This window comes from Streptomyces antarcticus, from assembly GCF_026627255.1.
Lineage (GTDB): Bacteria > Actinomycetota > Actinomycetes > Streptomycetales > Streptomycetaceae > Streptomyces > Streptomyces antarcticus.
The window spans coordinates 1-57,671 of the sequence record NZ_JAPNLM010000030.1 but is presented as its reverse complement, the minus strand read 5'-3'; the positions used below and the strand labels follow the sequence as shown (position 1 = coordinate 57,671).

Below are 57,671 nucleotides of genomic sequence, written 5' to 3'. Positions count from 1 at the left end.
GCGCCCAGCAGGCCGAGGACTACGCCCGCCTGAGCCCCCGCGAGCGCTCGGAGCGCCTGGTGGCCCGGATGCTCCTGGCCGCCGGAGTCGATCCGGAACAGCCTGACCTGACAGTGGTGTCGCTGAGTCAGATCATGGGCGTACTGAACGTGGGGCAGACCGCTGCCGGCGACGTCCGCAAGGCGGCCGGAGCCCGGCTCGTGGACGGGTACCGGGCGACGACGTTCGAGCTGATGATGGACGGCCAGCAGCCCTGACCCGGCACATGACGGCGGGCGGCACCCTGACCCGGGTGCCGCCCGCCGCTGTCTACCGGGTCAGGGCCGCCCACCCCACCACCGCTTGCGTGCCTCCGGACCGTCCCCCCAGGCAGTGGCCTGCTCCGCGGCCGTGCCGCCCATGGCCTGGCCGGGCATAGCCACCCTCTCGGGCAGGGCGAGCTCGGCCCGAGAGGGTGCCGGCGTCAGCGCCGCGACCGCACGCTGGAGGTCCGCGATCCGCTCGCCGCGCTCTGCGAGCTGCGCGCGCAGGTGCTGCAGCTCGGCGCGCGCCAACGCGAGCTCGTGTTCCGCGCGGAGCCGCTCCAGCTCGGCCCGGAGCACAACCGCGTCCTGCTCCCCGGCGGCGGCCGGAGCGGCCGAGCCGCCCGGGGCCGGGGAGTCCGCGGGTGCGGGGGCGTTGAGCCGGTACCCGGCGGCCAGCAAGCCGTCGATCGGGATCATCCAGCCCCTCTTGGGGTCCTGGACAGAACCGGGCAGGTCACCGGCCTCGCGGGCTCGGCGGATCGTGGTGCGGCTGACGCCACACGCGTCAGCGGCCTCCCGCTGGGTCAACATCGGGCGCTTCATGTGCACATCCTCTCCGGCCCCGCCGTTCCACTTCGCCAGCACCGGCTTCGGCCGCGTCGCGGCCGGATTCAGCGGCTGACCGTATCGGCGTGGCTGCCGCAGGCCCCGGGGCAGCCGCCTGGCGGCAGCCGGGCTGAACACGGCGAGGCCCGCAGCGCTCGATCGCTGCGGGCCTCGCCCTTGTCCTGCCTCGCCGCGGGGCCGCATCGTGAAACGGGCCTCGCACGGCGGTCATGCGGTCGTCAGCGCTGTTCCGTCTCGCGGTGCAGGAGCTGGCGCAGGAGGCCCTTCAGCTCTTCCTGGCCCTTCTCCAGCCGGTCGAGCGAGGCGGTGTGGTTGGCCAGCGCGACCGTGTGCTCGGTCTGCCGGTCGATCACCCGCTGGAGCTTCTCGTTCAGGATGCGGGCCATCTCCTGGCCGATCGGGTCTTCGGGCATCAGGTCTATCCCTCGTGTCGGTGACTCCACCAGTGTGCCGTACCCGGCGAGCCGACCCGTCACCTGCGCCGGACCGGCCTCTGGGCATCCCGGGACGCCCGGCGTGGGGGGCGTCCCGGGCTGGCTACTTGTCCTTGGGCTTGCGCTGGGAGTGCGCGGCAATCCCGCCAGAGACGTTGTTCGGGGCCTTCTGGGTTCCGATGCTGCTGGAGCGCCCGGCGCCGCCTCCTGCGCCCCCTCCGCGTTCGCCGTGGGCGCTGATGCCGCGCATGACGCCGGTGGCCGCGGACGCGGTGGCGGTAACCGCGCGTGCGGTGCCGCCGGTGGCCTTGGCTGCGCCCCGGGCGACCTTCACCGCGTCGCCGACCGCAGGCACCTTCCACACGAGGTAGACGGCGACTCCGAGCGCGATGAGGGTGATGGCCAGGCCGGTGACGACGTTGTTCGTGTCCGGGCTGCTCTGCAACGCGGCGGCGAGGCCGATGACGATCACGATGACCGGCTCGACGGCGATGAGCGCGAACATCACGCCGGCCCACCGGCGGGTGTGGCCCCACCAGTCCCGGTCGACCAGGCCCGCGTAGATGACCACGGAGAACAGGGCGCCGACGTACAGGCCGAGGGCGCGGATGACCAGGAGCAGCCACAGGGCCCCGCACAGGGCGATCGTGGCGATGGAGACGATCAGCAGGATGAGGGGGCCGCCGCCGACCTTCCCGGCCTCGAGGTTCGAGCCGAGGGACTCGAAAAGACCGTTGGGGTCGGAGCCGAGCGCGGACACCAGGACGTCGGTGACGGCGGAGGTCGCCCCGATGACGGTGTAGAGGACCAGCGGGGTGAACGCGGACGCCGCGACCGCGAGCCAGAGCAGGCTGATCGCCTCGGACATCGCGGTCGTCATCGGCACGCCGCGGATGGCGCGCTTGGCGACGGCCAGCAGCCACAGCACCAGCACCAGGATGGTGGAGGCGGCGAACACCACGGCGTACTGCTGCAGGAAGGACTTGTTGGTGAGGTCGACGGCGACGCCGTCCCCGCCGACGAGCTTGCCGAGCTGGGAGGCAGTCCAGTGCGCGGCCTTCGCGGCGGACTGGGCCAGAGAGGTCAGGGGGTCGAGTGCGGCGAGGGGTCCGTCGGTGGGCGTGCCGGGCAGGACGCCTCCTCCGGTACCGGTGCCGGGTTCGCACGCCTCTTTGATGGGACCCACGATGTTGTCGCAGGGCTCGGCGAGCAGCATCAGCAGACCCCCGCGGCGGTGGTGTCAGTCATCAGAGTTCCCCCTCGGGTGGTCACGGTCAGTGCAGGGTGCGGCGGGCGGTGCGAAGTTGGGTGGCGGCGGTGACCGAGGCCTGGCCGGCGAGGTGGAGTGCCGCCGCGGTCTGGCGGGTCTGCGGGGCGGCCGGGTCGAGGGCGGCGGCCATCTGCTGGAGCACGGTGGCCATCGCGTCGGATACCCGCAGCAGGTCCTCGGCGGCCTGGCGGACGGTGTGCGGGTGGCCCCATTCGGCGCGGCCCGCGCGGACGTCCTGGACGAGCCGGTCGAGTGAGTCGGCGGCGACCCGGGCGTACTGGGCCGGATTGTGCGTCATCAGCCCTCCAGGCCGGGGGGTCGGATTGATGCGTCTGATGCGTCATCGCAGGTCACAACCTGAGTGTGATGCGTCTGGGGCTGACGCATCGACGCATTGTGAAAACTGCCCGCGACGCATCGGGATGCACCGCCGACGTACCACGACGTAACGCTGACACATCGTGGACGCATCACGACAGGGCGCCTTGGATGTCCGCGAGCCTGTAGCCGGCGGGCCGTCCGCGCGGGCCGTCGACGCGTACGGTCGCCACCGTCAGGCCGGCGGCCTTCAGCTGCGACTGGATGGTTCGCCCGATCATCAGGAGCCGGTTCGTCTTCCCCTCCCACTTGCCCCAGGTGGCCGGGTCGGCCGCGAGCAGGTACTCGGCCAGCTGCGAGATGGTCAGCACCTCCGGATCACTGTGGGTAGCGAAGGCGGCCAGCAGGTGGGCCGCGATCGGGGGAAGCTGCCGGGGTGTGCCGCCTCCCGGGGGAGCGGGAGCGCCGGCGGCGGAGGGCCATGTCAGGGTGGGCAGCCCGGCGTCGACCCGCTCCCGGGCGCGCGCGGCGGCGGCGCCCGCGTCGAGGTAGCTGACGTAGCGCAGGACCGGTTCCTTGTGGCGGGGCGCGACGCAGTAGTACTGCCCCGCGTCGGCGATCTCCCATTCGCCCGGGGAGGGCACCAGGAGGTGCGGGAGCCAGCCCCGGGACACGGCGTCCGACTGGCCGACGACCAGGGGCACGTCGGCCAACCGGCACGACATGAGGATGCGGACGCCGAAGGAGTCGGCGACGGCGTCACCCATCATCTGCTCGGTGGCGTCCTGCGTGCAGGCCACCAGGGTGACCCGTGCCTTGCGGCCCAGCCGCATGAGTTGGAGCGCGATCTGCTTGCCCTTCGGGGTCAGCAGGGGGAACTCGTCCACGAAGCCGATGACGGCCGGCTGGGCGGGCGTCACGGGCATGTTGTCCTCGGTGGGGCCGAGGGCGCTGATGCGTGCCTGGGCGAGCGCGAAGAGGTAGGCCAGCTCCTGCTCGGCCTCCTCCGGCGTACGGGCGGTGCGCACGGCACAGGCCCCCAGCGGCCCCAGCCCGCGGCCGGTGGGGTCAATGTCCACGACGACAGCGTCGGCGCAGGCGGTGGCGTAGTCCGCCAGCGCCCGGACCATGCCGGATTTGCCGCCGCCCATGCGCGCGACGATCAGGATGCTCTGGCCCGCCAGCACGACCGGGGTGTGCTCCCCCTCGATCGACACCCCGATGGAGAACGGGTCGGTGATCGAGCAGGACCGCGGAGCCCGGACCGGGTAGGCGGGCGGGTTGGCGAACGGATCGCGGGTCAGGATCTGAAGACGGACCAGCGCTGCGTCGTCCGGGTCGGCCGCCTGCGCCAGCATTCGGGACTCGCCCACCCGTAGCGTGGTGGCGAGCGGCTTGAGGAGGCCGATAAGCTGCCCGGCCGTACCCGACTCCAGGACGAGCGGGACCTTCCACCCGTAGGCCGTCTCCTCCGGCACCATCACCTCGGCGACTTTCGCCCGCTCCTTCTTCAGCGCCAGGCGGACCGCCTCGCGGGCCTGGCGCGGATCCCGGCCGGCCTCGCGGATCGCGAACGGCTCCGGCTCCGGGTCGGCGGCGAGCTCCGTGTGAGCCGGCGCGTTCGGCGGGATGAACAACAGCTTCGGCACGGCGGGGCGGCGCGGCTTCGGGTTGCGGCCGGACCCCGCGGCTGCGATGGCGAACACGGCGACGGCGGCCAGGGCGAGAAGCAAAGCGGCGGTGGCGGAGACCCACCACAGGCCGGCCCAGACGCTGCCGAGGCCGAGGATCCAGGCGGTGGCCGCGAGGTGGCGGCGGGAGCGGACCTGCCCGCGGCCGATGTGCAGCATGGACGGGGTGATCTCCAGGTGGTGGAACTCCTTCTGCCCCATGCGCATCTGGAGGGACGCCCACTGCATCATCCGGAACGAAATCGCGGGGGAGGCGCCCATACCGCCGCCGCCGTACCCGCCCCCGTACCCGCCGCGCTTGTGGCGCTGGCGCTGGGCGTTCATCTGCATCATCTGCGCCTGCCGCTGGAACTTCTGCTGCTCCTTCAGGAGCCCGATGTTCTGCTGCACCTCTGCCCTGTTGCGCTGCTGGAACCGCATCCACGTCCGGTACTGGTCGTTCAGGACGTAGTGCGCGACGTGGGTGTCCGTCCAGTCCTCGGTCCGCCACCAGCGGCCCCACTCCGCGCGCAGATGCGCCGCTCCCGCTCCGATCCCGCCATCTCTGCCGCTGGTGCTGCCCGTGCCCGCCACTGCTTCCGCTCTCCCGCTCAGATCGTGTTGACGAGGATGTCGCCGACCGTATTGCCGCTCGTGCGGATCAGGCCGAGCGCCATACCGATCAGACCCGCCGAGGCACCCAGCCACACGCCGACCAGGGCCCCGCGGATCAGCGGGCTCTTGAGGTCGTAGCGGCCCGACTTGATCAGGCCCGCGTACAGGGCGAGCAGGCACAGCCCGGCGATCGCGCCCCCGACACCGACCTTCTCCCCGCCGGTCATCGGCGTATGCGAGGCGGCGTTCGCGACCGCTCCGGTGGCTCCCTCCAGCGCGTACGTGCCGACGCCGTTGCCGAGCGCGGCCGCGGTCCCGCCCATCACCCCGAGGACGCCTCCGCCCAGGAGCAGCAGGGCGGCGATCGCGACCCCGGCGAAGAAGTGCACCTTGGGTGTCGGGTCGCCTCCGCGCCACCGGCCGATTTGGTAGAAGAGGCAGACGAGTCCGAGTGCCACCGCACCGATCCCGCCGGCCGCAGCCCCGGTTGTGTTCATCTCACGCTCCAGTCAGCCAGTTGAGTGCCCAGCTGCCGCCGACGCGGAGCAGGGCGATAACGAACGCCCAGGCGGCCACGGCCACCAGCAGGCGCAGCAAATATCCGATGTAGCGGGCCTGCCAGGCCCGCACGGCCAGGACGGTCAGCCCCCGGAAGATCGAGCCGACCAGGCCCGCGAACAGGTTGCCGATCGGCAGGACCATCACCGCCAGGCCGACGAGACCGACCAGCAGCAGCCAGCCCAGCGGCGCGAAGATCCCGTCCTCGGACACCGCCCGGGTCATCCGCCCCACGGCGCTCTCACTGCGCCACGTCACCAGCAGCGCAAGGAGTACCGCCGGGATGTTGTACTTCAGGCCCAGCCAGCGCAGGTCGAGCCCCCGCCAGCCCTGCTCGGCCGGCGTCGGCGGCGGGCCGTCCGGCGCGGGCAGGTGGGCGGAGACCGCTTCCCCGATCTGCGCGCCGATCTCCCAGGCGGCCTCCCGGGCCTCCTGGCCTTCGCCCGCCCAGGTGTCCTGCCACTCCTGGCGGACGTCCGGGTAGCGCCACCAGTCGGTGACCGCCGGATCGCCCGCAGGGTCAGCCGGCTCGGGCTCCGGCGGGTAGGCCGGGCGCGGCGGCGGGACCTTCGGTGCGGGCGGGTACGGCGCGGACCCGTCGGCCGGCTCCCAGCCGGCCCCCTGACCAGTCGTCATCAGCCCCCCTGACCTCGGTCACCAGCCGAAATCTACGTCCCGCCGCCGACGACGGCACCGTGCTTGCGCAGGTCAACGAGCCTTCACCGGCCACTGATTCGCGGCAGAACGGGCCAAAATGGTGCGGACCGAAATCGGGAGTTGGCCGGATGACGTCAGATCGTCAAGTTGACCAGCAGCGGCGCCGCCCGCTCCCCGCGCACGGAAGTCAGCGACAGCACCGCGTGCCCCGGCGGCACCGCGTGCGCGAGATCGGACGCCGACCACCGCTCCCGCTCCACCTGCCGCACCGTCACCGCGTCCGTGGTCACCGCCTTGCCCGTGACGAGCTTGCGGAAGGAGTGGATCGCCCGCGTCATCGGCTGGTCGGCGAACACCGTCCGGTGCGTGACATCCCGCGTCTCCACCCACTCCGTGCCCCAGGCCTCCGCGAACCGCTGCCCGTCCCACGTCGTCACCCCGGAAAACGCCATCCGGCACCCCACCGCCCCCAGCAAAGGCGTCCGCAGCGCCTCCGGGACCTCCTCCAGACTCCGCAGCGCCAGCAGCACCCCCGCGTTCGCCGACCGCAGCCGCTGCACCCCGCGCAGCGTCCCCGGCGTCAGGGTGTGCGAGGCGTCGTCGAAGGCCAGGAACGCGAACAGGGAGCGGTCGGAGCGCACCGCCGCCGCGGCATTGAACTGGGCGAGCAGCAGACGGGCCAGCATCCGTGAGGCATCCGCGTGGCCGCTCTCCGGCAGATCGATCCGCACTCGCAGCGGATGCTCCAGCGCGGCCATCGAGAACGGCCGGCTCTTCCCGGTCGTGTCGAAGAACCCGGCGAAAGCCGGCCGGTCCAGCAGCGCCACCCGGTCGGCCAGGACAGGCCCCGGATCCCCGGGTGCCCCATGGGTGCGGACCCGGGCGTCGAGCTCACGGAGCATGGAGTGGTGCCCCGCCTCCTGCAGTGCCTGCCGCAGCGCGTCCACCGGCTCCGTCAGCAGGTCCAGGAGCTCCCGCAGTTCCGATACCGCCGGGAAGCGGCCGTACGCCGCCCGGAACGGCCCCAGCAGCTGCGCCAGCGCGGTCGCCGCCCGCCGCACGTCCATCCCCGCGACGTCGCCGACGAACCCCTCCGCCAGCAGGATCGCGGCCTCATCCGGATCCACCGATCCGGCGTACAGGTCGAGGTCGTACGCCGAGGCCGCATCACCGATCCGCACGACCACGTCGAACCCGGCGTCCGGCCCCAGCTGTACGCCGGCCGCACCGACCGCGACGACAGCGGCCTGCCCGGTGAGCGCCTGGAGCGCGAGCGACTCCACCACCGGCCGCACCAGCCGGCCGGTCTTCCCGCTCCCCGACGGCCCGACCGCCACCAGCGAGGTCCCCAGCACACCCGGCTCCAGCGCGAACCCGGTCCCACGCCGCGGGTACGGCGTGCGCGCACCCGGATCGACGCTGCCGAGGAGAACCTGCCGGTTGACCAGGTCGTGCCGCGCCGCCCGCACCGGCAGGTCCCGCGCCCCCGACGGATGCAGACAGGCAGCCGCCCCCTTGTCGCGTACGGAACCCTCGAAGGGCCGCATCCGCGAGGCGTCGGCGCGCACCCCCTCCCAGGCCCGCCGGATCCGCAGATAGTCGACGTCGTTCATCCGTCCGGACTCCGCCTCGGCGGCCAGCCGGTCGGCGGCCGCGGTCAGTCCCGCTGCGCGCAGCTGTGGCCAGCCCGCCGGATCCTCAGGCGCCGCCACCGCCACCGGCACGGGCGGGGACTGCGCCGCGGTGGCGGCCGGGCGGCCGACGATTCGGCGCAGCAGTTCGGGCCACCGTCCCAGTCGGCCGAAGCCGAAGACCAACCCACCGCCGACGATCGCGTACCAGATCCACCCTGCCGTCACGAAGGACTGCGTCCCGCGCCAGGAGTCGGGGGTGAACATCAGCAGCGGCCAGATCCAGAAGCTCCCGAGGTAGCCGTTCCACAGCAGGGACCACAGCATTAGTCCGGCCAGGAGGGAGATCAGCGCGCCGCTGATCAGCTGCCGGGTCGGCGTGGACTCCGGCTCCTCGGCGGCGCGAGGAGCATGCCCGTACCGCCATACCCCCGCCTCGGCATCCGGCCGCGGCACCCTCAGCCACTCGGCGATCGTCGGCCCGTTCCCCGGCATCCCGACCGGCGGCGCAAGGGAGGCTCCGGGAGCGCTTGGTGGTGAGACCGGCCGCGGCGGCGGGCCCGCCGGCCGCGGAACCCGGTGCGAAGTGTCGTGGCTGCCGTCGGCGTCCATAGCCCCCCCTTGCTCCGTGCTGTGCAGCCGCTCAATGTAGTGGCCCACCGCACAACCCCGCCCGCCCAGCCGGGGATGGGTCAACTCTCGGCCGGACCCCCGCCCTCGCCGAGCACCCGCCGCTGCCCTGCGGCATCCGGCAGGGTGCTACGTGCGGGTGCCGCCGACGGTTCGCCTTCGGCAGCAAGGCGAGCCCGGCGCGCAGCCGTCGGCTGTGCCGGTGGAGTAGCGGGACGGGGGCCGGTGCCCAGCGGGCGACGCTCGATCATCCCGCCAGTGTCCCGCCCCAGGCTCTGTCGGCGAACCCCGCCCCGACCCGTTCTCCGCCCTCCGTGAAGCCTTGGCCCCAACTATCCGGAACGCGTGATAGTCGCGACCCTGTTGTGCCCTCAGGCTGGTCCCATGGCGAGGGTCGAGCAGCTAGAGGTGCCGGTGTGTACGGCGAACGGGAGAAACCGACTGCCCGGTCGATCGGGACGCCTGCACAGCAATCTGGGTCCGGGCGTAACATCCGGCCGCCATCACCCCACAACACCTTCGTGAGGGACGGGCGCCTACACGTTCCTCGGTCCTCATTCAAGGCGCGCAGCCCCTGCTCTCGCCGTCACTCCGAGACTTTAGGGGGCGGCTTGTGCATGCTCCGCGTTCCAGACCTGCGGACCGCCCGCAGGCTTCCACGGGAGGGAACCGCAATGTCCACCACCGACCCCCAGCAGCAGTCCCCGCTTCAGCAGGTTGCGCCTCGGCCGGCTCCGCGCACTGACCCGCTCGTGCTGCTGCTCCTGGTCCTCGTTGTCGCTCTGACCCTGGGCGCCGCCGCCTACCTCTGCCTGGCCCACCCGCCGCTGACCGCGCCGATCGCGGCAGTAGCTGCGGTGGCGACAGCCCTGGCCGGTGCCCTCGGGCCGCTGCTCTCCGGCCGGAGGCGTTGAGGTCACGACGTGGTCAACCCAATAAGGTGCCCGCGCGCACGCGGGGAGGCGAGCGTGCTGTGCGGTCGAAGGCTGCGCGAAGGAACGAGAGGGGGCTGGCGCCAGACGGGCAGCCTAATCGCCTGCGCAGCGTCCCTCGGCACGCGCGTCTTCTGTGCTGCGTGAAGCGCTGCGATCGTCTCTCGGCTGGGCCGTGACAGCAGATAGCAGAGGCGCCCGTCCCTCTCGGGACGAGCGCCTCTAGTTTTGTGCTGGACCGCTTGGGCCGCAGGCTACGGCCCGTCGTTGATCAGACCATCAACAGGGGCCTCGCCGGGATTGGGAAGCGCTTGCTGGGCCAGCTTTCGGCCCTCGTGGATTCGACGCTCGATCTTGCGGATCTCCGCTGCGGCTTCGTCCATCAGCTGTAGTGCCTGCGCGGGGTCCCGCTCGACGAGGGCCCGGACGTTGGCCGGGGCCACAGCTTTGTAGACCGCACCGACGTACGCGAGGGTGTTCGTCACCGGCAGTGCCGACGAAGCGCTCGGCTTCGACTGGCCGGGGATCGCCGGGAGGAACCCCAGCTCGCGTGCCGCATCGGTCAGGGAGGCGGCGGTCAGTTTCCCTGACTCCTTGGCCAGCTCGAGGAGCGCCTGGGCTTCGGCGGGCCCTTTGGCGTCGTATACCGGCCGCAGGATCGCGGCGTGCGAGGCGACGAGAGGGTGCCCAGCGGCTTCGATCAGCGGCCTGATGGCCAGGAGGTTTTCCGCATCGGTGATGAGGTCATAGACGTACTGCCGGTTGATGCCGACCTTCTTCGCGTACTCACCGATGCTCGTGTAGCCGCCGGCCTTGAATCGGTCGTCCTCGATGAGGGCTTTCAGTACGGTGCCGCGCTGGATCGTGCCGACCATCTTGGCCGCCGCGATCGACGCGAACTCAGCCCCCTCGGCGTTGGCGTAGGCCGCGTCCAGAGCCTGGAACTGCTCGGAGGCCGTCTTTCCCACCAGGGTGCTGGCGTCGAACCCGCTCGGTACCAGCTGACGGGCCTCTGCCGGCGGCTGGTGCTCAGTGGGGACGGCGGGATCGACTCCAGAGTCAGCAGCTTTGGCCAGGCGGCTGGCGCCCGCTGCCACGAGGTTCTTCGTGCTCATACCGACTCCCCTACGGCCGTGAGGATCCTGTCGTATGCCGTGGACAGGGCCAGTGCTTCCTTGCCGGGCTGACCTGTGACGGGAACACACGCGAAGCGCGTTGCCTGGCGTACGGCGTGCCTCGGGATGGCCAAGTCGTCGCGGTAGAGGTCGCCGTACGTGGCGGCGAGGTGCTTCCCTATGGCGTCGCCGAGGGTGGACTTTCCTCCGGGGACGATGGAAGGCACGATCGCGACGACCTTGAGGCCGGGGTTCATGGTCTGCTGGACCATCCGGATGGTGTCCATGGCCTCGGCGGCTCCGATGCGGCCGTCCTCGTCGAGCGTGGCGGGGATCACCACGTGTGTGGCGGCGACCAGGCCGCTGGAGACGAGCTTGCCGCCGGCGCGCGGCGGGAGGTCGAAGACCGTGAAGTCGTCGTCGCCGTCGACTCCGTTCAGGCTGATGCGGAGGCGGAATTCCAGGCCGGCGGACGGGTCCGTCTCGCGGTGCGCCAGCGGGCGCTCCGATGCCAGGACACGGACGCCGGACCATGCTTCGGAGGCGTTGGTGAACGCATCGGCGGCCAGGCCGCTCTCCCCCTTGGGGTCCATCGCCAGCAGGTCGTTCATGGTGAACGCGGCGTCGATGGCGCCGAGCTCGGCGGTGAGGGTGCCGCGTGGGTCGAGGTCTCCGGCGAACACCACTCCCGGCTGTCCCTCCATCCTCCGCTTACGGGCGGCAGCCGCGAGGCCCGCGGCAAGAGCGCTCTTTCCCACACCGCCCTTCTCGCTGTAGGAGGCGACTCTCGTGCCCATGTCTGTCCTTCCGTTACAGATCGTCTGGCGGAAGCGTACCGAGTGCCGAGGCGGATTCCAGGCGTGCCGACAGGCGCTGTCGGAAAAAAACGACAGCCGACCGGTCAGGCGACGTGGCTGCTAGGCCCGTTGGGATTCCCACTGTCGGAAAAAAACGACAGCAGGGTGGTGTCGCAAGGCGGCTTCGCCGGTCATGTCCGGCGTCCGAGCTGCGCGCGACGGGTAGTGACGAGGCTGCGCCACCGCGCGCGGGTCTGTTCCTCCGAGTCGATCCATCGAACGCAGGAGGGCGCGGGGAGGGGCAGGTCCGCCATGTAGGCGGCGATGTCGGCGTAGTAGCCGTAGTCGCTGTTCTCCCCCGTCAGGTTGCGGACCCGGCTGATGGAGGCGCCGACCTGGTCGTGCCCGTTGAGGACGGCGTGATGGAAAGCGGTGGCGAGTTCCAGGAGGGCGGCGGCCGCCACGATTCCGGTCGTGTCGATTTCGGCGCGCAGCATGCGGCAGCGGTCTTCGACGTCGGCGGTGGTATCGCCCGCGTCGCGTACGAGTGCGGCGACCTTCGTGGTGAGGGTGGTCGTGCGCAGGTTGAGCCCGGTGAGGAGCTGTTCGGCGAGTTCGAGTTCATCGGCGGCGCCCGCGGGGTCGGTGAAGGCGATGACGAGCGCGCGCTGAGCCTGTGAGGTGGCACGTTCGCCGGCGATGCCGTGTTCCTCCGCTTCGGTGCGGGCCGCAGCGTAGGAGGCGGCCGCGCGGTCCATGGAGGCCTGGACCCACCAGACGTCGCCTTCGACGCGGTGGTGGCGGCCTGCCCAGCCGAGCGTCCGGGCCGTGGCCAGGGCGGTGGGGAAGTCGCCGGCCAGGCGGGCGAGGTGGGCCAGACCGCGGCGGGCGGCCGGGGCGAGACGGCCTCCGGCCTCGGCGACGTGTTGCATGCCGTTCCGCGATTCCTGGGTGCGTCCGAGGTCGCGTTCGGCTTTGGCACGGTAGTAGACGCCCACGTCCCGAAGTTCGGGAGGCAGGAGCCCGCTGTCGATGACTGCGGTGAGCCTGCCGATGGAAAGAGTGCGGTGTTCGTGCTGGCGTCGGGAGAGTGTGCTGAGGAGTTCAACGAGGGCGTCGGCGGCCGTGGCCATCGCGTTCTCGGTCCCGGGCTGTGCGGGCGGAGCAAGGGGCTCCCATACGGAGTCACCGATGTAAGCCCAGGTGGCGTCGGTGAGCCAGCCGAGATCGAGGTGGTGGTCGCGGGCGACGGCGAGGCCCTGGCGCAGGCATCCGACCAGCAGGATGCGGTCGCGGCTGCTCGCTGCCGTCCACTGCGCGCCGAGCGCGGCGAGTGCGCGTTCGGCGGCCGCGGTCCAGTCGGCGGGGGTCCAACGGTCGTCGGTGGCGTCGTCGGCGGTGCGGATTGTGGACCGGATCAGCGCGTGCAGGTGGAAGGGCCAGAGGCTGAAGGGGTTCTCGCGGACGAAGGGCCGCTCGATGAGGCGCTGCGCGGAGGCCTGGTGGGCCAGGCCCGCGGTGTGGGTGGCCAAGCGGAGGTCGAAGGCGTCCAGGAGAGAGACAGACCGCAGGACGTGGCGCTCCTCTGCGCTGAGGTCGGAGAGGGTGCGGGCGATGAGGGCGGGGAAGTCGTGGTCGAAGTCGGCGGGGAGCGGGGTCCGGGTGCGGCGAATTTCCAGGAACCGCATGACCGACAGGTCGAGGTGCAGGGGCAGACCGTGAGAGCGGCCAGTGATCACGTCTCGGATCGGCGAGCTGATGAGGGGCCGGCCGTGGTGGGAGAGGCGCCGCGCGAGGTAGTCGTCGCAGTCCTCCGGGGCGAAGTCGCCGATCAGCACCTGGCGGTTTGGCCCCGGTGCCCGCCCCGCGGCGCGGGCGGCCGGGACGTGGTGGCGGCTGGCGAGGCCGGGCCAGGCCGCAGGCCCGGTGAAGTCGAGCTGGCCTTGGAGGGCCTCATCGGCCCACTGGAGCCGCGCGCGTCCCGTGATGACGAAGAACGCGTTCGGCATCAGCCATACCACTCGCTGGATCAAGCGCTCCAGATCGCGGTGGGTACGGTCCCCGATCTCCTCGAACGTGTCAAAGAGGACGACTGGAACGGCCTGCTTGTCCGAAGGGAGCTGGGCGAGCTCCCAGGCGAGGAGATGAGGGTAGAAGGAGAGCGCGTCCAGGTCCGGCTCGGCGTCCAGAAGGTCGGCAAGACGGACACAGCCGGCGAGCGCGCGGACGGTCTGGCGACGCTCACGCAGCGCCCTCACGAGGGACCCGGTGACCTGGCCGACGACGGAACCGACGGTGCCGGGCAGCAGCAGGGCCTGAGCGACGTCGGACAGCGCGGACTGCATCTGCTGAGACAGGCCCTTGCCGAACCGGGTCGCGAACCCGCCCCGGCTCACGTACTCCTCCAAGCTCTCGCCGGGATGCTGTGCCTCCCAGTACCGGCGCAGAGCCAGATCGAAGGCCGGCAGCGGCCGGCCGATCTCGGCGAGCGCGAGACGGATGGTCAGCACGATCCGCTCGAAGTCGTTGCCGGCGGAACGGGCGAGGTCGATCCGCACCGGCAGGATCCGGGTCTCGCCCCAGGAAGGTTCGCCCCACTGGACGGGCCGCGCCTCCGCCCCGGCGAGAGCCGCCTCGAGCTTGCGGGAAAGGGTCGTCTTACCGATCCCGCCGACGCCGTGGAAGACGACGACGTTGGCGCGGGAGGCCTCGAGGTCCTCGACGTCGAAGTCCGGACGGGCCACGCGGTGCAGATGCTCGCTCAACGCGGCCGCGACCACTTCCCACTGGGTGTGCCGGTTGGTGAACGCCTCCGCGGTCTCCAGGCTCCGGTCGTTCGTGCTGAACAGCGCCCGCAAGTCCCGACCCGCCACGGCAGCCCCCATAGTTGATCACTGGATTCCCAACCTATGCCCGCCGTGGACCGCTTGGCGAAGCATGACCGAAAGCGGCCGGACCCGAACCTGCCGCGGCCGCTGTCGCGCAGGGACAGCCTGGCCCGCCCGGTGGAACCGGGTAGGAGAATGACTCCTTCTGGCCAAGATCGACATCAAGGTGGTTTTCCATGTCCAACCCGACTGACGGCCCCGACTTCGCCGGCCGCGACGAGCACGGCGGCGAAGACCAGCAAGCCCTCGACGCCGTGCGGGCGGTGGTGGCGTTCTACAGCTCCCAGATCCTCGACGAGCGCCGGGCGCCGCTCCCCGATGAAGCCCGCATGGACGAGCTCAAGGCGGCACGGCAGGGCGCGCTGGACGACCAAGCGCGCCTCGACGACGTTGAGCCTGCCGAGGCCGCCCGCATCGCCTCCCTCTACGCCGCCCGGCTCCAAGAACTGAACGGCCAATAGTCTCCGCCCCGCCGGACGGGCAGGCACAACATCTGGACGCCGGGGCGGGGGTGGGACAGCCGGGCTGGCCGCATACCGGTCGGCATCATAGGACGGGCCAGCGCGGCGATCTCGTCGAGCTCGTGCCGGTAGCGCGGCAGGGCCCGGCGCAGCGCGCGGTGCAGGGAGAGGAACCGCACAGCCTCCTCGCGCGTGTACGCGCGACTGCGTTCGGCGGCCAGCGCCCACACGGCACGGCCCCTCTGGCCGTCCGTCTCGGACCGGAGGAGGGCCGTGCCGTCCCGCCCGATGACGGTCACCGCTGCGACGGCCGGGTGGGCTTCGGCCAAGGCGACCACGTCGCCGACGGCTTCGAAGCAGACGCCATGCCCGCGCGCGGAGGTGAACCGAGCAGGAATGCCAAGCTGCTGGGCGCGGGCATAGCGCAGAGCGGTGGCCAGGCGGCTGTCGGCCGCGCGGACCGCGACCACCACAACCTCGACCGCATACCCGGCCTGGTGGAAGGGGAGCACGCTCGACATGAACTCACGAGTGTCGCCCGGAGCCGCCTCGATCAGAACGTCCCCGCGCCGCGTGCGGAGATGTGCCTCGGCCTGGCCCATCCATGCACGGTAGTCGGCGCGGATCGCGGCGCCCGCGTGCCGGGGATCGTCGGTGAGGAGCCGGAGGTAGTCCGGGTGCGCCACCTTGAAGTCATCCCCCACCACGTGCGTCGTCCCCGGCCTCATCGCCCTGCGCACCATCCGGGAGACGCCACTCTTTCCCGCGCCGGGCTGTCCCACCACGAACACCGCCTGCGGGTCCCTGCGCGCGGTCACTCCGCCGAGGATGGATGGCGCAATCAGCTCGTCGAAGATCCACTGGTGTTCGTCGACGGACAGCCTGTGGTAGTCGACGCCAGGGGCCCGTGCGGTGGCTTGGGCAATCCTGCGCACGGGCTCGGACAGTGCGGCCGCGCGCTCGCTGTCCCGCTGCACGGCCAAGCGCCGGTCCCCGTCCAGCGGTTCGCGGTGCAGCCGCTGATCGGTGAGGGCGAGCTCGCGCCGGAATACGGCCGTATCCTGCGCACTCCACGGGCGGGCCCGCTCGTAAGCCACTGCCCGCTCAGCGGCCGGGCGCCGGTGCCAAGCCCCGCCGACGAGGTGGTTGTCGTACAGCACCACCTGATCGCGCCGCACGATGACGATTCGGTCCGCAAGATGCTCGGCCTCGGCCACAGCCAGCGTACTCAGCAGGCCCTGCGCACAGGCATCGTGATTGGCCCACGACACGTACCGGCCCCGACCTTCTACCGCGCCGTCGAGGAACCGCGACAAGATCCCGAGCTGATCCACCGCCTCAGGAGTGGCCAGCGCCGCCACCTCGATCCGGTACCCCGCCTCCCGGTAGGACGACGCCACCGACCGGAACTCCGCCAGATCCGACATTGCCGTTTCGACGACCGCGTCCATCCGCCCGGCCCGCGCCCGGGCCTCGACCTCTGCCTGCCAGCGCCGGGTATCGGCCCGCACCTGGACGCCAGCAGTCCGCACGTCCTGGGCCAGGAACCGCTGATACTCATGGTGCGCGTCCTTGTAGAGATCGCTACCGATCCGGACCGCGCCCCCACGGTGATCAAGAGCGGCCTGGACAAGGTCGCCCAAACGGGTCTTGCCACTGCCCGGGGGCCCCGCGACGAACACCACCACCGGGCTCTCCTGGCGGACTCCTGCCCGCGTCCAGGCAGTCAGCTGCTCGTCGAGGAACTGCCTCTCACCGAGCGGCGCTACGACGTCTTCCACCGGACTCTCCTGGAAGTGGATGGGGGTGCAGGGATACGACAGTGCGGAAGCTACTGGCCGGTGGTCAGGCCGCCCTGGATGCGGCGAACCCACTCCCGGCTCCGATTGGCCCCGTGGGCGATGTCGACCTGGGGCATCTTCATGCGGATCGCCGACTTCGTGACGCTCTCCAACCGCTGCTTGGCATTGCCGATGGCGGTGTGCGCACTGGCAGCCTGCTGCTCCGCCTGCTTCTTCTCCTCTTCGAAGCGCTTGATGTCGGCACTGATTTCAGCGAGGAGGTCGTGCGTGGCTTCCCACTGGCGATCGGTGCCGATAGAGGAGGTGGCGAGGGGGATGCCGGTGACCGACCCGCTGTAGACCTGTACCTGAACGAGCGGCACAGGCGCGCTACCTGTGCCCTCCAGGAGAGACCGGTAGGTGGCATCCAGGACATCCGAGGCGAGTTGCTCGGGGCTCGCGTATCCCCTCTCGTCGGCTGCGGTGCCGTCAACGAGCCACGTGCGGCCCTTGTCGGTACTGGTCTGGATTGTGAATACGAACGCGGGTGTCATGTTGTCTATTGTTGGCTTCAATGCCAACAATATCAATATAGTTGGCATCGATGCCACCGTGATCTTTGTCGAGGGAAAGAGGGAGCTGCCGCCACAACTGCGGCCCGGCCATCGGCTGCAGGCGCTTGAGCGCAGCCAACGCGGCGGCCGGGTCCCCTCGTGCTGGGTAATGGAGGAACGGCGCGACGGAGCCGCTTATGGGGGCGCTGGGCGCCGAGCCGACCGTGCGAGCCTCAGCGGGGCGGCGCACTGTGGAGGAGTGACTCCCGACAGCAGTAAGGGTGTCGTCGTCCGTCCGAGGAGACAGTCGAAGCTCATCTGGACCGGCATCACCCTGATGGTTCTGGGCTTCTTCGCGCTCGCTGCGCTCGCCTTCGCCACCGTGCCTGGGAAAGCGCCGCCCGGAGAGACAGTGGTGTCCACCGCCACAGCGACTCCCTCCCCCTCGCCCCCTGTGTCCGCCTCGCCTTCGGCCACCTGGCCACCGCGCTCCGAGGAGCCCCCGCCCAGCCCTTCTCGAAGTCCCACCAGGTCCGGCGGGGCGCACGCCGCCCCGACGGAGGTGCCCGTGCTCCCGTCGCAGCTGACCGAGGGGCCACCAGTCGCCATCGTGACCAAGACGGTGACGGTGCTACCAACGGTGACGGTGACGGAGAAGACGATTGAAAGGATCAACACGACTGCAAAGGAAAGCGGGGGAGGCAAGACCGAGCTGGCGGCCGCGGGCGCCGCGGTGCTTGCGGCGCTGTCCGGTGCGACCGCCACCGTTGCCGGGGTGCTGAAGGAACGCCGCCGGCCGAGGTCTCGCAGGCGTTAGACACCCCAGGAGCGATACGGAGCCTGCAACCTCCTCAGCCGGTTCAGGAAAGCGGGGTCGGTTTGCGGGGCGGGGGTAGGGCTCGCAGGTGTTCCCAGAGGGGTGTGGAGCCGGCGGCTCACTGGGCGAGGAGGTGGCGGTCGACGAGGTGGAGCCGCTGGGATTTGGCGAAGTGGGCGGCGTTGGCGGTGATGCGGCCGTTGGTGAGCATGACCAGGACGTCGCCGTGGTGGATCTGTCGGCCGGTGCCGTTGAGGACGTGGAGGTCGGGAGTGCCGACGGGCTTCCCGGCCCAGCCCGCGGTGCGGTGCTTGCACTGGATCACCCAGCGCCGGCCGTAGGGATCGGTGGCCTTCACATCAGCCCCGTTGTCGCCCCGGCCGCCGACCTGGACGGCGTCGGCGCAGCCGTCGCGGTGCATCAGGTCCCGGACGGCGAACTCGAACTGCCGGTGGTGCAGGCGGTCGAGGTGCTCGACCGCGTAGCGCAGACCCTGGGCGCGGACCCGCTCCCACTGCGCTGTCTCCTTCTGTCGCCATACCCACACCGCGACCGCGACCGCTGCCGCTAGAAGCGCGAGCACGATCACCCAGGGGTGCGCGGCCAGCCACCGCAGTACTCCGGCGATCAGGCTGAGCGCCACCAGGCCCACCAGGGCGATCAGACCGATCTTCTCCGTGTCCGTGTTCGTGAGCCTGCGGGGGCGCCGGCCCCGGCCGGAGGGGCGTCGTGCGGGCGTGCGGCGGTTCACGGGGTGGTCCCGGGGCTGGGGAAGACGATCGGGTACGAGACCGTCGGTGTGGGGAGCACGACCGGCTTGTCCCAACCGGGCCACGTGATCGGGTACACCGTCGCCTGCGGCCCGGGTGTCTGTTCGATCGGGGCTGCGCCGCCCATCGGTTTGTTGCCCAGGACGAACATCGCCACCACGAACAGGAACAGCAGGCCGACCTGCCTGCTGGAACCGGCCGGGTTGCGCCAGTGAGCCCGGACGAGCGTTCCGTTGCGTAAGTGCTCCCGAACAGACGGCATTCCGGGGTCCCCTCCCAGTCAGGCTGTGCTCCCCGCACAGCTGACCCATGAAACCACCTCGGACTGACAACACGTCACGGCGCGATGACCCCTGGTGAACACCTGCGGTCGAGCTGGCCGGTGCCGGTGCCGGTGCCGGTGCCGTCGATCGGATCCGGCGCCAGGTGTGCGCATTGCGGCCGATCCCGTTGCAGCCGTGGATTTGGGATGGCTGCTTTTGTTCGGTCTGGGCTCCTGAGGTGTCCGGGGAATGTCCGAACGGTGTCTTTTACCAGGTTGAGGCGCGTAGCGCCGCAGGTTCGGGTGAGATCCGGAAAGTTGCGGGTGGGTCTGCTAACGAAAGCCCGTCTCAGCCTGCGTGAACGCAAAATTCGCCCCGCTTTGGCGTGCTTCACGGTGTGCTTTTGGGATTGGTTTTCTAGCACACAGTGTCGCTAGCGTCACCCTCAGGCGCATGCGGGGCCACACCGTGGTCGGCGAAAACTCTGGTCGGCCCCGCATGCCTCGTTCCGAACCGAAAAGGAGTGCCCTGGAATGGCACGTACCCGTCGGCGCAACCGCGCCAAACCGGCTTCTGCCCGCCTGGCGCGGAGCCAGCCTAGCCGTCGTAACAAAAAGATTCGTAACAGGAACCTGATTGGCAAGGCGGCGGTCGCCGCCTTTTTTGTCTGCCTGTTCCTCGGTTTTCTCCTGATCTCCGAGCCGACGGCCGTTCAGGTCACGGTCCTGCCGGGGACCGCCGCGGCGTTCGGTACGGCACTCGGCACAGCCGTCTCGGGCGCTGCCGTTGCTGTGATCAGCGCAAAGCGCGTACGCCGTAACAGGAGCTGAGGCTCCTGGGCGCGGGGGCCCGGGTTTTCACCCGGCCCCCGCGCCGGGTCCGCCGCCACGCACCCGTCACCACTCGACGGGGCATGGCGGCGACGAAAACCGCGAACTTCGGCCCTGCTCGTGGCCGGAGGTCTGATCTGAACCCGTTTCGTGACTCGGATGGAAACGCCGTGAATGAAGTTTGCGAGTCCTGCCGCACCCCGTTCGACGCCGGCGCCGCTCTGAAGATGGGCCGGCCCCGCAAGTACTGCTCCGACGCCTGCCGGCAGTCGGCATACCGGGCCCGCCACGAGGCCGCGCCCCTCCCGCCTGTGGTGGCCACGGCCGTGCTGCCCCCGCCGCGGAAGCCGGACAGCCGCAGCAACCAGCCGGTGCACGAGGCACCGCAGCGGCCCCCCGCACCCCCCTCGGACGCCGACGAAATCCTCGCCGAGATCCTGAGGGACATTCAGGCCGGCGCCCGCGAGATGGTGAAGACCTTGCCGACGGCCGACGGTGAGGGCCCCCTGCGTCAGGTCGCCCGCATGCAGGAGCAGCTCGACAGCCTCACCGCGGGCATGGTCGGCCGTGCACGCGTCCACCGGACCACCTGGGCGACGATCGGGAAAACCCTGCGCATCAGCGAGGACACCGCCCGCCACCGATACCCGGACCGTGTCATCGAACGCAGCCTGTCGCGGTTCTCTCGGATCCGCAGCAAGGCCGGCCAGGGCTTCGCCCCGAAACTCCGCGGGATGTCGCTCACCCCCGCCGGATCCGTACAGGAGCCGACGCCTGAGACGAAAGAGCCGGGGCCCGAGGAGACCGACGCCCCCACCACTACGCGGGAGCCGTCCGGCGCCGCCTACAACCGCCTCGCCCCGGTTCTGTCGATGCTGGTGCGCTCCGCCCAGTTGACCAACAAGGACGTCAGCGCCAGCATCGGCTGCTCGGCCTCCTACCTCTCGCGGATCCTCAGCGGTGAGCGCGTACCGACGTGGCCCCTGACGCAGAGGTTCGCCCGGGCCTGCGGCGCGGATCCCGACGTACTGCGTACGGTCTGGGAGACCGAGCGCCTCAGCGACAAAGCCCGGGACCCGGAGCCCGCACAGGAGAAGGACCACCTCCAGCCCGCCACGGTGCGCCTGCGGGCCGCGCTGAACACCCTCCACACCAAGGCCGGACGACCCGCCCCGTACGACATCGTGGTCGCCAGCCACTGGACTCTCGAGGTGCCCCAGATCGCCGCGCTCCTCGAAGGCGAGAGGATCCCCGGCTGGGACGTCATCCAGGCCTTCGTCCAGCTCTTGGCCGGAGACACCGGCTACTTCAAGCACTTGTGGCTGCAGGCCGGTGCCGAACTGAGCCAGGAGTACCACCTGAGTGAAGCTGAGCCGTCGGTGGGCAAGAGGACGGAAGGCGCATCGTCGTCCGATACCGCGGACGCGGCGGAGACCGGGCCGGCTCGCCTGGACAGCGTCATCACCGCCTTCGGTGACGTGTTCCGGCAGGAGAGCATGCTGGAGTCGGGACGCGCCAGGCTCCTGGACCGCCTTGCCGAGCGCCGCCACGGCCTCTCGGTCACGAACCACCCGGGCCCGGGCCCGATGACGGTGCCGAAGGGGCTGCGCATGTCCTTGCGGGTGGCCGTGCCGGGGCTGTAGCCGCGGCACCGGCACGCAGGCGGGGGAGGGGGGCCACAGCGCCGCCTCCCCCCGCCGTGCGCCCTGGCTCAGGTGCTCAGGGTGATGGGGATGTCGATTACGGGCTGAAGGACTTCCAGCCGAGGAGCGTAGGCGCGCACTACCTGGTCGTACAGGTCAGGGGTTTCGGGAGACTTCAGGGTGATGACCAGAGCGTAGGAGGCATCCGCGCTGACGCCCTCCGGGAGGTTGTCGAGGCGGAAGACGTGGCGGACGTCGAAGGCCGGACGCAGCAGCTTGCCCGCAGGGAAGGTGAGGGTCTTGTGCTTGACCGTCTCCCACTTGTGAGCCTCCTTGCGTAACTCTCCCTCCGGCATGTAGTCGCGAGCCTGGAAGAACGCCACCGACTCGGCCGTGCTGCCACTGGCGGTCAAGTTCTCCATGTGGGGGCGGAACGTGGGTTCCACCGCGCTGGAGGTGTAGTTCCGCGGCGCGCGGGGGTCGACCGGGCACGCGATGCAGTACGTGGCGGTGATCTGGACCCTGCCCGTCACGTCGCTGGGCATGGGCAGGAACATGCGGACGGTCTGCTTGGGCGCAAGCTTGCCCTGGTACACGACACGCGCTGAGTTGGGCGGGCAGGTGACGAAAGCGTCGATGTTGTCGGGAAGCCGCCCCCATCCGCGTTCCGTGGTGTCCTGTTCGTTGTCCTCGGCGCAGTGGACGAGTAGCCCTTTCAGGGCTAGCGGTGAGAGGACCGGACCGAAGTGAGCCCGGATGCCGGCTGCCAGCCGCAGCGCGCTGGGGGAAGCGAAGCTTGTTCCGTACGCCATCGAGGGAATGCTCTGGCCCGGAAGGGCGGCGAAGACGAACGGCTCCTCCTCGTTTCCGCCGAAGACGACCACGTCGGGCTTGACCATCCCAGGGGAGCGGCCCGGGCCCACCGCGCTGTAGGAGGCCCGCTGCCACCTGGCCCTGTTGGAGTCGGCTGCTCCGACTGCAAGGGCGTTGACGCAGTCGGACGGCACCTGGATACGGGCGTTACCGGACGGTCGGTCCAGGATGCCGTTGTTGCCCGCGGCGACGGTGAGCAGACGCTTGCCGTCGGCGAGCCAGGCGTCGAGGAGTGCTGTCCAGGGGTGGATCTCGTCGTCTTCCACCGGCAGCTCCGGTCCCAGGCTCAGGTTGACGAACTCGTGCGGGTTTTCGCTGAGGATGGTGTCGATCCGGTCCAGCGTCCGATAGAGAGCCAGGTCGTCTTCTGGCTCCGCGTCGATGATCCGAAAGTGGTCGACAGCCGCGAACGGCCGCGGTGCCCTCTGACCGGGGACCAAGGGGCCGAACAGGGCGGCAGAAGTGACGTTGTGGCCGTGCTGCAGGAAACCTGGATCGGCGGCCCCGATGTCCGGGCCGTCATGGGACCGGGCCCAGCGCGTCATGGGCCCTTTCTCACTTAGCCCCCCGTCGAGAATGGCCAGGCGCAAGGCGGGATCGACGGGCCCTTCCGAAGGGAGGAGAGGGGCCCGCGTGCCTTCCCCCGAGATCCGAGGACCTGCCGGGTGGAGTGCGCGCAGCCGGGGCATGGGCCGGACCACCCGCAGGAACGAGAACTGCGCCAGGCGGTCGACCTCCGCCGGCGCGAGTCTGACGGGGACGAACCCGACGCCGGGAACCCGTAAGGCGTGATCGACTTCCGCGACGCCTCCCAGCATCTCCACGTAGGAGACGAACGCCGTCAGGATCTGCTCGCGAAGCCGTTCCGGCAGGTGCAGCCCTACTTCTACGAGAGAACTGCGGTCGGGTAACCGCTCGATGCTGCGCTGCCTTTCGGCGGGGGAGGGGGCACGGACGGCCTCCACCTTCCGGAGCTGGTCGCCTCCTGGTAGCAGTCCTGCTCCCATGCGCTGGGACCATATGGAGAACGCCGCCCTGCGTCCCGCCACGAATAGCTCAGACGTCTCCATGGGGATCGGTTCGCCGTCTCCCCGCAGCTTCTCTGGGCGGACGACGGCGCTCTTAGCCCCCACGTAGGAGAGCCCGAGCTCGTCGAGTAATTGCTGAGGGTGGTAGGTCTTGGCGGTGAACTGGGGGTGCAGGGTTATGACACCGACCACATGCTCGTCAGGGCATGCAGCGGGCAGCAGCTGGCGGAACCGGCGTGAGGTCTCACTCACCTGAGGCTGCAGTCGGGCACGCGCCTCGTCTTCCGTGTAGGGAAGACCCTTGCTGCCGCCTCCACCCGGTGGAATGGTGACTGCCTCGACAAGCCGTTCCCCATGGCCGAGTAAGAAATTCCGTGGTCCTGACACCAGTGCCCCCCCACTTACCTCATCAGTTCTGCCCTGTCTGTCGTCGCAACCTTTCCCGCATCGTGTCCCGGCTTACTCCTGTCAGCTCACATACGCGCCGTTGCGACATGTGATCAGCTTGAACCAGGTCCATGGCGAACCGCACCCGTTCCGGGAAAGGCAGCTGCCTGACCTGCTGACCACACGAGTCCAGCAGAACCTCCGCGACAGCAACCTCGCTCAAGACGGCCCGTCGACGCGCGGCGCTTACGAGGCGGTGGGCATCCGCGAACGAGGACTCCTGGGAGCGGAGCACCTTCGCCACGACAGCGAGCACCTTGCTCTCGGCCTGCTTCTCGCAGTACTGCTCCAGCGCCAGGAGCAACTGCTCCTCGTCGGGCAGGGGGAAGTCGACAACCACGTCGAACCGCCGCCACACAGCTGGATCCAGGAGACTGGCATGATTCGTCGCCGCCAGCAGCAGAGAGCTGGCCGGCCAGTCATCGATCTCCTGCAGAAGAACGGTGACCAGGCGCTTCAACTCGCCAACCTCAGCGCCATCGTCCCGGCGCTTGGCAACGGTGTCGAGTTCGTCAAGCAGCAAGACCGACGGGCTGGCCTTTGCGTAGTCGAGGACTTTTCGGATGTTCCCCCCGGTGCGCCCGAGGAAGCTGCTCATGACGGAGGACAGGTCCAGGACAAGGAGCGGGAGCCCCAGGCGCTGGGCCATCCACTTTGCGACAAGGGTCTTGCCTACCCCAGGGGGCCCCACAAAAAGTGCTGTACGGCTTGGCACGAGGCCAGCCTGGAGCAGACGTTCGCGCTGCAGGTGCTCTTCGCAGATCTGGTCCGCCTGACCGCGGACCGCAGGGGCCAGCACCGGCTCCACGGGCAACCCGGTCTGGTCGATACGTACCAGTGGGAAGCGGCTGTCCGAATCGAGAGGAACAGGCGCCGCAGTCCCCACTCCCCGCAACGGGGCATCGGATGTGGGCGCATCACGCAGGAGAACCTGCAACGCGTCCGCCAAGCGCTCGTTGTCCCGCCCGTAGCGCCGTGCCAGCCGCTGAAGGAGCATTTGGACGTCTTGATTACGACCTGCGAGCGCCATTCGTGCAAGGTGGACCAAATCTTGCTCGATGCCTAACAGATCGCCCAGTGGGGTAACTTTCATGGCTCTGGACATGGGGGAGACCCTATCCATGAGTGGGCTAAAACTCAGCAGCTGGATGCCGTTCGTCCATGCGAAGGCCAGTTCGAAAAGCCGCGGTTGTGTGCCAGGCCGGCCCGACTTCCGATGATTCCCGGGTCACGGCTGGAGAGACGCGGTGCGATGCCGAGCACCAGGCCGTCCTCGGCATCGCCGAGGCTGGGTGTCTGCCTCGGCTGCCGCAGTGTCGGGCGCGGAGGGCGTTCGCAGATGCGGCCCCGTCGCGGCCCGGGTAGCCAGGACTGCACTCCCTTGCACGGAAGCTACCCGGCGGCGGTCCGCCGGACGTGGCGTGCCCGCACGCGTACGGGCCTCTCGCGCGCAGATCGCGTGCACACGGGTGCTCGTGCACCCGTGTGCACGCGAGGCGGCGCCCTGGGCCGGGTCGGTCATTGGCGGGTGCCGGTCCTGTGCCGAGGGTTCGGCGGGCGCCGGTCCGGCTGGGCGGGTCTTCGGCGGCCGGAGCGGCGGGGAGTCGCTCGGCGGCAGTGCGGCCGTTCGGTCCGCCGTCCGGGGCTCGGGGTGCTCGGCGGGGCGGGGTCCGGTGCCGAGCTGGCGGCGGCGGTCGGTGCTCACCGCCCGATTCTTGCCGACGAGGGTGTCCACCCCGCGGGCCGGGATCCGCCGGCGGGCGCCGCCCCGGCCCGTGAGGGAGTCCAGACCTCTCCCTGGCTGTCGCAGAAAGAGGTGTCGCCGGGCTGGGCAGGCTTGCCCACCAGGTCTGACCAGCCACGATGTACATGATCACGGAAGTGGGGTTCCCACTCCCGGTCCCACCTCCGGCGCAACTCCCGGTGCACCGGTCCACGCAACGGTGGAGCCCCCTTCCGGTGCAACCCTCCGGGGGTGTTCCCACTGGGAACAGCCCGGCGGATGGGCAAGCCTCGGAACGCGGATGGGCAAGCCGCAAGGTCTTGACAACGTCACCGTTAACCTCCCCATCCCAGGTCACGGGCGTGTGCTGCCGGGGCCAGACCGCGGGGCGATGACGGCCAGGCGGTGGTGCAGCCGCGGGGCCGACGGGGCCTCGGGGCTGGCCGGCGTGTTGCTGATGGGGTGATCCTGGAGGTATGGCCCGTATCCGGTACTGCGACTCCTGCGGGGCACGGCTGCCTCTGGGGGCGTCGGTCCGGCGCCGGTACTGCGGCGATGCGTGCCGCGCACAGGCGTACCGGAGCCGGCAGTCCGCCCGGCGGATATGGCGGCTCGGGCTGATGCTCGGCGAGGCCGAGTCGACCGGTGACGCGGGCATGGTCCGGCTGCTGACCTGCCCGGTCTGCGGGCAGATCACGTTCGCCGGCGGGGACCGACGCCGGGACGCGGTGTACTGCTCCGGCCGCTGCCGATCAAGACCCTGGCGCCACCGGACGGCCCGCACAGCGCAGCGGGCGCCGTGACGTCCAGCCGTCACCAAAACCGCCTCTACCGGACGGTATGACGGCTCGACGTCACGCTCATCCGGCCGCCCTGCTGCTCCTGGTCCTCGGCGCACTCCTTGGCCGCACGCCTCGGGTGCGTGGCTCTGGCGGGCGACGTTGTGGGGGTACAGGTGGGGGCACAGGTCCGGGTAGAGGCGGGGGTACAGGTCCGGGTAGGTGCATGCCGCTTGCGGCTTGCATTTTGCCTGTTCAGACCCTCTTTTGCAGGCTCCTTGAGGTCTGACTTATAGGCAGGGAGGGGGCTGGGGTGGAGGACGGGTCGGGGGAGTTGAGGGGCGGATGGAGAGCTGGGCAGGGCGGGAAGAGCTGGGGTGGGTGAGGGAGGGAGCGGGCGTTGGGGTGGCGGGTGGGTGGTTGGGGTTAGCGTGACGGGATGATCACAGATGTGGGTGGGCGGTCGGGGTTGCGGGCGTTAGGGGTTGCGGGTGTTGGGTTGGCTGTCTGTCTGATGGCGGGATGTGGGGCTGGCTCGTCGGACGGGAAGCCGGCTGCAGAGCCCTCGCCTTCGGCGACGTCGTCGGCGGTGTCGGTGGACCCGCAGGCGGGGGAGAAAGCGGCGCTGCTGGCCGCGTACGGGGCGATGACGGCCGCGGAGGAGCGTTCGTACGCCACGGCGAAGGTCGACCCGGAGCTGGGCAAGCACGCGACGGACAAGGCGCTCGCGGACATTCAGGCGACGCTGTTCTGGTACCAGCAGCGCGGCACCGTGATGAAGGGCGCCCCGGTGCACTCCCCGGCGATCGACTCCCTGGACACCCTAGGCGACCCCTTGCGGGCGGCCGTCACGGACTGCATGGACTCCTCCGCCTACGACAAGGTCGACAAGGCCTAGGGAAGCCCGTGACGGTCCCCCCGGGCCGCGCCGCCACGTGGTGACCTCCACCCTCCAGCGCACCAAGACGGGCCCCTGGCAGGTCTGGACGTCCACGATCGAGCGGGACCGCACGTGCTGAGTCGGCCCCGCATCGGCGCGGTCGTTCTGGCGGCCGGCCTGCTCCTCGCCCAGGGCGTGCCCGCCCTCGCGGACGACGGCGGCGGGGTCGTCTGCCCGCCCCGCGAGCTCGACTGCGACGTCACAGCTCAGGACCCGGGCAAGCCTGGCGGGAGGCCGGGCAATCCCGGCGACGACGTGGGCAAGCCCTCCTGCGTCATCGACGGCCGCGTGGCCTGCTCCACGGAGATGGGTGTCTTCAGCTCGGCGGACTCCTGCTACTGGAAGGTGATGGACCCGCCCCCGCAGCTCCCGGCCGGGTTCAGCACCGGCGCCCCGGACAGCTGGAAGCCCGGGGATCCCGGCGGCGCGCTCTTCATGGTCACCTGTCCCTGCGCGGCCGGAGATGAGATCCGCGGTGGGATCCGCTGGTCCGCCACCGGCCTGTATTTCGTGGGGGCGCGATAGGGGCTTTGGAGGTGCGGGGCTGCTGGCAGTGCCCTTGCGGTGTGCTGTGTGACCACTGCGGCTGACAGAGCGCGGGCAGTGATGTGGGCTTGATCACTTCGTTGTCGGCCTGTGGGTTTCCACTTGCGTAATCCGTGATGACTTAACGTCATATTCCGTACAGGATTCCGTCTTTGTCGGGAGTGTGCTTTCGGGGCGGATCTTGTGAATTACCTGTGTATTGCCTTAGAAGTGACCTCACTTGTTCGTCCTTGTGGGGGATTTCCGTGCGCATTGCGCGTCTGCTCGTCGTTGTTGTCGCCTTCGTCATGGCTGTTCTCGCTGGTACGGAGCAGGCTGCGCTGGCCGTGAACCAATGGGTCACAGCCAGGAAGGTTCCCGGTGCTGGTGAGCGTCCTGAGCAAGCTTGGGGTTCGGCGCGCGGGCGCGGCCATGAGGTTCCGGGGAGTGCCACGGAGGCGGGCACCGATGGCGGCCGCCGCGGCGCGCAGAAGGCTCCCGGTGAGCTTCCGCCTGCCGCTTCGGCGGCCCCGGTCGACCTCACGGCCGCAGAGGGTGAGCCCGCGGCGCCTCAGGTCAAAGTAGTAGAGGCCCCTGCCAAGAATGCCGTCGTTCCCCCGGGTTTCGATCCGAATAGCAGCGTTGAGCTGCCGGAAAAGCGCGAGCAGCGCGCGCGTACCTTCCGGAACCAGGACGGCACGTTCACCACGCGGTACTACGACGAGCGAGTCAACTTCCTCACCCGTGAAGGCAAATGGAAAGAGGTAGACACCTCCCTCACCCGCCCGACGGGTGCGTGGGCGATGAGCGGGTCCAGCTCCGGATGGGAGCCGAAGTCCGCCGATGACCCTGTGTTCTTCTCCGAGCACGCGGACGGCAGCCCCCTGGTGCGTATCGGCGTGGAGGGGAAGTACTCCATCGGATACGGAATCGAGGGCGCCGCCCATTCCCGGGGCAGGGTCGAGGGAAGCACCATCTCCTACCCCGACGTGCGCCCCTCCGCCGATGTCGAACTCGTGGCCGGCGCCGACTCGATGAAAGAGATCCTGGTCCTCAAGGACAAGAACGCCCCGACCCAGTGGCGCTTCCCCCTGTCGCTGAGCGGTGTAACGGCGCAGCTCGACGGCCAGGGCAACGTCGTCTTCCTCGACCCGGATGGCAAGCAGCGCGGCTGGATGCCGACCGGCTGGATGGAAGACTCCAACCGCGGCGAGCGCTCCAACGAAGGCGCGATCTCCGCCGGTGTCACCTACAGCCTCATCCAGGAGGGCGCAAACCAGGTCCTGGTGGTGGCCCTGGACGCCCAGTGGCTGGCAGCGGCCGACCGCGTATTTCCGGTGCGCGTCGACCCGCCGGTCGACTTCAACCAGGTCAGGGCCAACTCCGGAACCTTCGTCGAGTCCCCCTACAACGCGAACAACGCCAGCAGCGACGTCCTGAAGGTGGGCACGCACAACGGGGGAGGCGTCAAGGCCGCATCCTTCCTCCGCTTCGACAACGTCAGCGGTCTCAACAACGCGTGGGTGATCGCGGCAGACCTGAGCCTGTGGAACTCCTGGTCGTACTCCTGCAAGGCGGCTCCCGTCACGGTCCACGAGATCACGGAGGGCTGGTCAGAGAGCTCCACCAGGACGATGCCCGGCCCGGCGACCGGCCCGGCACTGAGCTCGAAGTCCTTCGCTCACGGCTGGCGCCCGCAAGGTGCGTCCACCTGGAACTGCGCGCCTGGCTGGGAGACGTTCGGCCTGGGTGCCTCGGGCCGGCAGCTCGTCGATGACTGGACACACGGCCGCAAGGCGAACCACGGCCTGGCTGTGAAGGCCTCGACCACAGACTCCAACAGCTGGAAGCAGTTCCACTCCGACAGCAACGAGGCGAACGGCGGGTCCGGCAAGCCCAGCCTGAACGTGACCTGGACCGCGTACGGAGCCACCTACCAGCTCGGCGGCTTCGTCAAGCCCATGACCGCCACCTCCGAGGGCACATTCAAAGTCACCGTCACCAACCGGGGGCGCGACACCTGGCCCGCAGGCGGCAGATTCAAGCTGCGCTACGACCTGTTCGACGTCAACAACAACCCGGTCGGCGGGGACTACTGGAGCAAGATCCGCTGGACGAACATGCCCCACGACGTCCCCCCGGGCTCATCGGCGACCGTGGACGCGGCGATCGCGCCCCTGTCCCCGGCTACCTACACGCTGGTGTGGACGATGGACGACTACGGCACCGCCTCGTTCCAGGGGGCAGGTGTCCCAGGTGCCGCTGTCCGGTTCGACGCCGTCAACATCCCGCCCCAAATCACCGGACTGGCTCCTGCCAGTGGCGCCGTCACCGACACACTGACGCCGACGCTCTGGGCCAGCGCCATTGACAGGGACTACTATCCCGGCACACTGAAGTACGGCTTTGAGGTGTGCGAAGTCGAGGGAACCGACACCCGCAAGAACTGCCGGGAATCCCCTGCCAGCGCCTCACAGAGCTGGGCCGTGCCCAGCGGATGGCTGTCCTGGTCCAAGACCTACGCGTGGTACGGCTACGCCAACGACGGCCAGGCCCAGTCCGCCCGCCTACAGCCGTCGATCGTGACGACCCAGGTCCCGCAACCGGTGATCACCTCCCACCTCGGCGGCGCTGACAGCGGCCGGAGCTTCGGCGAGCGTGCAGGCAACTTCGCCACCGCGGCGACGGATGCAGCGGTCCCTGTGGTGGGACCCGACCTTGCCGTCACCCGCACCTACAACTCCCAGGACCCCCGCCAGGGCAACGCCTTCGGTGTCGGCTGGGCAACCCGCTGGGACATGCGCGCCAACGCCGAGGCCGACGGGAATGTGATCATCACCCTGGCCAACGGCAGCCAGGTCCGCTTCGGACGCAACGCCGACGGAACCTTCAGCGCACCCTCGGGGTCGACCGGCACCCTGACCGCGGTCCCGGCCGGAGGATGGACGCTGCGCGACGCGAGCGCCGCCCTGTTCACCTTCGACTCCGCAGGCCTGCTGACCAAGACCAAGGACGGCCACGGCCGCGAGCAGGTCCTCACCTACTCAGGCGGCCTGCTGATGAAGGCGACGGACGCACTCTCCAAGCGCGCGCTGACCTTTACCTGGAGCGCCGGCCGCGTCAGCACGGTCTCCACTGACGCGGTCGGCCCCGGGGCCCCGGCCCTGACGTGGAAGTACACCTACAGCAACGGCCGGCTGACCAAGGTCTGCCCGCCGGCCTCGGCCACCGCGTGCTCCGTCTACGAATACACGACCGGCGCCCAATACCGGAGCATGGTCCTCGACGCCAACCCCGTCTCCTACTGGCGCCTCAACGAGGCCGAGGGGTCTGAAGCCGAGAGTGAGGCGGTCTCACGGACCGGCCTCAACGCCGGCCGCTACCGCGACGTCACCCTCGCCGCACCCGGTGCTCTGGCCGGGACGGGCAACAAGGCCGCCACGTTCAACGGCACCACCTCCCACGTCGAGATTCCGGAAGCCACGCTGTCCTCCTCGAAGATCCTGACCGTGGAGCTGTGGTTCAAGACCGCCAAGCCCGGAGTCCTCCTCGGCTTCCAGGACAAGCGGCTCAGCGACGGCAAGCCGAACCGGTGGAGTCCCGCCCTCACCATCGACACAGCCGGCAAGCTCCGTGGCGGCTTCGAGCTGGCCAACGAGTGGAAGACCCCGCTGACCTCGACGGCGGCCGTCACCGACAATGCCTGGCACCACGCGGTCCTCACCAGCAGCGGAACCAGCGAAACCCTCTACCTCGACGGCCAGCCGGTTGGCACCCGCACCGGAACCGTCGACCACAGCGCCAAGACGTTCGCCTACCTCGGCGCAGGCTTCTCCAGCCCCGAATGGGACGACAACACCGCCCGCGAGACCCGCTACTTCACCGGAACCATGGACGACGTCGCCGTCTACCACCGGGCCCTGGACGCCGGCACGGTCCGCACCCACTACGACGCGCGCACCGCGACCTCCAAGCTCACCAAGGCGACCCTGCCCTCGGGCCGTACCAGCGCGCAGGTCACCTACGACAGCGACACCGAGCGCGCCACCCAGGTCACCGACGAATCGGGCGGCACCTGGAACATCTCGGCCCCCCGCTACTCGGCCGGCTCCCAGGCCTACGCCACCGCCGTCCAGGCAACCACCCCCGTCAACTACTGGCGCTTCGGAGACAGCAGCGGCGCAGCCGCAGCGGATGAGATATCCAACGGTGGCAACGGCTCTTACCACGAAGGCGTCACCCTCGGCTCGGTCGGCGCGTTCCTCGACGGAGACGACGGTTCGATCACCCTCGACGGAAGCAAGGGCGCAGTCGACGTACCCGCGGAAACCATCGGCGGAGCCACCGCCCTCGCGGTGGAGATGTGGTTCCGCACCGACAAGCCCAGCGGTGTCCTCGTCGGACTGCAGAACACCGACCTGAACGCAACCCCCACCCGCTGGAACCCCAGCCTGCTCATCGGCGCCGACGGAAAACTCCGAGGCGAGCTGTGGACCGGCACCAAGGGCAACTCGATCACCAGCAGCAACCCGGTGACCGACAACGAATGGCACCACGTGGTCCTCACCGGCGGACCCGCCGGCCAGACGATGTACCTCGACGGCGCCAAGGTCGGATCCCTGGCCGGAGCAGTCAAGCCCGAGACCGTGGAACACGCCTACCTCGGCGCCGGCTACTCCAGCTGGGCCTGGGACAACCAGGACTCCGGCGTCCGCTACTTCTCCGGCCAGCTCGACGAGGCCGCCTTCTACGCCAAGGAACTCGACGCCACCACGGTCGCCGACCACTACAAGGCCCGCAACCGCCTGGTCACCGGAAGCGGAGACCAGTACCAGGGCACCGTCATGGCCGACGCACCGTCCAGCTACTGGCAGCTCGACGAAACCACCGGTACCCGCGCCGTCAACAAGATCGCCGCAACCGGCGGCCACGGCACCTACGCCAAGGCAACCCTCGGCACCCCGGGAACCTTCGGCGTCGGCGATCGCCCAGCCGCCGAATTCACCGGCACCAGCTACGCCGAACTCCCCGGTGCCCGCATTCCCAACACCGACCTGTCAGTCGAACTCTGGTTCAAAACCAGCCAACCCGGCGTGCTCCTCAGCGACCAGAACAAGTCCATACCGGACCCTGGCTCCGGCTACGCACCCGTTCTTTACGTCGGCTCCGACAACAAGCTCCACGGCCAGTACTTCACCCGCGGCATCGCAGCGACCAACACCTCACCCAACACGGTGACCGACAACCAGTGGCACCACGCGGTCCTCACCGCACAGGGCGGAACCCAGACCCTCTACCTCGACGGCGCCCAGGCCGCCCAGGCCACCAACGTGCCCGTCGATCACGGCACCAACACGATCAGCGTCATCGGAGCCGGCTTCACCCAGTACTGGCCCGCCTCACCCGGCAACGGCGTCAACTACTTCACCGGCCAGCTCGACGAAGTCGCCATCTACCCCCGCACCCTCACCGGCGAGCAGGTCGCCAAGCACTACAACGCCCGCACCCGAGCCTCCGGCTCCTCCCTCGCCGCGACCGTCACCGTCACCAACCCGGCGGGTGCAAAGACCAGTACCAGCTACGACGCCGTCCGTGGCCAGCGACGCACTTCAGCGACGGATGCTGACGGCGGAGTGACGGCCTACGCCTACGACACCGGCGGCTTCCTCCACACCGTCACCAACCCCAACGGGCACGCCACCGTGACCGGGCACGACGATCGCGGCAACACCGTCTCCACGACCACCTGCCGGGACAGCAACTCCTGCTGGACCTCGTTCGCGGAGTACCACCACAACGCCGCCGACCCCCTCGACCCGAGGAACGGCAAGCAGACGGCAGTACACGACGCCCGATCCGCGAACTCGACGGACAACCAGTTCAAGACCACCACCACCTACACGGCAGTCGGGCTGCCCGAACTCACCACCCTCGCCGACGGTCGCACCTCGACCACCGCCTACACCAAGGGCACCGAACCCGCCGTCGGCGGCGGCACAACACCCGCAGGCCTCGTCGCCACCCAAAAGACACCCGGCGGAGCCACCGTCTCATACGCCTACTACGCCACCGGCGACACAGCCCAGTCGACGGCACCCTCCGGCCTGATCACCAAGTACACCTACGACGGCCTCGGCCGGAAAGCCACCGAGACCCAGGTCTCCACGGCGCACCCCGACGGAGTGACGACCGGCTATACCTACGACGCCATGTCCCGGATCACCTCCGAGACCAGCCCCGGAGTGAAGAACGAGATCACCGGCGTCACCCACACAGCCCGCGTCACCCGCACCTTCGACGCGGACAGCAATCTGCTGACCGAATCAGCCGAGGACACCACCGGCGGCGACCCCAAGCGGACCACGACCTACCGGTACAACACGCAAGGCCTCAACGACAGTCAAATTGACGCTGCGGGTAACGAAACCACCTACAGTCACGATGCTCTCGGCCGCGTCAACCGCGAGACAGACCCAGCAGGCAACGTCATTACCCACAGCTACACCCCCCGAGGCCAACTCGCGGAATCGGTTCTCAAGAACTGGACCGGCGACCCATCCGGTCAGGTACGCGACCTTGTCACCGGCTCCCAGGCCTACGACCCCGCAGGCCGCCTCGCCTCGACTACCGACGCCATGGGCGCCACAACCACCTTCACCTACTTCGACGACGGCCTCAAAGCCACGACGACAGCGAAGAACGTCACGCAGTCCGACGGCAGCAAGCGCGACATCGTCCTGGAGACCAACGCCTACAACGGCGCGGGACACCTCACCCAGCAGACGACAGGAGGCGGCCGCACCACCACCGCCCACAGCGTCGACGCCACCGGGCGCACCACCGGCACAGTCCTCGACCCGAGCGGCCTCAACCGCCGCGCGGCCTTCACCTACGACAACGACGACCGCGTCACCGACCTGACCCAGACCATCGACGCCACCGGCAAGAAGATATCCAACAAAACCGAATATGACACAGCAGGCAACCCGCTGAAGGAAACCGTCACCGACGGCACCACCACACGGAGCACCAGCCAGACCTACGACCAGCGCGGACTCCGGCTGACCACAACCACACCCAAGGGCAGCACCACCACCAGCCGCTACGACGCACTGGGCCGGCTGATCGAGACGACCTCGCCACAGGTTCAGACCGAGGAGAAGGGCGGGGCCGCGACCGCGATCACGCCCAAGACCTCAACCGGCTACAACACCTTCGGCGAAGCTACCGAAACCCGCGATTCGCGTGGCGCGGTTACGCGTACGCAGACCGACGCCCTCGGACGCCCAGTGGCCGTGACCCTCCCGGACTACACCCCGCTGGGCGGCCAGAAGATCACGGCCACCTCCCGTACCGCCTACGACAGACTCGGCCGCCAGGTATCAACCACGAATCCTCTGGGCCGCGCGACGTTCTACGAGTACGACCAGCTTGGCCAGCTCATCCGCAAGACCGACCCCCCGGCCGACATCGACGCGGGAGCCCTGGAGGCGCCAGGTTCCGGACTGAACAGCACCGCCACCGCGCTCAGCGGAGGAGCAATCACCACTTTCGTCTGGACCCCGACCGGCCTCCAGACGTCGGCCACCAGCCCGACCGGTGCCCGCACGGAAGCCACCTATGACCAGCTCGGTCGGCAGCTGACCACCACCATCGTCGAGCGCAAACCCGTCACACAAAACCTCACCACCCGCTACACCTGGGACGACGCCAGCAACGAAACCGCGTCCAAGACCCCCGCCGGACGCACGAGCACGGCCACATACAACGCCGCGGGCGAACCCGTGAAGGTCACCGACCCGGCAGGAGGTATCACGACCTCCGCCTATGACGGCCTCGGCCGCATGACCGAAACAAAGGACGCCACCGGCCGCAAGACCGCCACCGCCTACGACGCCTCTAGCCTCCCCACTTCCGTCACCGACTACGGCACCGGGGCCACGCCCCTGCGCGCCGCCTTCCTCGAGTACGACGCCGACGGAAACCGCGCGGCAGTAACCAACGCTAATGGCGCCCGCTCCACCTATACCTACGACGAACTCGGCCGCATGACCAAGCAGGTCCAGCCCGTCACCACAGGTAAGGCGATCACGACCACGTTCGGCTACGACGCCGCTGGCAACCGCACCCGCCTCACCGACGGCCGCGGCAAGGCCACTTACTACACCTTCAATACGTGGGGCCTGCAGGAATCGACCATCGAACCCGCAACCAGCCAGCACTGGAACGAGGACGTCCGGACCTGGACCACTCTCTACGACGCCGCAGGACAGGCGACTATCCAGCTCCTGCCAGGCAACGTCAAGCGCCAGCGCACCTATGACGGTCTCGGTAACCTCACAAACGAGACAGGCACGGGCACGGCAGTTGCCACGCGCCCCCGCACCCTCTCCTATGACCTTGCAGGACGCATGATCGCGTCCAGCGCGGAGAGCACGCTGTCCACTAACACCTATACATACAACGACCGCGGTCACCTGCTATCCGCCGATGGCCCCTCCGGAAAGGCCGCCTACGCTTACGACGCCGATGGCAACATGACGGCCCGCACGGACGCGGCTGGCACGACCGCGTTCACCTACGACAGCGCCGGCCGACTTGACACCACCACTGACCCTCTAACTGGCACCCAGGTACGTAGTGACTACGATGCGGCCGGCCGGCCCACCCTTGAGCAATACGCACGCCCTGGTACGGGCGGTACATACACGATAGGCGCCAAGCGCACCTACACGTACGACAGCCTCGGCCGCCCCACCGGCGACGCCGTCACACGCGCCACAGATGGCGGCGTACTGGGCCAGAACTACGACTACGACCTCGCCGACCAACTGGTGAAGAAGACCACCACCGGCACCGCGGGCGCGGCCACCAACACCTACTCCTACGACCTCGCCGGCCGCATGTCCTCCTGGAACGACGGCACGACCACCGTCCCCTACGAGTGGGACGACGCCGGAAACCTCACCAAGCGCGGCAGCGTCACCGGAACCTACGACTCCCGCAACCGGCTGGAGACCTGGGGCACCGAGACCTACGCCTACAGCGCCCGCGGCACCGAGAAGACCATCACCGAGACCGCCGACGCCAACGCGACCCGCCAGATCCAGTCCGACGCTTTCGAACGCACCATCACCAACGGCGCCAGCACCTACACCTACGACTCCCTCGATCGCGTCATGACCCACAACGGCACCGCCTTCACCTACGACGGCGGCTCCAACAACCTCGTAGCCGACGCCACCAGCACATATACCCGCACACCTGGCGGTGCTCTCCTTGCCACTGCGGTCACAGGCCAAGCCGGCACTGCGCGGCTTGCCGTCACCGACCAGCACAGTGACTTTGTCGCCACTCTGAGTCCGGATGGCACATCCGTTTCCGGGTCTCGTACCTATGATCCCTTCGGTAAAATGACCGCGGCCATCGGGACGAATCCCAACATCGGATATCAGTCCGGCTGGACCGACAGCAGCACAGGCGAGATCAATATGGCCGCCCGCTGGTACCAGCCCGGAATCGGCAGCTTCACCAGTCGCGACACCTGGCAACTGGACCCCACTCAGTCCGGCCTCAACGCCAACCGCTACGCCTACACCGCTGGCGGTCCCCTTAACGCCACCGACCCCACAGGGCACATCGCTACCGACACCCTCGAACGTATAGCGGCAAGCCAATTCTCAGGCCGGCAATCCGCTTCATTCAGGATGACCAGTAGTTCTGGCTACCTCGGCTGGTCCAGAAGACTTCCTGGCTGGTTGAAGCTCGGCGGCCTCTACACGACCTGGTCCGTCGCCGCTCCGAGTTCCGGAGGCTCGCCTTGGACCATGCCTCGCCAAATGTGTAACCACTGGGCATGCGGGAAGGGTGCACTTCCTAGTGGGCCAAGGGCCGAAACTCCCAAGGTTGAAACACCAGCAGGTCCCCCACCCCCCGGCTGTAGGCGCCATTCGTGCAATCGCGGAAACGGAAACGGAAACCCGCGGACACTGATTTCATACGAGGACCCGCTGCCGCCCCCGCCGCCGCCCCCGCCGCAGAACCCCAACGAGCCCGCCAGCGTCCTCGACGTCCGTCCGAACTGGGACCCGACGCTGGGAACCTGGGATGCCTTGCGCAGCGGCTGGGACGCGACATTCAGCTCCGACAGCCTGCTGTCCATGCTCCTTGGGGCCGATATGACCCCTGCACAGGCCCCTGAGCCGCTTGCGGGCTACTCCCCAGTGCCAGGAAGCGGCAGTTCCGGAAGCGGAACCGAAGACGACTCGTGCAACACCGGAGCCGGATGGGACGGCAACAAGGTCTATCTCCCGCGCAAGCGCCATGCGGGCGCATGCGTCGCGACCGGGGCGTACGCCAATCTGACCCAGAATGACTACACCCCACCGCCCCGGCCCGATCTCAAATTTTCCTTGCCGGGTCTCACTGACCTGCCTTCGAAGAATCGCGCGCGTGGACACCTGATTGGTTTTGCGATGGGTGGTTCGAATAAAGACACTCGAAATTTTGTTTCGATGTATCAATCCGCCAACCAGGCCATGTACGACCACGCGGAAGGGCCGGTAGTGGATTCCATTAAAAGTGGAGGACGGCAGCTTGTGGAAGTTGCGGCTATCTACGGAGATGTGAGCTCCCCTATACCGACAAAGATCAAGTTCACCTCGACTGGGTCGGTGGATGTAAGATGCGAGTTCGACAACACCATTGCGGCGACGTATAAATGCTGGTGAGGAGATTCTGTTGAGTGAAGATTTCAATCAGCTGATCAGTATTCTTGGCCCCTCTCCTTGGGCTGCTGGGCGCAGTATTGCTGAGATTGAGAGAGATTGGCGGGTGTCATTGCCTGTCGAATTTCATAGAATTAGTGCGGCCTATGGAGATTCCTTGGTCGATGGTTATCTATTTCTCTACGGACCCCGCACGATGCGGGAGATGGGGGAATGGATGAGTGATTATGTGAAGCGGGGAGAATCAAAACGCATCGTTGATCCCGTACTTCCTCAGCCTGGAGGAATGCTCATTTGGGGGCATACGATTGAAGGGGATCGCCTTTTTCTAGTTCCGTCTAGTGAAGGCAAGCCATGGACGGTTTCAGCCTTTCGTCGAAATTGGGGAGACTGGTACGAAACGCATATGTCCCTCGAGAAATGGCTCGTGGGGGTATTTCGTGGGTCCATCGAGACGGATTGGCTTCCCGAGTGGCCGAAGCGACACACTTTCGAGCTTGACGGCGACTGAACGCGACCTGCTGAAGACGACGATGCCGGGCGGCCTGGTCCGCGACGCGGTCCTCGCCTCCCCGGCGTGGCCGGACATCGCGGCCGCATGGCCGGCCTCGACCAGGCGGGCGTCGACGTCGCCCGGATCCTCATTGACGCCCACGCGGCCGGGGTGGCGCGGACCAGGCCGTCGCCGCCGTCACCGCGGCCGCCGCGCCCGCCGGCCGCGAACTGCCGCTCCGGGGCCGGCCGACACCCCTGCACCCGCCGCCGCTCCGGGCACCGCACCCGCCGCTGCGCCCGCCGGGCCGCCGGTGCGGGAGGCCGTCGATCCGTGGGCGCCGCCGCCTGCGAGCACGGACGCGGAGCGCTCATGGGGCCCGTGGACGCGACCCTGTACTCCCTGACGATGCCGCCCTCCGCGCCGTCCGCGCCCCGGGCCCGGGTCTCCTCGGCGGCCTCCCGCTCCCGCTCCACCACCACTCCCACGGCAGCCGCTCCCGGACAGCCGGCCGCCGCCGAGCCGGCGGTTCCCGCCCACCGGCGAGCCGCCGTGCCCGCCAGGGCGGCGGGGCACCGCGGTGACGCCGTATCCGGCCCCGGGGAGAACCGCCGAGCCGACCCGGGGCACGCCCGCCCTGTTCCTGTCCGCCGCGGCGTGCGGCCGCGCTTCTCCCCGTTCGATTACCTGTTCACTGCCCGCACGAAAACCTGTGTCGGCCGGAGTAGACATTGGGTGGTGGGGTGGTTATGGTTTCTCTCGTAGCCCAGAGAGACCGCAGGGCCTGGCAGAGACGAACTGCCGGGCAGCAGTACCGCAGTGCAGGCAGTACCCGTATGACGGTGCGGTGGTGGAGTGTCGAAGCCAGGGTTTGTGCAGGTCGGCGACGGGGCTGGTCACCGGACCGGGTGGCCCGCAGTGATCAGGGGCCACCACACGCAGTACCAGCGGTTCGCAGTACCCGGCAGTACCTCGGTAAGGGTGTCGATGGTGGGCATCCGCTCCGGGAGGTTCGGCAGTGGGGTTCTAAGCCAGAGCAGATGTAGGACGGGCGACGGGGCTGGCTGCCGGAAGTGTGGCGCTGGTTGAGGCCGCCAGCAGTGAAGTTGAGTGGGCAGTACCTCGGTGAAGGCGTCGGCTGCGGGCGCGCGCTCCGGGAGGTTCGGCAGTGGGGTTCTAAGCCAGAGCGGATGCAGGATGGGCGACGGGGCTGGCTGCCGGAGTGGCGCTGGTTGAGGCCACCAGCAGTACGCAGTGCAGTAGTAGGAGCAGTATCCGCGTTGCAGCAGTTCGCAGTATCAGCAGTACGCAGTTCCCAGTTGGTATGCAGTTGATCATCCGAGGGATGAACGGAGGAGCCCAAGCATCATCGGGATCGCCCGGACGGATTGTTGAGTCCGGGTACCGCAGGACATCGTTAGTGAGGTGGTCTCCGGTCAAGCAACCGCGATCCCCGCACCCCCGACGCTTCTCAGGTCGGGTAGGCGGATGAGTAGGCCGGCGCAGCATCAGGGCCGGCAGATGGTGTAGCAGTTCCTTCGGGGCCCTGGTGCCATTAGGCACCAGGGCCCCTCCGCATGGTTCACAGAGAGGTGAAATGACCGCAGACGACTCCTACGGCCGTCTCGATGACGATGACTACCCCGCCTACACGATGGGCCGGGCCGCCGACATGCTCGGCACCACCCAGAGCTTCCTCCGCGCGATCGGCGAGCACCGCCTCATCACCCCGCTCCGCTCGCCGGGTGGCCACCGGCGTTACTCCCGCTACCAGCTGCGGCTCGCTGCCCGTGCCCGTGAGCTCGTCGACCAGGGCACCCCGGTCGAGGCGGCCTGCCGGATCGTCATCCTCGAAGACCAGCTTCAGGAAGCCCAGCGCATCAACGCCGAACACCGCCGCGCCTCGGGATGGGCGAACCCGCCGGCCGCGGCCTGAGGGGACCGGAGCTCGTGCGCCTTGGCACAGCAGCCCCGGGGCAGCCGGGCATGGTGTCTACTCCTCGGCGGGTCATCCGCCCCCACACCCCCGCGCCCGCGCTCGCTCCGGTCGCGACTGCCGCTCCGGCCCCCGCTTCCGCTCCGGGGCCGGCCGACGCCCGTGTCGCCGCCCCCGCCGGGAGGCCGTCGATGCGTGGGGCCGCCGCCTGTGAGCACGGACGCGGAGCGCTCGTGGACGCGACCCTGCACTCCCTGACGGCGCCGCCGCGCCGCCCGCGCCCGGGTCTCCCCGACGGCCGCCCGCTCCCGCTCCACCACCACCCTCGTGGCAGTGGCTCCCGGACAGTCGGCCCCGGCCGAGCCTGCGGTGCCCGGCCACCGCGCCCACCAAGAGCGCGGGATACCGCCGGTGGCGATCGCGATCGCCTCGAACGCCCCGTTCCCTGAGGATGGAAATTGGCCCCTGTATGAGGCTGATTCACCTATCTGGCGGCGTGCCTGCCTGGGCTTGGGGCGCGTTGGTGGGGCGACACTTGCAGAAACGTTCAGCCCTCCCATCGAGCCCGTGAAACGGCCCTGGCCGCGCCCGCGGTCTGGGCCTCGTCGGCTGCTGCATCGGGGCTAAGGCAGTCGGAGGTACATGTCCCCTGGTGGCTGATGCAGATGCACTGATCAGGCGGCGCCGGCTGGGGGCCGAGCTGCGCAGGCTACGCGAGTCCAAGGGCATGAAGTCCGCCGAGGCGGCGGCCCTGCTCATGGTCTCCCAGCCGAAGATCAGCCTGCTGGAGAATGGCCACCGCCGGATCAGCCCGCGTGATGTCCGTGATCTCTGCCGGATCTATGGAGTCCAGGACCAGCAGGTCGTCGATGCACTCATGTGTGTGGCCGGCGAATCGTGCCCAGCGGGCGCTCCGAGGTAGCCGGCCCTCGCTCCCCTCTCCATCCAGGGCTGGCTCCGGGCCGTATTCGCGGCCCTCAACGCGGCCCCCGACCCGGCCGCTCGTACGCTGCTCGCTCACCTCCTGCACGGGCATCCACCCGCCCCCGATTCGCACGATCTGCGTACGCGGCATGTACGCGATGTGTGCGGTTCCAGGCTGGCGTGCGGGTGGCACGGCGCTGGGCGCGCACGGGCCGGGTGGGTCCTCGTACGCCGTGCTCGGGGCCTCGGCTGGCCGGCCCGGTGCTTTTCGCGCCGTACGTCGAGTCCGCGGCCGGGCGGCGGACGGTTCGCGTATCTCGGTGTCGGCGCCGAGCTGGGGTGTCCGGGGGCGGGGCATGTGCGGCGGAGGGGCGGCTGATTGTCGGCCGGGCGCCCTGCTGTCCGCGGTTCCAAGGCCGGGCTCGGTCCGCCGGACCGGCGGCCGAGCGGCGCCGGCGGGGCGGCCAGGGGGGCCTCGTCGTCCGGCTACCCGCGCCCCCGACGCTGTGACCTCGCCTGTGCCGAGCGCGAGGAGCAGCGTGGCCATCGCCTATGTGCTGGTGTTGATGCAGAACGGCTGGCCTGAGGGGTCGAGCAGGACGGTCCAGTGCTCGCCGCCGGGCTGGTGGGCCGGCTTGGTGGCCCCGAGTGCGAGCAGCTGCTTCTCGGCCGCCGGGACGTTGTCGAAAGAGATGTCCAGGTGGAAGGGCAGCTCCTCTTCGGGCCAGCGGGGGGCCTTGAAGGGTTTCGCTGTGTAGAAGACGTACATCGACCCGTGGAGGGCGAGGGCGAAGGCGGCTTCGTTGCCTTCCTCGTCCGGGTACGCCTCGGCGATCTCGGTGCCCAGGGCGGCGGCGTAGAACTCGGCGAGCCGGCGTCCGTCCCGGGCCCAGATCGCGTGGCAGGAGATCTTCCCCGCCAGGGTGCTGTCGCTCATGACGTCTGTTCTCTTCCTGATGTGCTGCTGTGGCGCGCAGGGCCGCGGCGGGAGCGGGCCGTGGCTGCTGGTCTCCCCGTGCCTCGCTGGGTGCCGGTCCCACGCACGGCCTGCGACGGAGGCCCGCTGGTGGGGGACCGGCTCCCGTGCGGGCGCTGGGTGCTGTCCTGTGGCTGGGTCAGGTGGCGTTGGCGCTCAGGGCGACGGCGTAGCCGTTGGGGTCGCGGAAGTACATCATCCGGTAGCCGCCGTCCTCGGCTTCCTTGAGGACCTCGACCTGGTCGCGGATCTTCGCGCAGGCGGCGTCGAAGTCGGGGGCGTCGAGGTAGAAGAAGGCAGAGGCGCCCGGCTTGTCCTGTGCCACCTGCGGGAGAAAGGCGTTGGCCTCGGTCTTGGGCTGGACCATGAAGGCCATCCGCTCGCCGTTGAAAACGAGGTGGACACCGTCGCTGGAGATCGACTCGCGGCTGACGCCGAAGCCGAGCGACTCGTAGAAATCCAGGGTCTCGGTGATGTCGTTGACGGCCAGGCATGCGGTGAACGCGGGGTTCGTGGGCATGGTCACTCCTTGTGTCGACGCAGTGGCTCGAAGCCAGCTAAAAACTAGTACATCTGTACTGTACAGATTCTGTGATCTATCGCAAATCGGACACGGCGCTGTAGGTCCGCTCGTCAGATCGACCAAATTCTGTGGCAATACCCCGTACTGCTCCAGTGGTACGCACGTCCTAGACTGATCCGAAGAGCTGATCCTGAGGGAGCCTTGCCGTGACCGTCCCGCCTCACAACCACCACCGACCCGCCAGCCCGCTGAAAGCAGCGCGATGACAGACTCTGGCGGGCGAACGGCGCAGCCGCGCCGGAAACGCGACCCGCAGCGCCGCATCGAAGAGATCATCAGCGCCACGGAACGGGTCATCACCCGGCGCGGCATCGAGGGACTCACCCACCGTGCCGTGGCCGAGGAAGCGGGCGTCCCGCTCGGGGCCACCACCTACCACTTCGCCACCCGCGAAGACCTCATCAGAGCCGCCCTGGAACGCTCCGTCGACCGCTTCGGCGCCTACCTCGAACAATGGGTCGCCCAGCGGCCCAACCTCAGCCCCGAACAGTTCGCCGTCCTGCTCACCGACGCCCTCATGGGCAGCTTCACCGCAGACAGCCGCGGCCAGAACACCATGGAGTTCGAGCTCTACCTGGCGGCCCTGCGCCGCCCCGAACTCCGCGCCGTCGCCGACCGGCACACCCAGAACAACATCCGGGCCATCTCCCACTACACCGACCCCGTCACCGCCGCAGCCGTCGCAGCCGCCAGTCAGGGCATCACCCTGCGCGGCCTGGCCAACTCCCAGCCCCCCACCCGCGACGAAGTCGAATCCGTACTACGCCGCATCCTCACCCCCAACCCCGCACTACCCCCGCCCCCTCCACAAAGGTGAAGCAAGGAAAGCAGCGCAGCGTCGCCCGGTGACGAAGGTCGGACTGCCGCATGGCGGTCCAGGCGGGATGTTCGCCGGGAGGTACTGTCGAGGGAACGGCACCAAGCCCCATTCGTCGCTCATAGGGCCGCCCCCAGCTACCCCCGGAGATCGGCAGCCGCCTCGATCCCTACGTGGAGTCAGATCTCGTCTTCACAGCCACGTCGGGGTCGCACCGAGTGGAGTCAGACCCCACTTACCAGTGGCGTCAGTTGTCACCTTCGAGGCCAACCCCGAGCTCGGCGAGCGCGGCCGGCTCGCCCGGTCGAGCCGGCCGCGGCGGGCTTTCCGATCCGCATCAGATCCCGCGCGCGGTGCTCGGCGCCGTCGGGCAGCACCTCGACCACGGAGCGCGCGGCCCCGCCGCTCGTTCCCACCTGGTCTACGCCCACTCCATGCCCAGATCCCGCAGTGCGGTCAGCTCCTCCGCCGTGAGCTTGTCGCGCCTCGACTTGGTGTTCGAGACCCACACACCCAGCTTCACCACCACCGGCTCCGCCTCGCCCTCGACCCCGAGCGGCTCGCTGTGACCGCGCGGCACCGGCCGATGACCTTCCCGCTCGACCCACTGCGCGAGGGCTGCCAGGCCCCGCTGGAATGCCTGCTGCGCCTTGCTCGGGCCCTTCGTCACGGGCATGGGCGCCGGGGCGGGAGTAGGGGCTTCAGGTGTCTTGATGCCGAGCTTGGTCAGCCGTTCCTGCTGTTCGGCCGACAGCATCTTCCAGGTGCCCGGTTCCTGTTGCCGCCACCGCCACTTGCCCACGTCGTCGCCCTCGAAGATGACGCCCGGCGCGATGTGGGGCAGGACGCCGTCGGCGTCGACCAGGTCCCCCAGGACGCGATAGTGCCGCTGCCAGTCCAGCGGCCAGGGGCAGTTCCAGTCCGGGTCGATCTCCGCGAGCTGCGCGGCCCGGGTCTCCGCGCGCTGTGGGTCCTTGCCGAGGCCGCCTTTCCGCCGCAGGTTGGCCATGTGTTGCCCGATCGGCATCATCGCCGCCCCGCCCTCAGCCTCTCCTGCGTCCCACACCGCGTCTTGGCGGGGTGCGAGGTGTGATGATCTGCGGGTTTTTGTCAGTGGTGATTCGGCATCGTGATGTCAGTCCGGTGATACAGAGGTTGTCGCTGTTCAGCGGTTACGCGCTGACGATATGAGCGGTGTCATGAATGCCGATCTGGCGCTGACGTTTTTAGCGGGCTGGCTGGTCAGTTGGTTGCAGGTTGGTATGACGGGTGTGGTGGGGGCCCCGGCGGCGTGGGGTCCGGTGTTGTGGTTGGCGCAGTTGGTGCCGAAGGCCGGCGACAGGATGTCACCGATGCCGCCGGCGGAAGCCGGTGCGGCGGCTGCGGCCAGTGCCGCCGCACCGGCCGTGAGTGCGAAGGTCGTGGCTGCCTTGTATGTGGTCACCCCTGAAGAACGATCTCCGCGAACAGCGGGTGCGCACCCCAATCACCCGCCCGGGTGCCACCGCGCCCAGCCGATGCCGAGCGCGGCGAGCGCGGCGCGCTGCTCCGGGCTCAGCCCGTCCCGCCGGCTGCAGGCGTTGGACAACCAGACCCCCAGCCGGACCGCCGTCCCATCCGGCAGCACCTCGCTGTGCGCACGAGGCACGATAACGCGGCCTTCCCGCTCGACCCACTGCGCGAGGGCCGCCAAGCCCCGCTGGAACGCCTGCTGCGCCTTGCTCGAACCGCCCTTCGCCGCACCCGCGGCCACCGGGGCGGGGGCCGCGGCCTGAGCGGGCGTCACGCCGAGTGCGGTCAGCCGTTCCTGCTGTTCGGCGGAGAGCTGTGCCCAGTCGCGGTTTTGCCGTGTGAGCCATCGTCCGAGGTCGTCGCCGTCGAAGGTGACGCCGGGCTCGATCGCGGGGAGGAGGCCGTCGGTCTCGGTTTCGGTGAGCTGGGCGAGGACTCGGTGGTGGCGTTGCCAGTCGAGCGGCCACGGGCACGCCCAGTCGGGGTCGATCGCGGCCAGCTGCTCGGCGCGGGCGCGGGCCCGCTCCTCGTTCTTCCCAAGGCCGCCTCTCCGCCGGAGGTTGGCCATCAGCTGCCCGATCGCGAGCTGCTCGCCGACCTCGCCCCAGACGGCATCCTGCCGGGGTGCCAAGTGACCGTGCGCCCGCTGGTAAGAGCCGAGCGCGGCGAGTTTGGTCTCCCCCGCTTCCTCGCCGGGCTCCCAGACCATCCCGGCCTCCGGGGCGTCCAGCAGGGTCTCCACACGCCGCGCACCCGCTAGCCGGACCCGTGGGAGCGCTCAGCTCCTCAACGACTGCACCACGACCGCCGCCGACAGCAGGAGTCCGGTACCGACCATCACCTTGGCGGCGGTCGGGCGTTCGCGCGGGTCCGCCCCGGTGGCCAGCAGGAGCTGCAGCGCCGAGGGGAAGAACAGGAACATTCCGGCCATGGCGCCGATGAACGACCACAGCACCAGCAGCGCCGCGATGGTGCCCGCGACGTAGACGAAGCCGGACGGCCGGGCGTGCAGGAACAACGGCACGGAGACCACCGCGGCGGTCGCGAAGGCGAGCGCCGGGATGCCGGAACCCGCGAACCACACGATCAGCACAGGTAGGGGGGTGACCACGGCGCACAGCACGAGGCCGAACTGCCATGGATGAATACTCGCTCGCACAGCGGCCTGCATGACCAACCCTCGGACCCGACGACTTGAACGCGTTCAAGCTACCGGAACCGGGGAGCGTGCTGCGACAGCGGGAGTCGCGAAGGTCGGCGCCCTGCTCCAGGCCGTCTCTCAGGACTGACCGGATCGCCGCGTTCTATACGCATGGTGCCGGGCGCCCCTATCGGGGGCCCAGCACCACGCGCAGCCAACGCCCGGTCGCTGAGGCTATGCGAGACGGCGACGTCATGTGCGGCCCGGCCCCGGCCCACCCTCAACACCCCGCCCCGCCCTGCCCCGCCCCTCCGGCCGCGCCCGCCCCTGCTCAAATCCAAGCGTGGGCTTGGATCGGCGCGGTCGAACGGTGCAACCGGGCCGCGGCGGGCGTCTTGCCGGCGCAACTCCGCAGGTACTCCCGTCCTACCGCCCACCGAGTGCACGTACCCGAAGGCGACGGCCAGCTCGCCGCCGCGCCGCGCAGGGCACGCACCTTATGTACGCTCCGCGGAACCGGGCGGCCCGTCCGGCGCCCCGGCGGGCTGCCCCGTTACCGCGCCCACGCGGCTCCGAGTTCGGCGAGTGCGGCAGTGGGGCCTGGTCGAACTTGTCGCGGCGGGCTCTCAGATTCCCGTACCAGATCCCGGTGCGGTGCTCCACCCCGTCGGGCAGGACCTCGACCGCAGAGCGCGCGGGCAGGCCGCCTTCCCGCGCGACGTACTGGGCGAGGGCCGCCAAGCCCCGCTGGAACGCCTGCTGCGCCTTGAACGACCCCTTCGCCTCGCCGCCCGGGCCTGGGCCCGCGGCCGGCACGGGGGCCGGGGCGGGAGCCAGCATCGTCCTGGGGTGTGCCCCCGAGTTCCCGGGACGGGTTCCGGGTCCTGACTCCTGACCGCTACCGCGGGGCCGCCCCCGCTGGGCCTGACGGTGGCGACACCGCGCGCCCGGGGTGTCCGGCATCAGGCGTCAGGACAGCACGCACGGACCCACGGTCAGCCGGGCCCGCCTCCCGCATCCGGGTCTCCCCGGCGGCGGCCCGCCCCCGCTCCGCCACCACCCCGGCCGCCGCGGCACCTGGGCAGCAGGCCCCGGCGGAAGCCGCCGTCCCTGCTCACCGGCGGCAGGCCGCACCGGCCAGGGGCGCGGGGCGTACGCGGTGACGGCGAAGGCTCCCGCACCCGGACGCCGCGGGCGGGGCTTGCGGGCGGGCGGCGGACCGGGCATGGGCGGCCTGGTGGACGCTGTCGGACCGGGGCCGGACCGCTGCCCGGGGCTGCTGCTGACCGCTAGCGCAGTTCCTGTCCCGCCGCCCAGCCCGGAGCGTCGAGGTTGATGGGCGAGTCGCCGACGAATTGGGCGAGCTGCTTTTCCAGCTCGGCGAGTTCGGCGGCGCCCAGACGCACTTCCCAGCGGGCCCGCACCTCGTCGAAGATCGCCGTGCTCTCGGTGATCAGTCCGATCCCGTGATCGGTGATCCGGATGTTCTTGCGGCGGATGTCGGCGGGGTCGGTCTCGGTGGTGACGTACCCGCGTTCGACGAGCGCGGCGATCGTCTTCGCCGCGGCCTGCTTGGTGATGGCGAGTCTGCGGGCCAGGTCCGAGGCGCTGTCGGCGCCGGCTCGGATGGCCCGGATCGCGTACTCGTGCGACGGCCGGGCGTCGGGGTATCCCCGGGTCGCCAGCTCCCGGACCACTTCGTCCACCAGATTGCGGTAGCTGCCCAGGAGCAGCAGGGCGAGATCGGCGCCGGATCGTGAGGACATGACCACAGTCTAGATCTTCCCTTGACCTGGACAACCAGGTTGACCAATACTGGAGTCAACCTGGTTGTCTATCTTGGGAGTCATCGCATGACCAGCTCTTTCGTGACCGCCTCGCCCGCCGTGGCGGGCGTCACGCACCACACCGCCGAGGTCAACGGCACCACGTTGCACTACGTCTCGGCGGGCGACAGCGGCTCCCCGATCCTGCTGGTACACGGGTGGCCGGAGTCCTGGTGGGCCTTCCGCGACGTCATCCCGCTGCTCGCCGCCACCCACCGGGTGTTCGCCGTCGACCTGCGCGGCTTCGGCGACTCCGGCATCGCCGACGGCGACCACGACTTGGCCACCATGGCGGAGGACCTGCACCGGCTGGTCGCCCACCTCGGCGTGGGGCCCGTGCATGTGACCTGCCAGGACATCAGCGGCGGGCCGGTCTTCGCGTTCGCGGCCACGCACCCCGGCGACGTCCTCAGCTTCACCGGCGTCGAGACCACCCTTCCGGGGTACGGCTGGGAGATGCTGGCCGACGTGATGAACGGCGGCTCCTGGCACGTGGGATTCCTGGCCGCCCCGGGAATTCCGGAGCTGTTCCTGGCCGGCCGCGAGCGAGTGATGCTCGACTGGGCCGTCTCGGTGATGACGATGGTGCCGGGCGGGGTCGCCGAGGCCGACCTCGACGAGTTCGCCCGCACCTACGCGCGGCCGGGCGGCTGGCGCGGCACCGAGGGGCTCTACCGTTCCTCCCTGACCGGCGGCGACCGGATGCGGCAACTGGCCGAGTCTCGGCCGCTGACCGTTCCCGTGCTCGCCGTCGACGGCATCAACGCCCCCTTCACCGAGCGGACGATGCGCCAGGTCGCCGGCGACGTCACCGCGGTCACGATCCCGGACGTCGGGCATTTCGTCGCGCAGGAGGCGCCCGCCGCCTTCGCCACCGCGGTCGGCGACTTCGTCGACCGCGTCGACCGGAGCCGGTGAACGGCCGAGTCCCTGCACCGCCACCCTCCGTGCCCTCTCCGGCCTGCCGCTGACGCGGCCTCGAGCCGGGGCAGCGCCGTTGCCTCCCGGATGCGTGCTGCCGAGGTGGGTAACTTCCGCGCCGACACCGCGTGTTTCAACCGCGGATACGCCGTCCGCTCGATCGGCGCCACGAACCACGGGCGGGCGGGGGAGCTGCCGGAGTTCGAGCGGATCGTCCTCTTCGGCGTCGCCGGACTCCCCGGCCAGCAGTACCCGCCACCGGGCCACGACTACCCGCGCACCTGACCCGGGCGCCGCGCCGTTCCAGAATTCTGCAACGGCGCCCGACCCGGTCACCGGGCCCAGGCGACGCCGAGCTCGGCGAGCGCGCGCAGCTGCGCCGCGTCGAGCCGGTCGCGGCGGGCCTCGTGTTCCCGATCCAGATCCCGGTGCGGTGCTCGGTCCCGTCGGCCAGGACCTGCACGACTCCGCGCCTCGGCAGCCGCCCTGCCCGCGCGGCGTACTGCGCGAGGGCCGTGACACCCTTCCGGCACGCCTGCCGCCCTTGCCCGGCCCGGACGCCACGACACGCTTCGCGGGGCCTTACGGGCCCGTCAGGCCCTTCCCCACCGCTCAGCTCGCCGGCCCTGCGCTGCTACTCCTCGTTCGGCTTCCCGAAGTCGCGGCGCTGGGTGGCGAGCCAGCGTCCGATGTCCTCGCCGTGCAGGGTCACCGGCGTCGCGCTGCGGGCTGCCGGGGAACTCGGGCTGAGCGGGCTCCGTAAACCGGTTTACGGAGCCCGGGCGGTGCGGTTCCGGGCCGGTCGCGGGGCCGGAAAATGGCGGCAGGGCCGGCCCCGTGTGCGGGTCGGCCCTGCTGTGTGAAGCGTTCGCGCGGCAACGCGGTGCTTCGTTGTGTCCCTGCTGCGGAGTCACCACTTCAGGGGTTCCGCCGGTTGCCCGGTCGGTCTGCACCCCACGGTGCCGTGCCGGCGGACCGGAACGCAACTTCTCCTTGGACGCGAGCGGACGAACGGGGCCGGGCGCCCTGTTGGTGGGGGCGCTGCACGGGGACCGGTGACGGAGCCGGCAGCAGGCCACCTATGCATCCCGGTAGGTGCCCCCGGTATTTGTGCAGGTCAGGTCGCTCCAAGGGAGTCGGTGTGTGCAAGTGGGACAGCGGGGACACCAGCGGACGAATGAATGCGCATTCCAGACTTATCGGGTGGGCTGCCGGGTTTCCGCGCTTCGGGGTGCTGTGACTGTCTGTCATGCTTGTGATCCCCGGACAGGCGACGGCAATCGCCCCTGGGGGAGCGCCACTTGGCGCGGAGTCACCACTACGGGAGGGCGCCATCCGGCGCCCTCCCGGCTATCAGGGGTGCCGTCCGGCACCCCGGTCTGGAGACCGCTATGGCAGTACAGCAGGAAGCCGCCCGCGCGAGCGCCCCGCAGGGGCGTGGGCCGGAGGGCAGGCCGGGCGGCCTGACGATGCCGCAGGCGATCGTGATCAGTGTCGTGATGCCGGTGGTGTGCGTCCTGGCCGTGGTGCTGAGCCTGCGGGGGATGCCGACGGGGGAGATCTTCCCGCTGCTGGGCGGCGCGGGCGCGATCGGCACCGTCCTGGTCATCGCCCTCACACCGGGAGGCCGGAGCGTGGTGGCCGCGGCCGCCCGCGCGGCCCTCCAGGCCGGCCGGTAGAGCGGGGCAGGGTCCATGGGACGACCTGAATCCCCCGTCGACCACACCCTCCCGGCCCGCGGCGCCCTCGCTGTGGCCCTGCGCGAGCTGCGTACCGCGGCCGGGCTGTCGTACGACAAGCTCGCGGCACGCTCCGGGGTCTCGGCGACCGCCCTCAAGCGCGCCACCTCGGGCCGGCACGTGCCCGCCCGGGAGACGGTCGAGGCGATCGCCGCCGCCTGCCACGCCCAGGACGACGAGGGCCTTGCGCAGTTGTGGCTGGATGCCCGGATCGCCGAGCGGGGCCGCCTGCAGGGACGCCGCCGCCCTGCCTCTCCTGAACTGGTCACCACCCCGGGGGCGCTCAGCCAGGCGCTGGTCTACTTCTACGAGCGGGCCGGCGCACCGACGCTGCGCCGCCTGTCGGTTCTGGCGGGCGGAAGGCATTTGCTGCCGGTCAGTACGGCGGGGCGGGTCGTGGCCGGACAGGTGCTCCCGGCCAGCCGCCAGCAGTGCCTGGCCTTCCTGGAGGCCTGCGGCGTCGGACTGCGTCTGCGTGTGCGCTGGGCGGACGCCTACGACCGGATCGCGGCCCCGGCGCCGGCCCGCGGCTGGGAGGTTTTCCAGGGGGGCATGACGGCGGCAGACGCCGCTCTGAGAGTCGAGCGCGAGCGCCACGCGGAGAGGACTGCCGGTATCGGGTCCGTCCGCCTGGCCGACCTGCACCACGGCCCCGGCCTGGTTGCACGCTCCCGGGGGACGGACATGCTGCGGGAGCTCTACGACGTGCCGCTGCGAGACGGGACGATCCGGTACTCCGAGCCCCGCCCTACACGGCGGCAGCGGGTGGCATGAGGGAGGTCCTCTCACGGCCTGCTCCGCGAGGCGGGCGCGGGCCGCGCGGGGCTTCCAGCGCGCCGAGCGGGCGGCCGGGGCGAGGGGAGTGTCCGCAGCGGCGGCCGCTCCCGCTCCACCCCACCCGCCGGGCCCCCGGACAGCCGGCCCCGGCGGAGGCCGCGGTCCCCGCGCACCTGCAGCAGGCCGCCCCGGTCAGGGGCGCGGGGCGTACGCGGTGATGGCGACGGCTCCCGCCCCCGGACGCCAGGGCTTCCGGGCGGGCGCTGTCGTGAGCGGATCGCTGCCTGCAGCCTGCTGCTGAACGGGGCGCTGCTCGCGGCCGCGTTGCGGGCGGGCCACCTCGGCATGGTGCAGAGGGACTTTGTCCTGTCGGAGGAAGTCCAGCGGCACGCTGCCCGCGGGGCGGGCACCGGCCCGGCGCCTGGCGGGGCGTCTCGCTGGGAGGGTGCCGCATCCGCCGGTCGCGGGGTGCGGGCGCGGCGCCCGGTGCGGGCAGGAGAGGGGTGCCGCCGTGGTCGTACACCTAGCCGGCAGTGCTGAGACGTTGAAGACCGTCGGCGTCCCTGAGGGTCCTGAACAGCAATGCCCGGGGCGGCTCACGAGGGCTCGCGCTGACGGCATGGGGGTGTCAGTGGCGGGCTCTACCCTGCCGGTCATGACACCGCCTCCCTTCAAGTACGCCTACCTGCAGCCGCTGTTCGTGGACATCGAGAGCCTGCGAGGTGAGGGTGCCTACCGACAGCTCCCGGCACCGCAGCCCTCCAGCAGCCTGGCTACCGACGACGCGCCCCTGGGCCAGTACGGCGCTTCGACGCTGATCCGCAACTCCTTCACCGCGGGAGTCGCCCACGCGGACGCGCTGCGCAGGCTCGTACGTGCCGGCGAAGTGGACCCGACGAGCCCATGGACTCTGATGCGCGGTGCGCTGGAGAACTTCGCGACGGCCGCCTGGCTCCTGGACGGTCCTGATCGCCCCGAGCGCCGGCGCCGAACCTTGCGTCTGTGGCGTGAGGACATGCGCAACCGGGCCCAGCACGAGGAAGAAACCGACCACACACCGGGCACCGGCGGCAAAACGGGCCGTGAGCGCGTCCAGGAGATCGACGCCCTCGCCCTGACCCTGGGCATCCGCGACAAGCTGGCCAAGCCGGAAGCCGGGAAGCTGATAGAGGACGCTGCCGAATGCGCCGGGCTGCAGCCCCGCAAGGTCACCGCGGTCTGGCGCGCCGCCTCAGGATTCGCGCACGGCCGCTACTGGCCCAACCTCCGAGTTTCAACGATCCGCGACGCCGTAAGAGGCGGCCCGGATCATGTGCTGATGGCCCTGGTCATCGACGAGAGCCAGCACCGGCCCCTTACCCAGCACACCCGCTCGCTTCTTCACCACGTCCAGGCCAGATACGCGGCCAGGGCTGACGAACGGGAGTGATCCCCGCTCTGCGCCTGGGCTCGACGGCTGCACAAAGTCGGCGTCATGCCCAATCCACGCCCAGCTTCGCGAGTGCTGCGCGCTGGGCCTGGTCGAGTTTGTCCCGCCTCTGCTTGGTGTTGGTGATCCATACGCCGAGCTTGACGGTCACCGGCTCGGTCTCGCCGTCGATGGTGATCGGCTCGGCGTGGCCGCGGGGGACGGGCCGGTCGGTGCCTTCCCGTTCGATCCACTGCGTGAGGGCTGTCAGGCCCCGTTGGAACGCCTGCTGTGCCTTGGACGGCCCCTTCACCCCGCTGCCCGCGCCCGCACCCGCGGGCTCGGGCGCCGGGGCGGGGGTCGGGGCCGGGGCCGCGGCGGCTCGTACGCCGAGCGCGGCAAGTCGTTCCTGCTGCTCGCTCGTCAGCCGTGCCCAGATGTGGGGGAGCCGCTGCCGTGTGAGCCACCTGCCGAGGTCGTCGCCGTCGAAGTGGACGCCGGGCTGGATGGCGGGGAGCAGGCCGCCGGGTTCGTCGGCGGCGAGCTGGGCGAGGATCCGGTGGTGGCGTTGCCAGTCCAGCGGCCACGGGCAGTTCCAGTCGGGGTCGATCGCGGTCAGCTGCTGCGCCCGCTTCTCCGCCCGTTCCGTGTCCTTGCCGAGGCCGCCTTTCCGCCGGAGGTTGGCGATGTGCTGCCCGATCGGCATCATCGCCTCGCCCTCAGCCCCTCCTTCGCCCCAGAGGGCGTCTTGTCGGGGTGCGAGGTGTCCGGTGGCCCGGTGGTAGGAGCGGAGCGCGGCGAGTTTGGTCTCCCACGCTTCCTCGCCGGGCTCCCACACCATCCCGGCCTCAGCCGCGTCGAGGAGGGTTTTGCGCCGTTCCTCCAGCTCCCCGCCGCGTAGGGCTTTGCGCTGTTGGTGGACCCACCGGCCGAGCGGGAACGCCTCGGTCACCCCGACCGGGGTTTCGGTGTCGTACGGGACCGCGTACAGGCCGGTGATCCCGTTCTCCGCCCGCCACCGCAGCAGGGCCTGGTACCCCTCCAGCCAGACCAGGGACTCCGGCCGGTACACCCGGGTACGCAGGAACGCCGCGATCGTCGCAGGATCCCGCGGGCTGGAGAAGTACAGCAGCGCCGACTCGGCGCCCGCGCCGGCACCGCCCTGCTCCTGGCCCTCGCCGTCCTCCCCGGCCCCGGCCGCGGTGCTGGCGCCGGTGATCCGGCCGTCCTCGTCGCGCTGGACGTGGACCTGCCGTTCGTACTGTCCGCGGGTGAGCGCTCGGGAGGCGAGCTGCTCGACGAGCTTCTCCGAGTGGGACCGGAGCCCGTTGAGGACAGCGACGAGGGGTGCGAACGACGCCGAGGCGACCATGTCGCCCGGGTCCTCCCCCCGTTCCAGGAAGACCGGCACGATGATCCTGGCGACCTTCGTCGTCCCGTCCGGGTTGGGTCGCAGCGCCCTGCCGATGTTCTGCACGATCTCGACCTGGGACCCACGCGTGTCGGCGAAGCAGATCGCCTCGACGCCACGTTCGCCGGTGATGTCGACCCCTTCGCCGAGGACGCGTACGGACGCGAGGAACGCCCGGTGCACCCGCCGCCCGGCCGGATCGATGCCGTTGGCGAACTGCCGCAGGGTCTCGCGGCGCTCGGCGACGAGGTGGTCCCCGCACAGCCACTGCGCCCAGACCCGGTCCGGGGGTACGTGGCGACCGGTCTCCAGCTCGTACGGTTCGGCGCCGATCGAGGACCGGGGGAGCAGTGCCGCCTGCGCCATGGCCGCCGCTGCCACCCCGGCGTCCGAGCCCGCCGCCGCGGTGTGCAGCTCGGCGGCGGTCTCGGGCAGCTTGGCGGCGAATGCGGCGGCTTCTTCGACCCGCTGGTGGAACGTCATGACGGTCTTGAGGTTGTGCCGGGCCGCGTGTTCCAGGAGCGCGGCCTGGAGCAGGGCCAGGCGCCGGCCCCGCAGCGCCTCCTCCGAGATGCCGAGGATGGGGGAGGGGTCGCGGATCTCGAGGACGTCGATCTCGAACCCGGCGAGGATCCCGCGCTCCACTGCCTCGGACAGCCCCAGCTCCGCCCCCGGGAGCCAGGCCCCGTAGGTGCCGTCCGGATCGTCGGCCATGCTCGCGATCACCGGCTCAGGCCCGCCCGCGCCCTTCCCCGGCCTAGGCGCGGCAAGGATCCGCGGAGTCGCCGTCATGTAGAGCCGGAAGGCGGCCGGGATCCGGGTGTTGTCGTGGATCGCCGCCCACGGCCGCCCCAGATCCCCCGCGGTCGAGTGCGCCTCGTCCACGACCGCGAGGTCGAACGGGGCCATCACCTGCCCGTACAGCCGCTCCCCGCCCGCGAGCGCGGCCTCCAGGGGCCCCCGCACCTTCCGCTGGCCCGCGGGTGCCTCGACGTCCTCGCGGTCCACCAGCGAGGCGTACGTGGCGAACACGACGACCGGCCCGGAGCCGGCCCACAGGGCGAGCTGGATCGGGTTGGTGGTCGTACGCACCCCGAGCTGCTCCAGGACCGCGTCGTTCTCGAGCGAGCAGACCGCGACCATCGGCGCCCGGTGGCCAACCCGGCGCCACGCCTGCGCGGTCTGCACGAGGAGGTCCAGGGTTGGCACGGTGACGAGGATCCGCCCGCCGGGGAAGCACTCCAGCGCGGACGCGGCGGCCATGATCGTCTTCCCCGAGCCGGTCGCGGACACGATCGTGCCCCGGGCCCCCTGAGCGGGCACAGACGATCTTGCAGAGAATCCAACCCATTTCCGGAACGCCGACTTCTGCACGACCTGGTGTTCCCTGAGCTGAACCACAGACATTCTCCTGACCTTCCGATCACTAATTCCGGCGGGTTTTCAGGCGGCCGCAGGTCATAACGACGGCGAGAACGGCGGCACGGACACCGTGCCGTCCTCGCCGACCACGACCCGCTCGGCGAGCTGCGCCAGGACCTCGACGGGCCGCAGTCCGGCCCGAGCGGCCGCCGCCCGGATCAGCCGGCTGGAGCCGGCGGACAGCCACAGCTCCGTCCGCAGCTCGTCCCGTTCGTCCTGCCGCCGCGCCAGCTGCGCGGCGTGTCCGGACAGGACCCCCTGCCGCCGTTCATCACGCTCCCGCTCCCACACGGAGCCTTGGACGTCCCGCTCCGGCTCGTACGCGTCCCACCCGGAGGTGTCCATCATGAGGCTGACGCGCTGCCACTCCCGGTGCTTCGCCGCCCAGACCACGGCCAGCCGCTCCGGCTCCGACCCGTACTCGGAGAAGGCCCCGCCGAGCAGGGCCCGTTCCGTCTCCCGCTCCCTGACCGCCGCCTCCGCGACCCGCTCCGCAACCACAACCCCGGTCAGACCGTCCCCCTGGCGCCGAACCGAATCCCGCGCCACGTCCTCAGCACTCCACATGACCACTGGTCCTTTCTAGAGAAAAACCACTTGCTGCCGAGACGGTCTGTGGATGTCCCGTGTTTCCGCCAACGGTACATGCTGCATCTAGTCGATGCAGTCGCTACAGCGGAACCCGACACGAACGAGCGGCCCCACCCCCTCCCTACGGCCAAGCCCGCGCAGCGGACCCCGAAGGGACTGGAGGCCCAGCCGGAAAGTCCCTCCCGGGAATGGTGGAGTACAGCGGACCCAGCCAGGCCACCCGCGGGAGCAGGCCCCAGAGCCGGAGGGCCCCCGTGGTGGCGCGCGGCGGACCCCCAACGGGCCGAAGGCGTCAACCCCAGTCCGTGGCCGCACCCGAAAAGCAACCCCTCCACCAGCCCATCCCGCCAGCCGCCCGCGAAGCGGGCTCGAGGCCGGGGAGCGCAGCGGACCGGGCCGGCCTGAAGCGCAGCGGAAGGCCATCACCAGCCGCACGCAGCGCGGCCGGTGACTCCCACTCACCCCCGAAGCGCAGCGCAGGGGATGAGTGGGAGGTGTGGTGAAGCGCAGCGGAACCACACCAGGCCGGAGCGCAGCGCAGGCCAGCCCCACCCGAAGGGTGGGGCGCCCGGAGCGCAGCGCAGGGCTTCCCCTCCACAGCGCGCAGCGCTGTGGTACCCGCTCGTCCTCGGGGTCATGGCGCTCG

Annotated in this window: 43 protein-coding genes and 2 pseudogenes (1 of these 45 running past the window's edge); 19 read left to right on the top strand and 26 right to left on the bottom strand. The window is 70.0% G+C overall.

The window, feature by feature from the left end; translation table 11 throughout:
* On the top strand, positions 1–257 hold the end of the coding sequence (locus tag OTB16_RS32715; RefSeq protein ID WP_267725514.1) for a DUF2637 domain-containing protein. Its footprint begins 1,504 nt before the window's first position; only the last 257 of its 1,761 coding nucleotides appear in the window; its start codon lies off the left edge, out of view; its stop codon occupies positions 255–257.
* A gap of 60 nt (positions 258–317) precedes the next feature.
* On the opposite strand, the gene OTB16_RS32710 is transcribed toward OTB16_RS32715, so the two are convergent.
* The 8 genes from OTB16_RS32710 to OTB16_RS32675 form a co-directional block, all read right to left on the bottom strand.
* Positions 318–848: a helix-turn-helix domain-containing protein gene (locus OTB16_RS32710; RefSeq protein ID WP_267725512.1), complete on the bottom strand. Its 531-nt coding sequence runs from the start codon at positions 846–848 to the stop codon at positions 318–320.
* 242 nt (positions 849–1,090) lie between these two features.
* Positions 1,091–1,285, bottom strand: a complete 195-nt coding sequence (locus tag OTB16_RS32705; RefSeq protein WP_267725510.1) for a hypothetical protein — start codon at positions 1,283–1,285, stop codon at positions 1,091–1,093.
* Between the two features lie 124 nt (positions 1,286–1,409).
* Entirely contained in the window at positions 1,410–2,522 is a 1,113-nt protein-coding gene (locus OTB16_RS32700; protein WP_267725508.1) for a hypothetical protein, read from the bottom strand.
* Between the two features lie 58 nt (positions 2,523–2,580).
* Positions 2,581–2,874: a hypothetical protein gene (locus tag OTB16_RS32695; protein ID WP_267725505.1), complete on the bottom strand. Its 294-nt coding sequence runs from the start codon at positions 2,872–2,874 to the stop codon at positions 2,581–2,583.
* Positions 2,875–3,046: 172 nt separating this feature from the next.
* Positions 3,047–5,158, bottom strand: a complete 2,112-nt coding sequence (locus tag OTB16_RS32690; protein WP_267725503.1) for a hypothetical protein — start codon at positions 5,156–5,158, stop codon at positions 3,047–3,049.
* A gap of 17 nt (positions 5,159–5,175) precedes the next feature.
* Positions 5,176–5,676: a hypothetical protein gene (locus tag OTB16_RS32685; RefSeq protein ID WP_267725501.1), complete on the bottom strand. Its 501-nt coding sequence runs from the start codon at positions 5,674–5,676 to the stop codon at positions 5,176–5,178.
* A 1-nt stretch (position 5,677) separates the two neighbouring features.
* A complete protein-coding gene (locus OTB16_RS32680; protein ID WP_267725499.1) occupies positions 5,678–6,373 on the bottom strand; it encodes a hypothetical protein in 696 nt (231 codons plus the stop codon).
* Positions 6,374–6,528: 155 nt separating this feature from the next.
* On the bottom strand, positions 6,529–8,637 hold the full coding sequence (locus tag OTB16_RS32675; protein ID WP_267725496.1) for an ATP-binding protein: 2,109 nt from the start codon (positions 8,635–8,637) through the stop codon (positions 6,529–6,531).
* A 692-nt stretch (positions 8,638–9,329) separates the two neighbouring features.
* Here OTB16_RS32675 and OTB16_RS32670 point away from each other — a divergent pair.
* Positions 9,330–9,569 (top strand): hypothetical protein, encoded by a 240-nt coding sequence (locus tag OTB16_RS32670; protein WP_267725493.1) that lies wholly within the window; start codon positions 9,330–9,332, stop codon positions 9,567–9,569.
* A gap of 272 nt (positions 9,570–9,841) precedes the next feature.
* On the opposite strand, the gene OTB16_RS32665 is transcribed toward OTB16_RS32670, so the two are convergent.
* The 3 genes from OTB16_RS32665 to OTB16_RS32655 form a co-directional block, all read right to left on the bottom strand.
* Positions 9,842–10,702 (bottom strand): hypothetical protein, encoded by an 861-nt coding sequence (locus OTB16_RS32665; RefSeq protein ID WP_267725491.1) that lies wholly within the window; start codon positions 10,700–10,702, stop codon positions 9,842–9,844.
* Positions 10,699–11,499, bottom strand: coding sequence for a ParA family protein (locus OTB16_RS32660; protein ID WP_267725489.1), 801 nt, complete (start codon positions 11,497–11,499; stop codon positions 10,699–10,701). The genes OTB16_RS32665 and OTB16_RS32660 overlap by 4 nt, the downstream gene beginning before the upstream one ends.
* A gap of 191 nt (positions 11,500–11,690) precedes the next feature.
* The gene (locus OTB16_RS32655; protein WP_267725487.1) at positions 11,691–14,372 is read right to left on the bottom strand and encodes an ATP/GTP-binding protein; all 2,682 of its coding nucleotides are present in this window, start codon (positions 14,370–14,372) and stop codon (positions 11,691–11,693) included.
* Between the two features lie 191 nt (positions 14,373–14,563).
* Between OTB16_RS32655 and OTB16_RS32650 the strand changes: the two genes are divergently transcribed.
* Positions 14,564–14,848, top strand: coding sequence for a hypothetical protein (locus tag OTB16_RS32650; protein ID WP_267725484.1), 285 nt, complete (start codon positions 14,564–14,566; stop codon positions 14,846–14,848).
* On the opposite strand, the gene OTB16_RS32645 is transcribed toward OTB16_RS32650, so the two are convergent.
* Together OTB16_RS32645 and OTB16_RS32640 are read right to left on the bottom strand one after the other, a co-directional pair.
* Complete coding sequence (locus OTB16_RS32645) at positions 14,812–16,629, bottom strand: zeta toxin family protein (protein ID WP_267725482.1); 1,818 nt, start codon at positions 16,627–16,629, stop codon at positions 14,812–14,814. The two genes, OTB16_RS32650 and OTB16_RS32645, sit on opposite strands and share 37 nt — an antisense overlap.
* 50 nt (positions 16,630–16,679) lie before the next feature.
* Positions 16,680–17,183 (bottom strand): hypothetical protein, encoded by a 504-nt coding sequence (locus OTB16_RS32640; RefSeq protein WP_267725480.1) that lies wholly within the window; start codon positions 17,181–17,183, stop codon positions 16,680–16,682.
* Positions 17,184–17,793: 610 nt separating this feature from the next.
* Between OTB16_RS32640 and OTB16_RS32635 the strand changes: the two genes are divergently transcribed.
* Positions 17,794–18,000, top strand: coding sequence for a hypothetical protein (locus OTB16_RS32635; protein ID WP_267725478.1), 207 nt, complete (start codon positions 17,794–17,796; stop codon positions 17,998–18,000).
* Between the two features lie 118 nt (positions 18,001–18,118).
* On the opposite strand, the gene OTB16_RS32630 is transcribed toward OTB16_RS32635, so the two are convergent.
* Together OTB16_RS32630 and OTB16_RS32625 are read right to left on the bottom strand one after the other, a co-directional pair.
* Positions 18,119–18,751 carry a restriction endonuclease gene (locus OTB16_RS32630; RefSeq protein ID WP_324290910.1) on the bottom strand — a complete coding sequence of 211 codons (633 nt, stop codon included), beginning with the start codon at positions 18,749–18,751 and terminating at the stop codon, positions 18,119–18,121.
* Positions 18,748–19,032 carry a hypothetical protein gene (locus OTB16_RS32625; RefSeq protein WP_267725475.1) on the bottom strand — a complete coding sequence of 95 codons (285 nt, stop codon included), beginning with the start codon at positions 19,030–19,032 and terminating at the stop codon, positions 18,748–18,750. The genes OTB16_RS32630 and OTB16_RS32625 overlap by 4 nt, the downstream gene beginning before the upstream one ends.
* 534 nt (positions 19,033–19,566) lie before the next feature.
* Here OTB16_RS32625 and OTB16_RS32620 point away from each other — a divergent pair.
* Together OTB16_RS32620 and OTB16_RS32615 are read left to right on the top strand one after the other, a co-directional pair.
* Positions 19,567–19,863: a hypothetical protein gene (locus OTB16_RS32620; RefSeq protein ID WP_267725474.1), complete on the top strand. Its 297-nt coding sequence runs from the start codon at positions 19,567–19,569 to the stop codon at positions 19,861–19,863.
* A gap of 170 nt (positions 19,864–20,033) precedes the next feature.
* Positions 20,034–21,506: a helix-turn-helix domain-containing protein gene (locus OTB16_RS32615; protein ID WP_267725471.1), complete on the top strand. Its 1,473-nt coding sequence runs from the start codon at positions 20,034–20,036 to the stop codon at positions 21,504–21,506.
* Positions 21,507–21,574: 68 nt separating this feature from the next.
* Here OTB16_RS32615 and OTB16_RS32610 read toward each other — a convergent pair whose 3' ends face one another.
* Both OTB16_RS32610 and OTB16_RS32605 read right to left on the bottom strand, forming a co-directional pair.
* Positions 21,575–23,599: a S8 family peptidase gene (locus tag OTB16_RS32610; RefSeq protein WP_267725468.1), complete on the bottom strand. Its 2,025-nt coding sequence runs from the start codon at positions 23,597–23,599 to the stop codon at positions 21,575–21,577.
* A 217-nt stretch (positions 23,600–23,816) separates the two neighbouring features.
* Positions 23,817–24,959 carry an AAA family ATPase gene (locus tag OTB16_RS32605; protein WP_267725466.1) on the bottom strand — a complete coding sequence of 381 codons (1,143 nt, stop codon included), beginning with the start codon at positions 24,957–24,959 and terminating at the stop codon, positions 23,817–23,819.
* Positions 24,960–26,053: 1,094 nt separating this feature from the next.
* Between OTB16_RS32605 and OTB16_RS32600 the strand changes: the two genes are divergently transcribed.
* From OTB16_RS32600 to OTB16_RS32570, 7 genes are all read left to right on the top strand, one after another.
* Positions 26,054–26,380, top strand: coding sequence for a hypothetical protein (locus tag OTB16_RS32600; protein ID WP_267725464.1), 327 nt, complete (start codon positions 26,054–26,056; stop codon positions 26,378–26,380).
* 565 nt (positions 26,381–26,945) lie between these two features.
* The gene (locus OTB16_RS32595; protein WP_267725461.1) at positions 26,946–27,254 is read left to right on the top strand and encodes a hypothetical protein; all 309 of its coding nucleotides are present in this window, start codon (positions 26,946–26,948) and stop codon (positions 27,252–27,254) included.
* Between the two features lie 114 nt (positions 27,255–27,368).
* Positions 27,369–27,821 carry a hypothetical protein gene (locus OTB16_RS32590; RefSeq protein ID WP_267725457.1) on the top strand — a complete coding sequence of 151 codons (453 nt, stop codon included), beginning with the start codon at positions 27,369–27,371 and terminating at the stop codon, positions 27,819–27,821.
* A 266-nt stretch (positions 27,822–28,087) separates the two neighbouring features.
* Positions 28,088–38,551 carry a LamG-like jellyroll fold domain-containing protein gene (locus OTB16_RS32585; RefSeq protein WP_267725456.1) on the top strand — a complete coding sequence of 3,488 codons (10,464 nt, stop codon included), beginning with the start codon at positions 28,088–28,090 and terminating at the stop codon, positions 38,549–38,551.
* A 10-nt stretch (positions 38,552–38,561) separates the two neighbouring features.
* Positions 38,562–39,059 (top strand): hypothetical protein, encoded by a 498-nt coding sequence (locus OTB16_RS32580; RefSeq protein ID WP_267725454.1) that lies wholly within the window; start codon positions 38,562–38,564, stop codon positions 39,057–39,059.
* Positions 39,060–40,638: 1,579 nt separating this feature from the next.
* Positions 40,639–40,977 (top strand): helix-turn-helix domain-containing protein, encoded by a 339-nt coding sequence (locus tag OTB16_RS32575; RefSeq protein ID WP_267725452.1) that lies wholly within the window; start codon positions 40,639–40,641, stop codon positions 40,975–40,977.
* A 652-nt stretch (positions 40,978–41,629) separates the two neighbouring features.
* Entirely contained in the window at positions 41,630–41,899 is a 270-nt protein-coding gene (locus OTB16_RS32570) for a helix-turn-helix domain-containing protein (protein ID WP_324290909.1), read from the top strand.
* Between the two features lie 552 nt (positions 41,900–42,451).
* Here OTB16_RS32570 and OTB16_RS32565 read toward each other — a convergent pair.
* Positions 42,452–42,838 (bottom strand): VOC family protein, encoded by a 387-nt coding sequence (locus OTB16_RS32565; RefSeq protein WP_267725451.1) that lies wholly within the window; start codon positions 42,836–42,838, stop codon positions 42,452–42,454.
* A 178-nt stretch (positions 42,839–43,016) separates the two neighbouring features.
* The gene (locus OTB16_RS32560) at positions 43,017–43,397 is read right to left on the bottom strand and encodes a VOC family protein (RefSeq protein WP_267725449.1); all 381 of its coding nucleotides are present in this window, start codon (positions 43,395–43,397) and stop codon (positions 43,017–43,019) included.
* Between the two features lie 265 nt (positions 43,398–43,662).
* On the opposite strand from OTB16_RS32560, the gene OTB16_RS32555 reads away from it, so the two are divergent.
* A complete protein-coding gene (locus OTB16_RS32555; protein WP_267725448.1) occupies positions 43,663–44,277 on the top strand; it encodes a TetR/AcrR family transcriptional regulator in 615 nt (204 codons plus the stop codon).
* Positions 44,278–44,698: 421 nt separating this feature from the next.
* On the opposite strand, the pseudogene OTB16_RS32550 reads toward OTB16_RS32555, so the two are convergent.
* The 5 genes and pseudogenes from OTB16_RS32550 to OTB16_RS32530 all read right to left on the bottom strand — a co-directional run.
* A pseudogene (locus tag OTB16_RS32550) lies at positions 44,699–45,379 on the bottom strand (helicase associated domain-containing protein); the annotation flags it as partial.
* A 63-nt stretch (positions 45,380–45,442) separates the two neighbouring features.
* The gene (locus OTB16_RS32545) at positions 45,443–45,721 is read right to left on the bottom strand and encodes a hypothetical protein (RefSeq protein ID WP_267725446.1); all 279 of its coding nucleotides are present in this window, start codon (positions 45,719–45,721) and stop codon (positions 45,443–45,445) included.
* Between the two features lie 42 nt (positions 45,722–45,763).
* Positions 45,764–46,534, bottom strand: a pseudogene (locus OTB16_RS32540) (helicase associated domain-containing protein); the annotation flags it as partial.
* 33 nt (positions 46,535–46,567) lie between these two features.
* A complete protein-coding gene (locus OTB16_RS32535; protein ID WP_267725445.1) occupies positions 46,568–46,948 on the bottom strand; it encodes a hypothetical protein in 381 nt (126 codons plus the stop codon).
* A gap of 1,271 nt (positions 46,949–48,219) precedes the next feature.
* Positions 48,220–48,696 (bottom strand): MarR family winged helix-turn-helix transcriptional regulator, encoded by a 477-nt coding sequence (locus OTB16_RS32530; RefSeq protein WP_267725443.1) that lies wholly within the window; start codon positions 48,694–48,696, stop codon positions 48,220–48,222.
* Positions 48,697–48,783: 87 nt separating this feature from the next.
* On the opposite strand from OTB16_RS32530, the gene OTB16_RS32525 reads away from it, so the two are divergent.
* The 5 genes from OTB16_RS32525 to OTB16_RS32505 all read left to right on the top strand — a co-directional run bounded on the left by OTB16_RS32525 (position 48,784) and on the right by OTB16_RS32505 (position 53,622).
* Positions 48,784–49,674: an alpha/beta fold hydrolase gene (locus OTB16_RS32525; RefSeq protein ID WP_267725441.1), complete on the top strand. Its 891-nt coding sequence runs from the start codon at positions 48,784–48,786 to the stop codon at positions 49,672–49,674.
* Positions 49,675–49,764: 90 nt separating this feature from the next.
* Entirely contained in the window at positions 49,765–49,962 is a 198-nt protein-coding gene (locus OTB16_RS32520) for a hypothetical protein (protein ID WP_267725439.1), read from the top strand.
* 1,106 nt (positions 49,963–51,068) lie between these two features.
* Positions 51,069–51,356 (top strand): hypothetical protein, encoded by a 288-nt coding sequence (locus tag OTB16_RS32515; RefSeq protein WP_267725437.1) that lies wholly within the window; start codon positions 51,069–51,071, stop codon positions 51,354–51,356.
* Positions 51,357–51,371: 15 nt separating this feature from the next.
* A complete protein-coding gene (locus OTB16_RS32510; protein WP_267725435.1) occupies positions 51,372–52,190 on the top strand; it encodes a helix-turn-helix domain-containing protein in 819 nt (272 codons plus the stop codon).
* Positions 52,191–52,848: 658 nt separating this feature from the next.
* On the top strand, positions 52,849–53,622 hold the full coding sequence (locus tag OTB16_RS32505; RefSeq protein WP_267725433.1) for a hypothetical protein: 774 nt from the start codon (positions 52,849–52,851) through the stop codon (positions 53,620–53,622).
* A 43-nt stretch (positions 53,623–53,665) separates the two neighbouring features.
* Here the strand turns inward: OTB16_RS32505 and OTB16_RS32500 are convergent, their stop codons facing one another.
* A complete protein-coding gene (locus OTB16_RS32500) occupies positions 53,666–56,419 on the bottom strand; it encodes a DEAD/DEAH box helicase (RefSeq protein ID WP_267725431.1) in 2,754 nt (917 codons plus the stop codon).
* 51 nt (positions 56,420–56,470) lie between these two features.
* Positions 56,471–57,001 carry a hypothetical protein gene (locus OTB16_RS32495; protein ID WP_267725429.1) on the bottom strand — a complete coding sequence of 177 codons (531 nt, stop codon included), beginning with the start codon at positions 56,999–57,001 and terminating at the stop codon, positions 56,471–56,473.
* Between the last annotated feature and the right edge of the window lie 670 nt (positions 57,002–57,671).

What these genes read in the sequence shown, in the direction of transcription:
- OTB16_RS32710 (WP_267725512.1), bottom strand. Translation starts at nt 848, where the DNA reads ATGAAGCGCCCGATGTTGACCCAGCGGGAGGCCGCTGACGCGTGTGGC.
- OTB16_RS32705 (WP_267725510.1), bottom strand. Translation starts at nt 1,285, where the DNA reads ATGCCCGAAGACCCGATCGGCCAGGAGATGGCCCGCATCCTGAACGAG.
- OTB16_RS32700 (WP_267725508.1), bottom strand. Translation starts at nt 2,522, where the DNA reads ATGCTGCTCGCCGAGCCCTGCGACAACATCGTGGGTCCCATCAAAGAG.
- OTB16_RS32695 (WP_267725505.1), bottom strand. Translation starts at nt 2,874, where the DNA reads ATGACGCACAATCCGGCCCAGTACGCCCGGGTCGCCGCCGACTCACTC.
- OTB16_RS32685 (WP_267725501.1), bottom strand. Translation starts at nt 5,676, where the DNA reads ATGAACACAACCGGGGCTGCGGCCGGCGGGATCGGTGCGGTGGCACTC.
- OTB16_RS32680 (WP_267725499.1), bottom strand. Translation starts at nt 6,373, where the DNA reads ATGACGACTGGTCAGGGGGCCGGCTGGGAGCCGGCCGACGGGTCCGCG.
- OTB16_RS32675 (WP_267725496.1), bottom strand. Translation starts at nt 8,637, where the DNA reads ATGGACGCCGACGGCAGCCACGACACTTCGCACCGGGTTCCGCGGCCG.
- OTB16_RS32670 (WP_267725493.1), top strand. Translation starts at nt 9,330, where the DNA reads ATGTCCACCACCGACCCCCAGCAGCAGTCCCCGCTTCAGCAGGTTGCG.
- OTB16_RS32665 (WP_267725491.1), bottom strand. Translation starts at nt 10,702, where the DNA reads ATGAGCACGAAGAACCTCGTGGCAGCGGGCGCCAGCCGCCTGGCCAAA.
- OTB16_RS32660 (WP_267725489.1), bottom strand. Translation starts at nt 11,499, where the DNA reads ATGGGCACGAGAGTCGCCTCCTACAGCGAGAAGGGCGGTGTGGGAAAG.
- OTB16_RS32650 (WP_267725484.1), top strand. Translation starts at nt 14,564, where the DNA reads ATGTCCAACCCGACTGACGGCCCCGACTTCGCCGGCCGCGACGAGCAC.
- OTB16_RS32640 (WP_267725480.1), bottom strand. Translation starts at nt 17,183, where the DNA reads ATGACACCCGCGTTCGTATTCACAATCCAGACCAGTACCGACAAGGGC.
- OTB16_RS32625 (WP_267725475.1), bottom strand. Translation starts at nt 19,032, where the DNA reads ATGCCGTCTGTTCGGGAGCACTTACGCAACGGAACGCTCGTCCGGGCT.
- OTB16_RS32620 (WP_267725474.1), top strand. Translation starts at nt 19,567, where the DNA reads ATGGCACGTACCCGTCGGCGCAACCGCGCCAAACCGGCTTCTGCCCGC.
- OTB16_RS32605 (WP_267725466.1), bottom strand. Translation starts at nt 24,959, where the DNA reads ATGTCCAGAGCCATGAAAGTTACCCCACTGGGCGATCTGTTAGGCATC.
- OTB16_RS32600 (WP_267725464.1), top strand. Translation starts at nt 26,054, where the DNA reads ATGGCCCGTATCCGGTACTGCGACTCCTGCGGGGCACGGCTGCCTCTG.
- OTB16_RS32575 (WP_267725452.1), top strand. Translation starts at nt 40,639, where the DNA reads ATGACCGCAGACGACTCCTACGGCCGTCTCGATGACGATGACTACCCC.
- OTB16_RS32565 (WP_267725451.1), bottom strand. Translation starts at nt 42,838, where the DNA reads ATGAGCGACAGCACCCTGGCGGGGAAGATCTCCTGCCACGCGATCTGG.
- OTB16_RS32560 (WP_267725449.1), bottom strand. Translation starts at nt 43,397, where the DNA reads ATGCCCACGAACCCCGCGTTCACCGCATGCCTGGCCGTCAACGACATC.
- OTB16_RS32555 (WP_267725448.1), top strand. Translation starts at nt 43,663, where the DNA reads ATGACAGACTCTGGCGGGCGAACGGCGCAGCCGCGCCGGAAACGCGAC.
- OTB16_RS32530 (WP_267725443.1), bottom strand. Translation starts at nt 48,696, where the DNA reads ATGTCCTCACGATCCGGCGCCGATCTCGCCCTGCTGCTCCTGGGCAGC.
- OTB16_RS32525 (WP_267725441.1), top strand. Translation starts at nt 48,784, where the DNA reads ATGACCAGCTCTTTCGTGACCGCCTCGCCCGCCGTGGCGGGCGTCACG.
- OTB16_RS32520 (WP_267725439.1), top strand. Translation starts at nt 49,765, where the DNA reads ATGCGTGCTGCCGAGGTGGGTAACTTCCGCGCCGACACCGCGTGTTTC.
- OTB16_RS32515 (WP_267725437.1), top strand. Translation starts at nt 51,069, where the DNA reads ATGGCAGTACAGCAGGAAGCCGCCCGCGCGAGCGCCCCGCAGGGGCGT.
- OTB16_RS32510 (WP_267725435.1), top strand. Translation starts at nt 51,372, where the DNA reads ATGGGACGACCTGAATCCCCCGTCGACCACACCCTCCCGGCCCGCGGC.
- OTB16_RS32505 (WP_267725433.1), top strand. Translation starts at nt 52,849, where the DNA reads ATGACACCGCCTCCCTTCAAGTACGCCTACCTGCAGCCGCTGTTCGTG.
- OTB16_RS32500 (WP_267725431.1), bottom strand. Translation starts at nt 56,419, where the DNA reads ATGTCTGTGGTTCAGCTCAGGGAACACCAGGTCGTGCAGAAGTCGGCG.
- OTB16_RS32495 (WP_267725429.1), bottom strand. Translation starts at nt 57,001, where the DNA reads ATGTGGAGTGCTGAGGACGTGGCGCGGGATTCGGTTCGGCGCCAGGGG.